Genomic DNA, 57,671 nt, shown 5'->3' on the forward strand with positions numbered 1-57,671 from the left:
TACTTAAATGTTTTACAGGATTATTCCGGAATTCGGCAAAAGTGGGGAATTCTAACGGGAATTAGACCGACTAAACTTCTACATAAAAGCAGAAGAGAAGGCATTAATAAAGAAGTTACTCGTAATAAACTAAAAGAAGACTATCAGATTACTGATGAAAAGATTGACCTTATGGAAAGAATCGTAGATCGCCAGCTCTCTGTCATCCCAGATCTTTATGACCTAAAACATGAAGTAAGTATCTATATTGGAATCCCTTTCTGCCCAACCAAATGTGCCTATTGTACATTTCCTGCCTATGCGATTCTAGGTAAACAGGGAAGAGTTGATTCTTTCCTTGCTGGGCTTCATTATGAAATACAGGAAGTGGGAAGATGGCTTAAAGAAAAAGGCATTGGCATAACGACCATTTATTATGGCGGAGGTACTCCTACATCGATTACAGCAGAAGAAATGAATGCACTATATGAAGAAATGTATCGTTCCTTTCCAAATGTGAAGAGTGTGAGAGAGATAACAGTGGAAGCCGGTCGGCCAGATACAATTTCCCCTGAAAAACTAGAGGTATTAAATAAGTGGAATATTGATAGGATTTCCATTAATCCTCAATCCTATATTCAAGAAACCTTACAAGCCATTGGTCGACATCATACAGTTGAAGAAACGATTGATAAATATCATTTAGCTCGAGAAATGGGTATGAGTAATATTAATATGGATTTGATTATTGGTTTACCAGGTGAAACGGTAAACGAGTTTCAATATACATTAGATGAAACGAAAAAGCTTTTGCCTGAATCTCTTACAGTTCATACTTTATCTTTCAAGCGCGCATCCGAAATGACCAAGAATAAAGAAAAATACAAGGTGGCAGATCGAGAAGAAATAGAGAGAATGATGAGGCTTGCGGAAATGTGGACAACTGAACAAGGCTATGAACCATATTATCTCTACCGACAAAAAAATATTCTCGGTAATCTAGAGAATGTAGGCTATGCATTTCCCAATCAGGAGAGTTTGTATAACATCATCATCATGGAAGAGGTTCAAACAATTATTGGGATAGGATGCGGGGCAGCAAGTAAATTCATCGATCCTAAAACAGGAAAGATCACTCAGTTTGCTAATCCAAAGGAACCCAATGCCTATAATTTAGGGTTTAAAGACTATACGGAAAAGAAAATTAACATCTTAAATGAATTATTTTCTTAGATAGAACGGGACAGTCCTAAAATTAAGGGGACCAAGAACCTCCATATGAAGGAAGCTCTTACAAACTTTTATATGGAGAAGTATTATTGGTATCCATTTGGGAAAGTCCCGATTTTCTCATTAAGAGTATATTTTATGATGCTCTGATTTATAAATCCGAAAATAGCTCCAGACAATACGAAGCATGACGACAAGTCCGATTACAGCAATAAAGGTAACCTTATCTGAGGATGAGTGGGAAGTGAGCAGCGTGCCTTGTGTAATGCCAATAAAGCTAATCAATCCAAATAAAAGTGCCCATAACACATCAATTCGCATCTCAAGATTCGGGGTAAGCTTTCCCACTACACTTGGCGAGTATATTCCCGTTACAAAAAAAATGATGACACCAATGATGACAACCACGTTGTTTAGTGAAAGAAATGGCAGAACATCTCTAAAAATAACAATAAATAATAATCCATAGGACAGTAACCTGAGAAGGTTATATTTGGCGAAATATGACATAACACCCATCCTTTAGATATCGAATTTTGTCTTATTCTAACTTAAATTATCAGAAATTTCAAACGAACTTTAGAAGGATTTTTTGTGAATAATCCCGAAAGTTTATAGTAGTAATGACGTAGTAAATAAAATTTAGGAAGGGATGAAAAGACCTATTTAACAGTTATTCTTTAAACAAAGCCAAAATGATGATTTTTAGGGGGAAATGAATATGATGAATACTCCTTTGTTATTAACACAAATGATTGAAAGGGTGGAAAAGTACTATCCGAACAAGCAAATTATTTCTCGGACAGAAAGCGGAATTCATCGTTTTACTTATAAGGAAATGGTTGAAAGAACGAGGAGACTCGCAAGTGGCTTAGAGAAATTAGGTATTAAAGAAGGAGATCGAGTAGGTACATTGGCTTGGAATCACCACCGGCATTTAGAAGCCTATTTTGCTATCCCTTGTAGCGGTGCTGTCTTACACACGATTAATATTCGGTTATCTCCTCAACATGTGAACTATATCATCAACCATGCAGAAGATAAAGTTCTTATTATTGATTCAGACATTGTTCCTCTTGTAGAAGCGATTCAACATCAACTAAAAACGGTTAAGGCGTTTATTATCATGACCGATAAAGAAGAGCTTCCACCAACCTCACTACAACCCGTTTATCACTATGAAGATATTATTAATGAAGGTAACCCTAGCTACCGCTTTCGAAACGATTTAGATGAAAATGCTCCTGCTGGTATGTGCTATACAAGTGCTACCACCGGAAATCCAAAAGGGGTTGTTTATTCCCATAGAGGCATTGTCTTACATAGTATGGCTCTAGGATTAGCAGATACAACAGGTGTATGTGAACGGGATATAGCTTTGCCAGTTGTACCTATGTTCCATGTGAATGCATGGGGGCTTCCATTTGCGGCAGTTTGGTTTGGAACGACACAGGTTTTACCGGGTCCATATTTTACACCGAAAATATTGGCTGAACTAATGCAAAATGAAAAAGTAACGATTACTGCAGGAGTTCCAACGATTTGGCTAGGACTTTTAAAAGAACTCGATGAACATCAATACGACCTTTCGAATATGCGATCGATCCTATGCGGAGGAGCCGCTGCACCAAAAGGAATGATAAAAGCCTTTGAACAAAAACATGGTATTCCTTTCATACATGCATATGGAATGACAGAAACAAGTCCACTAGCCACAGTTGCCTCTATTAAAAGCGAGAATGATCGTTGTAACAAGGAAGACCGTCTAGAAATAAAGTCTAAACAAGGGATGCTTGTACCAGGACTTGAGATGAGAGTAGTAGGGAAGGATGGGGAAGTTGAGTGGAATGGCAGTGAAATGGGTGAATTAACGATTAGGGGCCCATGGATTGCATCAGAATATTATAGGGATGAAAGAACTAAAGACGCCTTTCGTGATGGATGGCTCTATACGGGCGATGTCGTAACAATTGATGAGATGGGATATATCAAAATAGTCGATAGAACAAAAGATTTGATTAAATCAGGTGGAGAATGGATCTCTTCTGTCGACTTAGAAAATAGTTTAATGGCACATGAAAGTGTATTTGAAGCTGCAGTAGTGGCTGTTCCACATGAAGAGTGGCAGGAAAGACCGATAGCATGCGTTGTCCTAAAAGAGGATGAAGCAGTAACGAAAAAAGAGCTATTGGAGTTTCTAGAGCCACAATTTGCGAAGTGGTGGCTTCCAGACGATATTTTATTTATGAAAGAAATTCCAAAGACTTCTGTTGGAAAGTTTTTAAAGCGGACTCTTCGCGAACAGGTTAAGGGTGAGTTGAAAAAAGTATAATAGACAGAGAAAGGAGGTGATATAGAGATGTTGTCTCCTTCTTTTTATATATTAATTAAATACCGAAATTAAAAACTTTAAAAAATTCAATATAGTATCATTTCCCCCTAGTAAAATTTAGGATATTCTTATATTAGGGAGGGATTTTTTATGGAAACCATCACATCTACATACGAAACGCTTAATTTAATGAAAGAAAATAAGGTTGCCTATTTAACATTAAATCGACCTCATGCTTTAAATGCAATGAATGTTTTAATGATTAGGGAGCTACTACAGTGCTTAAAAGAGCTTGAAAAGGACAATGAAATAGGGATCCTAGTCATTAAAGGAGAAGGAAAGGGTTTTTCTTCCGGAGGAGACATTAAAGAAATGTTAGCCCTCGGAGGAGAAGAACAATTTTTCTCAATCATGGACACGATCAATGAATTAGTATTGACTCTTTATTCTATGAAAAAAATGACAGTGGCTGGAATCCACGGTACAGCAGCTGGACTTGGCTTAAGCTTGGCACTAGCGTGTGATTACTTGATTTGTGAAGATGATAGTAAGCTAGCAATGAACTTTATCGGAATCGGACTTATTCCAGATGGAGGTGGCCATTTTCATTTAAGTGAGCGATTGGGTGTTGCTCAAGCAAAAAAACTCATATGGAATGGGAGTATCGTTAATGGGCAGAAAGCATTAAAGCTAAGTCTTGTAGATGAAGCAGCTGTTACAGGTAAACTTAAACAATCCATTGATCACTATGTCCAGCAATGTTTACAAAAGCCAATAGTAGCAATGGTTAAAACGAAAGAAATTTATCTAAAGATGACCCGACCAAAGCTAGAAGTGATTCTAGAAGAAGAAAAACATGCGCAGTGGCTAATGAGACAAACAGAGGATCACAAAGAAGGCATCCAAGCATTTGTTGAGAAGAGAAAGCCGGTGTTTACAGGGAAATAAAGAATATAGGAGGAAAAATGATGAATCAAACGATACAGTTCTTTGACTATCATTTGTGGGCAAATACCCTAGTTTTTAACCATTTAAAGGAGCTTCCTTCTGAAGTTACATACAAAGATGTCCAAAGTGTTTTTCCGTCTTTATACGATACGCTTTCTCACATGTACCGGACAGATTTTGTTTGGTTAAAAACAATGAAAGGTGAGAGCTTCGATAAAACCCTTGAAGCTGTTCAACAATTAAATAACGAAAATCTCGGTAGAAGTACGGAAGTTTTAGAAAAAGATTATCTGCAAGTAAGTGAGGAATACAAAACATTTATTCAGCAATTAGATGACGTGAATGATCGAATTACCATAAACCATCCTAGTTACGGATCGTGGTCAGTAAGCTATGCAGAACTCCTTCAGCATGTAGCGAACCATGGAACCTATCATAGGGGAAACATTACAGCTATTTTGAGACAGCTAGGATATAAGGGAACACCTACAGATTATGTGTATTATCTATTTGAATTAAAAAGCAGACAATCCTAATTTTAAAGAATTAAAGGAATGATAACCAAAAGCGACCCTCGTCAAAAGGTCGCTTTTTAAAATTGTTAATTAAAAATGAAATGAAGGTTTGCAAGAATATCCTCTACACATGAAACAAAACCAATTTCCCTAACGGAGAGGTTACTCTATGAGTATGATCTAGATAACCTTTCTCTTCTAGTATTTTTTCTCCAAGTTCTTTAGCTTCTTTTTCAGATCCAGCTTCAAATGAATCTTCTAATAATTTCTCTCCATTAGCTTCAAACACTGTTATTTTGTAAGTCATCACCTTTATTACCCCTTTATGAAAAAATTCTGATAGTTACTATTATTTTTGCATAAATTATAGAGTTTGAATAGTCTTATTATGATTGTGAATTTTTCACTGGATATTTGAACCTTTTATGAGTTTCATTCGTATAAAAAAGTGGGAGGGAAAAAGAATGACATTAAGCATACAAAAGGTAACAAAAAGATTCGGAAAGTTTACTGCTGTAGATGACCTTAGTATTACCATACCTGAAAAAGAGATGTTTGGTTTCCTTGGGGCAAATGGAGCAGGAAAAACAACCACATTTAGAATGATTCTTGGATTGCTCGATCCATCATATGGTGCGATAACGTGGAACGGGAAAGAAATCAATTATTCTACGAGTCCATACATAGGGTATCTTCCAGAAGAAAGAGGGTTATATCCTAAGCTAAAAGTCAAAGATCAGATTGTTTATTTAGCCAGACTAAGAGGAATGAGTAAGCAAAATGCAGAGAAAGAGTTAGATTACTGGTTACAAAGGTTTAATGTACCTGAAAATGCATCCAAAAAAATAGAAGAACTTTCAAAAGGAAATCAGCAAAAAATTCAATTCATTGCGTCTGTGATTCATAAACCGAAGCTGCTGATATTAGATGAACCATTTAGTGGTTTAGACCCTGTTAACGTAGAACAGTTAAAAGCAGCTGTGCAAGATATTAAAGACAGTGGAACGACAATCGTATTTTCGAGTCACCGAATGGAGCATGTAGAAGAGCTTTGTGAGAATTTGTGTATTATGCATCAAGGCAAACCAGTTGTTCATGGGAGTCTTAAGGATATTAAGAGATCGTTTGGAAAGAAAAACGTCACAATACATGCTGACTTTGATTTTACTTATTTAGAGAAATTCACTGGTGTTGTGAGATTGAAGAAAACGACAGAAGGTGTACAGCTTCAAGTGGAGTCCGAGCAAATAGCAGAAGAGCTATTTAAGGAAGTCGTGCAAAAAGGTTTTCTTCGAAAGTTTGAGCTTGAAGAGCCTTCACTTAACGATATTTTCATTGAAAAGGTGGGAACTTCCTATGAATAATTTTTGGCTCATGCTATCACACTCCTATTTTTCAAAGTTAAAAACAAAATCATTTATTTTAACAACGGTTATTGTCGTAGCAGCTATTTTCTTATTAGTAAATTTTGAGAACGTGGTTACAAGTGTAACGGGAGAGGATGAACCCCCAAAGGTTGCTGTTCTTGATGAGGGTAATCTATATGAGCCATTTTCAACACAGCTAGCCCAATTAAATAAGGAAATCGAAATAGAAAAAGTATCGAAAGATGAAAAAATTCTTGAGAATGAAGTGAAAGAAGGAGAATACGAGGGATATTTAATCCTATCTCAGGATCAGAATGATTTACCACAAGCAGTTTATAAATCGACTTCTATATCAAATTCTGAAGTGTGGACAGACTTATTCAATAGTCTCCAAGCTGTGAAAAATGAGCAAGCAGCTAAACAATTAAATTTATCCAATGAAGAACTACAATCTTTAAACACCCCGCCTTCTTTTGAGAGAGAGGCTCTAGTTGAAGGGGCTAAATCAGAAGAAGAGCTAAGTGAGGCACGAGGAATTGTCTATGTGCTATTATTCTTTATCTACTTTTCTGTTATTGTCTATGCGAATATGACAGCAATGGAGGTGGCAACAGAAAAGTCTTCCCGAGTCATGGAGATTTTAATCTCAAGCGTTTCACCAGTTAAACAAATGTTTGCAAAAATTCTCGGGATAGGGCTTGTAGGATTAACACAGCTAGCAGTCCTGTTAGCAGCAGGTTATTTTGCCATTAGTCGAAATAAAGAAGAAATGGTGGGAGGTTTCTTTGAAGGGTTAGGGTTTGCAGACACTTCGATTTCATTAATTGTCTATGCAGGGATCTTTTTCCTATTAGGTTTCTTCCTTTATGCAACCCTTGCCGCTTTACTCGGATCTCTTGTAAGTAGAATTGAAGACGTTCAACAAATGATTATGCCAATGACCTTCCTTGTCATGATTGGCTTTTTTATCGCCATGTTTGGTCTTGGAAATCCTGAATCAACATTTATTACGATTTCATCTTATATTCCATTCTTCACTCCAATGGTTATGTTCTTACGTGTAGGGATGCTAAATATCGCTGCTTGGGAACCAATCCTTGGAATGGGTATATTGCTCCTTTCAATTCTTGTGTTAGGATGGTTTGGTGCACGTGTATATCGTGGAGGAGTATTGATGTATGGTAAGTCAAATTCGTTTAAAGATATCAAAAAAGCGATTGAGCTAACAAAAAATAAATAATGTGAAGCGACTGCCCAAAGATGTCCGGAACCTTTACTTCATTATAGAAGAATCTATAAGAAATCTTCTATATATGGAAACAATGTGGATTTCGAACGCTTACGGGACAGTCGTCTTTTATTTAGAGGTAATAATAATTTGCTTTTCCCCCCTAATTTTTTATCGATTTTAGGCTATAATGGAAAGGAGAGAACATGTATTCGTATGGGAGGCTAAATTATTATGGAAAAAATAAAATTTATACATAGTGCGGATTTACATTTAGATAGTCCATTTAAAGGTTTGAGACAACTCCCGCAAAAATTATATAAAAGAATTATGGAAAGTACTTTTCAATCATTTAAAAGAATCATAGATAAAGCAATCTCGAGTAAGGTTGATTTCGTGCTCATTTCGGGTGATTTATTTGATGAAGAAGATCGAAGCATCAAAGCACAGGCTAGGTTAAGAGAACAGTTTCAAAGATTAAATGAGATCGGTATCCCAGCCTTCGTAATACATGGAAATCATGATTTCCTAGGTAGTCGGCTGCTGGAAATGGAAATGCCTGAAAACGTTCATATTTTTGGGGACCGAGTGGAGAAAATGACTTATTCTACAAAAAATGGTCAAATGGTTCATCTATATGGTTTCAGTTATGGAAAACGGCATATTGTCGAGAATCAGCTTCAACATTATCCGATTGCTGCATCTAATGACGACTACCATATTGGGCTCCTGCATGGCAGCGAAGGAAATTCGAAAACCTCCCATGAAAAATATGCCCCTTTTACTATAGCAGAAATGAAAACGAAGCAATATGACTATTGGGCTCTCGGTCATATTCATACTAGAAGTGAGTTATCTTCCATCCCCCCTATAGTTTATCCAGGGAATATTCAAGGTAGACATTCAAAGGAGACTGGGCCTAAAGGGTGTTATGAGGTTCACTTAACAAAAAACGAAAGTGAACTTAATTTTATAACGACGAATGAGATCCGATTTGAAGAGGTTTCCATTTCTCTGAAAAATGTCCATCATCTTAGTGAGGTATATGACCTCATAAAAGAAACAATTGAATCCTATAGGAAATTCGGCGGGATTTTTTTAGAAATGAAATTACAAGATGCGGATCATCTTCCACAAGCCATCCATGACAGAATAAATAATGGTGAAATGGTACAAGCGTTACAAGACGGTGAAGAGCTACATCAAGATTTTGTATGGATTCATCAATTAAAGATAGAGAATAAAGAGATTAAGATAAATTCAGATGATCAGCAATCGTTTATTCATACCTATTTACAAATCTTCGATGAGTGGATAGATGAAGATTGGGAAAGGTTTTTAAGTGACCTATATCAACATCCACAAGCATTTCGATACTTAGAAACTTTAAGTGATGAAGAAAAAGAAGGACTACTTAACGATGTAAAGTCTATGACAAATTCTATACTCCTTGGGGAGAGTCGATAGAAAGGAGTGAAGCTGTATGAAGATCAAGGAGATTTATATATATGGATACGGAAAATTAGAAAATTTCAAGCTGGATTTGATTGATGATATTCAGGTCATCTATGGGGAAAATGAGGCTGGAAAATCAACCATCATGTCTTTTATCCATAGTATTCTGTTTGGCTTTCCAACAAAGCAGCAGAATGAACCAAGGTATGAACCGAAAACCCACTCCAAATATGGGGGGCAATTGACGGTTGAATTGGAGCAACTTGGACTGGTGACTATTGAGAGGACCATGGGGAAAGCAGCAGGAGATGTAACAGTCATTCATGAAGATGGAAGAACAGAAGGAGAGGAAGGATTAAAGAAAATTCTAAATGGAATGGATAAAACCACCTATCAAAGCATTTTCTCTTTTAATATCCATGGACTGCAAAATCTACACCGTTTGAAAGAGGAAGACATTAACCGTTATTTATTCAGTGCTGGACTAACGGGGACGGATCTGTTATTACAATTAGAAAATCAATGGCAAAAGGAGATGGATGGGCTTTTTAAAAAAGCTGGACGTAAACCGATTATTAATGAGAAGCTTACTAGGATACGGGAATTGGAGTATAAACTTCAAAAAGCTAAAGAGAAAAATAAGGATTATAGCCTTCATATCGGGCAGCTGGAAAGAGTATCTGCCGATGTAAAAGAAATAAATCTTGAAATCAATGATTTAGATCAGAAGAAACAAAGAGTAAAACAATGGTTAGATTCATGGAGTTTAGTTGAAGAGTATCACCATTTAATAAAGCATACTTCAATAAACAAGGCACCTGATTTTCCTGTAGATGGAGTGAAAAGATACGAAAAATGGCAGGAGAGACTCCGGGAACTAGATGCATCTCAAGAAGTCAATAAAGAAAGACAAAAGCAGTTAAATATCGAACTTGAAAAAAATGAGCCGGACCCATTCATAATGAAAAGGAAAACAAGGCTGATAGCTATAATAGACAAACAACCTTTATTCTTAAAATGGAGAGATCTCCTTGCTGAAAACAAGCGAAAACTACATCGCTACGAAGAGATGATGGACGAACATAAACGCGAGCTTGGGTTAAGCCATTACCTGCCTCTAAATGAGATTGATACTAGTATGATGACAACAGAAAAGGTACAAGATCTTATTAAGAGGATTAGTCGGATAGAAACAGTTGAAGAACAACTAACTAAATCGATTGAAAGAGAACGTAGAGAACTTCGATATATTGAGAGTCGCTGTGAAGATCTTGAAAAAGATCTCCTTCCTGAGAAGGAGTTTCAAGAGATTTCATATTCATTAAAACAATTTGAAGAGATTGAATCGGTAAAGTCACAGTATCAATTCATACGGGAGCAAATTGATTTTGAAGAACAAAAGGGAAGGAAATCACAGCCGAAAATAGGAGAATCGATTATTACTATCCTACTTCTAGTACTCGGTGCATGGGGAGGCTTTACCGATCAATGGTTGATCGCGATGGTATCAATGTTTGCATTTATTTCGAGTGTATATCTCTTTTTCTTTAAAAATAAAGATGATTTAAACGAACAAGAACTTTCTCGTTTAAAGAAAAAAGCACAAGAGTTTGAAAACCGGCTCAGTAATGCAGAAAGTGTCGACAATAGCAATCTTGCTAAGAGTCAAGCTAAAGTAAAGGAACAAATAAGTATAAGAGAATCTTGGAAACAATGGATTCTGAAATTAGAAGGTCAAGAACATCAATTGAATCAACTATTGGAAGAGGAAGCATCTATATTGAAAGAAAAAGCAGCAGTTAACGAAAAAATTGATGAATTAAAGCACTCCTTAAAACTACCTTCAACACTCCCATGGAGTCTATTATCTGATGCCTATTCAAAAATAAAAGAACTTATTGGGAAATACCATGAATTTTCAATGATGAAGGAAGAAGTAGGAGCATTAGAAGCAAAAATAGACGGATTTTTAAATGAACTTAAAGAGGAATTGGGTGATGCGGATATATCCCTACAAGAAGTGGAAGAAAGCCTAATAAAGGTAAAGAATAACCTCTTTAATGAAGATAAAAAAAGAGTTTACTATCAGCAATATTTACAGGAACAGGAAAGAATAAAGAATGAAATTGACAAGGTTTCAATTGAAATCGACAAAATCAAGGTAGAAATGAATAAGCTCTTAGAGAGTGTTGATGCTAGTAATGAGGAAGAATTCCGAAGAGCGGAAGCACAATGGAGTGAGGCGAAACGCCGCGAGGAAAGATTACAACTTCTAGAACATCAGATTGGAAGGGATTTATTGAAGGAAACGAAAAAAATAACGAGTAAAGAGAGTTTAGAAGTAGACTATCAGCACATTGTTCAAAGCTTAGAGGTCCTTACTTCTCAAAAAGAAAAAGGGCTCGAGCAATTAGCTAAAATCGAATACGAACTTTCCTTATTAGAAGAAGGGTCTTCCTACTCAATGCTCCTTCAACAATATCAAGAAATAAAAGCGGACTTAAACCAAGATGCAAAAACATGGGCAATGTATTCAGTCGCTAAAGGTGCATTATTAAAAACAATCGAAAGATATAAAAGAGATCGTCTTCCAAAGCTTATGACAACTGCTAAAGAGTTCCTTCATATCTTAACTTGTGGAGAGTACACAAATATTCATTTCAACGATGAAAGTGTATTTGAAATAATACGTAGAGACGGAATCATTTTTACTCCAAGTGAATTGAGTCAAGGGACAAAAGAGCAGGTCTATGTTGCTTTAAGGTTTGCACTTGTTAAAATTCTAATTGAATACTATCCGTTCCCAATGATCATTGATGATGGTTTTGTCCATTTCGATAAAAAAAGGACAAATGCTGTAATCCAGTTAATCCAGGAATTAAAGAAAGAACACCAGGTGTTCTTTTTTACCTGCCATTCTCATTTACAACATCTTTTTCAGAAAAAGGATGTTTATCAGTTGCATACTGAAAATCTTGCAAATTCTAGCTTTCAGCAATTGAATAGATAATGGAGCAAGACCTTTACGGATAAAATATACTTTGTATAAAATGGGATATATTTCAGAAAGAAGGATAAGAAGTTTATGAAAAAAAAGATGGGCAAAAATAGTGGACCGCTTGCCTTGTTAAGCTTTAATTTATTGATTGTTATGGTAGGGATTGGATTGGTCATCCCGATTCTACCTTTTTATGTAGAGAAATTTAATGCAAATGCTAAAGTGTTAGGAGCACTAGTAGCGGTCTTTGCTTTTATGCAGTTCCTATTTGCTCCTGTTTGGGGAAGACTTTCCGATAAAATCGGAAGAAAACCGCTCATTACGATTGGACTTTTAGGTTTTGCCATCGCTGAATTTATATTTGCTTTTGCTCTTGGCCTATGGATGTTGTTTGTGTCAAGAATTATGGCAGGAATGTTTGGGTCTGCCCTTATGCCAACTGCAATGGCTTATGTTTCAGATGTGACTGAACCGGAAAAACGTGGACAAGGAATGGGTTTCCTCGGAGCTGCAATGGGATTAGGTATCGTAATTGGACCCGGTATTGGGGGATGGCTGGCAGAGTTTGATTTATCATACCCATTTATCTTCGCAGGAATAGCCGCTACAATTGCTGCCATTGTTTCCATACTCATTCTGCCCGAATCCTATCCGAAAGAAAAGAGAGAGAAGGAGCCTGAGGTTAAAAAGGAAAATCAATTTGTATTAATGAAAACCGCACTTAAGAGTCCAGTCGGTTTTTTACTTATTTTAGTCTTTATTATGAGTTTCGGACTTGCTAATTTCCAGTCTATCTTTAGTTATTATGCATTAGAAAGATATGATTATGGACCACAAGAGGTCGGGTTCATTATTTTAATCATAGGAATCATTGGAACGATCGTACAGGGTGTTGGAGTAGGGAAAATGACGGCGATTTTCGGTGAAGAACGAGTAGTAACCATTTCACTTCTTATCAGTGCTTTTGGCTTTGTAATCATGACCCTTGCCACCAATATGACATGGATCCTTATTACGACCGCAGTGTTTTTTGTTGGAAACTCAATGCTCAGACCATCCTTAAACTCATTGATTTCCAAACTAGCAGGGAATCGCCAAGGAATGATAATGGGTCTGAACAATTCATTTCTTAGTCTAGGAAATGTAGCAGGACCACTTTTAGCAGGGACCCTATTCGAATGGAATATTCATATCCCTTATTTGTTTGGTGCATTTGTTATGATTGTTGGACTTATCTTAACGAAAATATGGATATCACAGAAAGCGAGAAAAGTGAAAGAAGTATCATAATTTATGATTAGGAAATAAAGGTGGAAAGGTTTAGTGGGGGTTGTCTTAAAAGAAGGAACCGCAACTTCAATATATAGGACGCCCTCATCATTCTCTTATTTGCCAAACATATGATTCTAGATCTTTTTGGTCTTAATCGATACCCATTTTTTTAAAATTGAAATAATTATTAACTATCAATCTAGCTTGGAGAATAAGATATTACCCGTATAAGAAATTACGAGGGTGATATGGTATACTGACAAAAAAGAGAAAATACGGAGGAATAACTATGAAAGGAATTACTCATTTCGCGGTTGGAGACACAATTGAATTGTATTTGCTTATAAAGAATGCTACTAAAGGAATAACAAATACTGGTAAACCTTTTCTCACATTAATCCTTCAGGATAAAAGTGGGGAAATGGAAGCAAAGTTATGGGATTCGTCAGAAATTGATGAAAAACAATACATTCCACAAGCGATTGTAAAAGTATCTGGTGATGTTCAAAGCTACCGAGGTAAATCACAGCTGAAAATTAGACAAATTCGTCCAACGAACAGCTCTGATAGTGTAAAAGTTTCAGATTTTCTAGAAACCGCTCCGATAAGTACCGATGAGATTACTAGTAAGATTACTCAATATATTTTTGAGATGAAAAACCCGAATATCCAACGAATTACAAGACATTTAATTAAAAAATATCAACAAGCATTCTTTGAATATCCTGCAGCGACCAAGAATCATCATGAATTTGTTTCAGGACTTGCTTATCATGTGGTATCCATGCTGGATCTCTCTAAAGCGATTGCAGGTTTATATTCATCATTAGATAAGGACTTACTATATTCAGGTATAATTCTTCACGATCTAGGAAAGGTCATTGAATTATCAGGCCCTGTTTCTACAACGTATACAGTTGAAGGGAATCTATTAGGTCATATAACTATAATGGTAAATGAAATCGGTAAAGCGGCGGAAGAGCTAGATATTAAAGGAGAAGAAGTTATGATTCTCCAACATCTCGTGCTTAGCCATCATGGAAAAGCAGAATGGGGTAGTCCAAAGCCTCCAATGATTAAAGAAGCAGAAATCCTTCATTACATCGATAATTTAGATGCTAAAATGAATATGTTAGACCGTGCATTAGATCGTACAAATCCTGGTGAGTTTACAGAAAGAGTTTTTGCATTGGACAATCGTTCATTTTATAAACCGAGTTTTCATAAATAGAAAGAACAAAGGTGTAAGCGCCCTGTTTAGCCCCAACAAGCATAAGTCGAGTCATGAAGGAAGAGTGCATTTCCCATCCTTCATGACCTGGCTTATGTCTCGAGGGGCTGGGCGCTGGAGCTAGATTAGGACAAATTAATTTCAAAGTTATCAACATATTAATAATTTCTTATACAATTAAGAAAATGACTTTCATTTGAAAAGTCATTTTTTTTTCGGATAAATCATATATTGTGGTAAAAGGACAGGCTTAGGAGGGAAATGAATTAATGACATTGCCTATTTGGATGTATTTCATTGTAGCAGGGATTTTTGTTAGTGCTTTTATGACACTTAGAGCCGCGAAGGAAGAACGAGAAACAGAAAATGAATGGATTGAAAAAGAGGGAGAAGTCTATATAAAACGAATTGAAGACGAGAGAGAACGACGTAGAGGGATTTCTTGATAAAGGATTAAAAATTCATTGAATAAATACCAAAAGGAGAGGCGCCTAAATGAGCCTCTCCTTTTGGTATTTTATTCTTCAGTTTTTTCTTTAGAATTATCGTCTTTTGTATCATCCTTAGGCTGTTCTTCATCTGTAGGAGCTGGTGTTTCTCCTCCTTCAGGAACAGCTGGTGTTTCAGGTGGATTCAAGACTTGATCAAATGCTTTTTCTAAATCTTTATCTTTAATATCTAAATCAGCTTTTTCAATTTGTTCTTTCATCGTCTTTTGAATTTTTTCAGGGGTAACTTCAGCAAGCTTCATTTCTTTTTCAAGTTCTTTTTTCATTTTATCAAAGGATTTCTTTTCTTTTGTATCTGTAACTTCGATAATGTGATAACCGTAATCTGTTTTTATCGGTTCACTCACTTCTCCTTTTTTAAGTGTCTCTAGAGCTTTTGAGAACTCTGGTACGAAATTTTGACGTCCTTGATTGTCAACCCATCCAAGGCTACCGCCATTTTCAGCAGATCCAGGATCCTTTGAGTATTCCGTTGCAAGTTCCTCGAATTTTGCCCCTTCACTAAGCTTTTGTTTTACTTCTTTAGCCGTTTTTTCATCATCCACTAGGATATGACGAACTTCAATTTCTGGCTTCCAGTTCTCATAATACTTCTTCAATTCATCTTCAGAAATCTTTACATCAGCTGTAGCTGCTTTTTCTTGTAAAAGCTGAAGTTTTAAGTATTCTTTAAAGGACTTTTCATCTAAGTTATATTGCTGCAAAAACATCTCAAACTGTGGTCCTAGCTGATCTTTTGCCTCTTTAAATTTTTCATCCACTTCTTCTTTTGACACTTTAAAGTCTTCAGATAGAACTTTTGTGTACACCAATTCTTGAAGTGCTTGCTCCATCTGAGGAGTGAATTTTTCCTTCATTGCACTATACAGTTCATCTTTTGTTATATCGCCAGCTTCTGTTTTAGCAACGACATCTCCATTATCACCGCCATCACCATTACAACCAGCTAGTCCAATTACGCTTGTTGCTAGCGTAACGGATATAATCCATTTTTTCATGCTGAACAACTCCTACTATTTATATTGTTAGAAGGCTTGTCTAAATCTACAAACCATACTATAACACATTTTTAAATGGAAAAAAATAAAAATCCTATATAGTTTACCAAAAATGGGCATTTGCTACACCCAATTCTCAGGGCCCTTACATATGATAAACCGAAGGAAAAAAAGGAGGTTATATAAATGAGCTGTGGATACAATTCTGGATTTGCCTTAATTGTGGTGCTGTTCATCTTGTTAATTATCGTTGGTGCAGCATATCTGTGCTAAGAAAAATTAACTGAAGTATGACAAATGCCTAAACGAAAGTACTTGAATTTGAATAGGATACATTAGCGCTTCTTTAAAGGAGGTGGAAAGTTATGGGTAATGCTTACGGCGGAGGATTTGCGTTAATCGTAGTGTTGTTCATCTTATTAATCATTGTAGGTGCAGCTTGGCTCTAATCCAGCCTCAAACAAGAGCATAGGGTACTGAGAGTTACCTTGTGCTCTCCTAATAGAAAGGAGGAAGCGTACATGTCTGGAGCATACGGCGGAGGATTTGCGTTAATCGTAGTTCTTTTTATTTTGTTAATTATCATTGGGGCATCTTGGGTATATTAATGCCTAAGAACGTAAAAAAGGGGATGACATCATAATATGTCATTCCCTTTTTTTGCGTCTTTCTGAAATCCGCAGAGAATCAGGGGAAATCACTCTTCCTTAAATAAAGGGAAAAGGCACCCTTTATATGTGACTCGCCTTATGCTTGTCGGACCTGTTCAAGGCGCCTCCGCGCTTCTTCTTATGTATAAAGAACCTCCACATAAGATGAGATTAACAGTATGGTGATGAGGATGTTAATCGTTCTAAATACCTTTGGCTGTTTTTCTTCTGGTATCTCTTTTTGTAGACATAATGTATTGGTCATTCTATTAATAAAATAAAGAATAAATAATGCAAATATGACGAATGTGGAGATCATATTTTCCCCTCCCTATATCTCTCCTATAAGCTATACAATATCAAATTTTCCTGAAAAATGGTAGAGTGAAGTATTATGAAATTGGTTGGTCATACAATTTTACTATAAAGTAGTTGTGTGAATTCCTAATAAAAAATAAAAAGGGGAGACCTAGAAAATGGTTCCCCTTATTGATAAATTAATATTTCATACCCATCCTCGTTTTCTTCAATCATTGCATGACGAGGAGAATACATTAGACTTTTCGCATAAATAAAGTCAATTGCGCAAACTCCAGTATGATAAGCAATTAATATCGTAAAATAATGGGCAAAGTGTGGGAAATACAAACAGCCTAATAAAAACAAGACCGTAAGTGTCATAAAAGGAAATAATAAAGCAATAATATATCTATATTTAGAGATAGGTGTGTCTACTCTAAATGAAAAGACAGGAAAAATTCCAAAGTACATTTTAATTTTATACTTAATTTTATTCATGTAACGTAAAATTGGGATCAAATGTAACAGCTTGTGTAATGGATAGACCATAATGGTTCCAATAAGAAAATAATAAAAATGACTATCGTATAAATCTTGAGAAATAATTAGATTGATAGGTACATAGATAACAGAAAAAACCATCATCATCACAAACAAAGACAAGAAAAAGATTCTGTAGAAACCAAATTGTTTATCAAGATTAATTGTTTTCCAACAATGCATTAAAAATCGCCTCCGTTTTAGACGACAATGTCAATATATATGCTTACGCTTTACATACTTTACGATGAAGTGTAAAAAAAATCAATAGGAAAACAAAGATTCTTTGTAAAAAAAATGTGAAGGTTGATAAGGAAAAAGAAATACAAATAATTTTCAATATTTAAAAGAAAAAATTATCCAAAGCAGTCATCCTTTGATGGTCTGCCTTGACGCATGAAGGTAATATGTAATAAATGAAGTTGTACAAGGCGCTTGCGCTTTTCTTGTTGACCTCTGTACAATAGGAGAAGAGGTTTTAATAGCAGGAAATGTGGGGTTTGGAATGCAGGAACTTTTAAAAAGGATCGAAAAAATAGAATATCATCATTCACTACTTATGGAAATCGTAAGTAAAGAAGAATTTAGCTTTTATCGACTTGTAATGGAGAGAGACTTATCTCAGAAAGAAGTTGAGGATTTTTATTCGTTATGTGAAAAATTGAACAAGAAATCGAAAGAGCAAAAAGCGGAAGGGTTTGTTTTTTTTGCTCCGCTTTTTCAAGAATTCACCTTAAATTTACATCCCAAGCTTCAACCAAAAGAGGTAATTGAAAGCTGTATAAAGCAAAACGTATACTTAGAATTGATGATTCATCTCAGAAGAAATCTTTAAACTATGCAAGCTCTTCATCGTCTTCATTAATCTTTTGAAGCTTACCTTCCTCTTCTGTAAATTCATTTTTAATATTGTGGAAGGATCTTTCGAATATTTCCATAAAGTCATTTCCGTAAATATTCTTCACTACTGCCATCATTTCAATCATTTCAGGGAAACGGCCATATAATTCCCTTAGTGGACCAACACCCTGAAATATTGAATGTTTTTCTGGATCATAGTTTTTCATCAGCTCTAATAATACGTTTTCACCTTTATCCGTTAATTGAATGTAAGTGTTCCGCTTATCATTCTCTCTTTTTGAGAATTGAAGCAATTCTCTTTCTTCTAACTTCTTAGAAAAATTAAATGCAGTTGATACATGCATGACCCCAAATTTTGCTACGTCAGAAATAGAAGCCCCTTTAAGATGGTAAGCAATCCACAAGATATGATGCTCATTGATGTTTAAATCAAATGGTTTAATCCATTGCTGCCAATCTTTCTCAATGGCTTTCCAAAGAGCTTTACTCAATTGTGCCATCCTCTGACTAAATAGCATGGCTTCTTTCATTGAAAATTCTCTTTCGTCCATCCCATTCACCTACTTTGTTATCCGTATTTCTATCAAAAAAAAATATTCTGTTAGAGTACATAATGAAAAATATTAGCACCTAGAAGAAAAAATGACTCACTATTATTATGCCAATAAAGTAAAAATTAATAAAGGTCTAAATTGACAAAATTTTTAGAAAGGTAGTATTTATGTAAAAAAAGAGGGGGACCAATTTAATAAAGTGTTAAGAATTACAAATTGAAAATATAGAATATCCTGAGGCTGCCTCTATATTTCAATGGAATAAGTAGTTCGAACACTTTGTTGATCCACCTATTTCAGGTTGTTCAAGTGCGTCCTCCGTCTTTATTTAAATTTTGTTCAAGTTCTTCAATCGTTTTTTGAATTTCTTTAATTTCATTCTGAATATGATATTTGTTGGAATTGATCGAAGATTGCCACTGTTGAACCGTGCTTTTAATGTCAGTTATAAGCTGTGTAACAGTTTCCTTCCCATCCATTGTTAAATCTTTTATTGAAGCTTTTAAATCATTTAAATTGACTTTAATGTCGTTAAATGCAATTTTCCATTCATCTTTTGTTTCCTTCATGTTTTCCCTTAGCTCTTTACCTGATGAAGGGGTAGAGAATAGAGTTGAAGCTGCTCCAATTGCCGCTCCAATTAAAAGCCCATATCCAAAGGATTTTAAATTCATCGTTTTCACCTCTTATTAGTCTCTTAATAATATATCTTCTACATTCCACCGTAAATTCCCTTTACCCTATTTACTATATGAGTAATCTGACCTTTCATATCCCTATTTTCCTTTGCATAGTATAGTAATAAACCATTTGAAATTCTCGTGGGTTGAAAATGATAGGGAGAAGGGGTGGAGAAGTGGATGGCATTATTTTTGGTTTATTTGCCTTAAGTATTATTTTATTTTTCGGAATGGCACATTATTTACTATCTTTGAAAAAAACAGGAGTATATCCACCTAAAAATATATTAAAAAAGCGTGCAGGTGTTCTTGGAATTAGTGGGGGAATATCGCTTTTTTTGGCAATATTGCTTTTAGTTATAACACATTAAAAAAGGATAAATAAAGTAAGTCAATTATAGATTTAAAGACCTTATCTTAAAATGCTTGATCGTAAGTTTTTTTCTATACAAAAAGCGTACCAAAAAAGGAACCCTGGTATTTTGGGTTCCTTTTTCATTATTTAAGCGCTTTGAGATATATTCTTTTGAAAGCTCGTTCTCTTTAAAATCGATTGAACGATTGGATAAACAATAAACATTGCACCTGTATTAACGACAGTTGCAGGTAACACGACTGCCACAAATAATCCAACAAATGCTCCTGGCAGGCCAACAATAAAATAGGCTGAAGCTAAAAATATAACTCCAGAAATGATCGTTCCTGCAGCAGTTAATACAGCAGTTCCAAGGACTGATTTATTCATTTTCTTGGTTAAAAGGAATATTCCATAAAAGGCAAACGCAGTAAGCGGCTTGTCAATTAAATTTGGAATGAATCCTCCCGGAAATTGTGTTGTAATTCCAGATATGATTCCAGTTACGAATCCAAGTAATAATACATTTTTCTTATCTGGGAATAAAACAATGCCTAGAAACATCATGGTTAACATCATGTCAGGTTTCATTCCTAAAAATATTCCTGGAATGACAGCATGAAGTGCTGCACCTATACCCACTAATAAGGAAAGGGCTACTAACGTCTTTGTATTCATTTTCTCATCTCTCCTCAGCTAATCTTATCTGATCTATTTCCCAGCGTGTCCTATGACCGCTAGCGAAATTTATAAGTAGTATAACATAGTGGTCAAGCGATTATAAAGTGATACTTTCTTCCATTAAATATGCTGAGAGATGCTTTGCGAAATATCTTGAAGATCCTCAGGAGTATATTGGTCATTATTCGTTTTCCAAACTGATCCAAATCCATCACCATGTCCATAGCGAGGGATGATATGTAAGTGAAAATGGAAAACAGATTGTCCAGCTAATTCACCATTATTATTTAACAAATTTAAACCAATTGGATTAAATTCAGTTTTCATTGCATTTGTTATTTTCGGAATCACCGAGAAGAGGTGAGAGGCAATTTCTGGTGTCAATTCATAAACATTTTCCTTATGAACTTTCGGTATCACTAGTGTATGCCCTTTTGTCACTTGACTAATATCTAGAAACGCAAGAACATGTTCATCTTCATAGACCTTAGATGCAGGAATTTCTCCATCAATAATTTTACAGAAAATACAGTCACTCATCTTGATCACACTCCAACAATATTTTTTCGTATTTTATCATAATGAGGGGAAAAATGGAAAGAAGAAGGGCTATAGTGAATACTACTAACAGCTAAAAGAAAGAGAGACAGGATATCGTAGGAATCCTGTCTCTCCATGAAGGGGTTAAAAGGGTTTAATTAATCGACTGCATTCTCTTTAATAAACACCTCATTATCTATAATTTAGAAATGTTAGTGTATACAAGATAATAAAACAGCATGACCTTTGTTCAAAGTGACCATCCCCTTTTTCTTATTGGATTAAACCATTAAGAAGTTGTCGACGATCTGTCTTGGACAAACACCTCATTTATTTTTATAGTAAAAGAAGTGTTAGGATGTCATAACTGATGCAATGATCATCCCCTATTTTTTAACGCAAATGGATAAATCGGTCCCGGTCTTTAACAACCACCCCGTTTTTAATATTTGCTGTCCCCTTCCTTAACTATCATGCCACCTTATCAGGTATTTATGATTTGTAAAATAAGGAAAAGAAATCAGTTAAAAAATGTGATTCGCTTTCATTTCTGATAAAATATTTATAGAGGAGAATCGGTTTAAGAAGGAGAAAAAGGTAAGCAAGAAACTTATGAAATAGAAAGGACGTTGCATGTGTCATTATTACAGATTGAAAACCTCACTGGCGGCTATACACGTAAGCCGGTTTTAAAAGATATTTCTTTTAGTATTCATTCGAATCAAATTGTTGGACTTATTGGTTTAAATGGTGCTGGGAAAAGTACAACAATTAAACATATCATAGGGTTAATGGAACCAAAGGGTGGAAAGATCAAAATTAACGGAAAAGAACTACATAACAGCCCTGATGACTATCGAAAACAGTTCTCTTACATACCTGAAACTCCTATCCTTTATGATGAATTGACATTAGAGGAGCACCTAAAATTAACGGCTATGGCTTATGGTGTGGATGAAGCAACATATAAAGAGCGAATTCCTTTTCTTCTCAAGGAATTTAGAATGGAGAAGAAGTTGAAATGGTTTCCTGCTCATTTCTCCAAAGGAATGAAACAAAAAGTGATGATTATGTGCGCGTTTTTAGTGAAGCCTAGTCTCTACATCATTGATGAACCTTTTGTCGGTCTCGATCCATTAGGAATTCAATCACTATTAAATTGGATGCAGGAAATGAAAAATAAAGGTGCAGGAATCTTAATGTCCACGCATATTTTAGCGACAGCCGAAAGATACTGTGATGCATTTATTATTTTACATGAAGGAAAAATTCGTGCGACAGGAACATTGACAGAGCTGAGAGATGAATTTAATATGCCGAATGCAACGCTTGATGACATCTATATTCAGCTAACAAAGGAAGAAGATCAATCATGAACAATGTTGATATGATTTGGAAGAAAAGGCTCGTTGAATACAATCAGGAGCTAAGAAAATATTTAAGGTATATGTTTAATGATCATTTATTATTTGTTTTAATTTTTGCTCTTGGCGGAGGAGCCTATACATATAATCAATGGGTTCAAACGTTAGACAAGGATTTTCCTGCTGCCCTTATTATGGCGATTTGCCTCGCCATCTTAGTGAGCTTGAGTCCGATCTATACCTTTTTAAGGGAAGCAGATGCAGTTTATTTACTTCCACTAGAACAAAAGATGAATCAATATTTTCAAAAAAGTGTTTGGATCAGTTTGCTTTTTCAATCCTATACATTATTAATCGTTTTGGCTGCCTTTATGCCTATGTATGTGAAGGTAACAGGGGAGGGATTTTCGACCTTTTTTAAATGGCTGCTCCTTTTAATTATTCTTAAAGGCTGGAATTTATTTGTAAAATGGTCGATTTTGAAAAACCAAGAGAAAGAAGTCCATACAGTTGACTTCATTATTAGACTGCTTTTGAATGGAGTTCTCTTATACTTTTTGTTTAACGATGCTGATATTTGGATAAGCGGCATAACAATGGTTATTATGCTTGGTTATTTTATTTATTTTTATCGAGTTGGTATGAAAAAAAGCATTAAATGGGACCTTCTAATCTCTCTAGAAGAACAAAGAATGCTTCTCTTCTATCGCTTAGCCAATATGTTTACAGATGTTCCAAAGCTAAAAGGAAGAATCCACAGAAGAAAACTGTTAGACCCTGTTGTCAATCTTGTTTCATATGGTCAACCACAAACCTATAATTTTTTGTTCGTCCGCTCAATTATTCGTACAAGTGAATACTTTGGATTAATTTTCCGGTTAACATCCGTATCCATTATATTAATGCTCGTCGTTGATTCACTATTATTTAGTTTATTTATTGCATTACTGTTTATTTATCTAACAGGCTTTCAGCTCCTCCCATTGTATAAAAGGTATGATATGAAAATCTGGACATCCATTTACCCCGTTTCTGAAAATATAAAAGAGAAATCGTTTCAGAACGTAGTTAAAGTGGTGTTATTAAGTCAATCCATCCTCATATCCCTTGGGTTTTGGATAAAAGGTGAATGGGCAGGAGGAGTCATATGCCTGTTCGTATCTGCTCTATTTTCATTGTTGTTCTCTCATATGTATCTTCCTTCGAGAACAAAAAAATGGAAAACGAGTGAAAATTGAAACTATCGGTCGTTTTATCCGTATGATTAGTGTAAGACATTAATATAAAGGGCAGGATGCGTATGGATTCTTTTGAGAAAGTAGCGAAGGGTGAACTTGAGGTATGGAAAAGAAAGTTACTGAAAAGATCGGGAATTTTGAATCGTGTGACCAAGAAAGCTCAAATCAAAATGAACAAAATCATTCCAGAAAAAGTTCATAATGTGATAACTGATAGTATCAAAAATATGGTGAAGGTGACTTTAACAGGATCCAAAATAACGTTAAAGCAAAATCTCAATGTGCCATCGACATTACAAGAAAAAGAAGAACTAATGAAAGAAAGACTTGATGTCTACCGGAAGACTGCGACAATTGAGGGGGCAGGAACAGGTGCTGGCGGGATAATGCTTGGGTTAGCAGATTTTCCGTTGCTATTATCTATTAAAATGAAATACTTGTTTGAAGCCTCCACAATCCAAGGTTATGATGTTAAACAATATGAAGAGAGGCTCTTTATTCTTCATATATTCCAATTGGCGTTTTCAAGCGATGAACACCGACAAGAAATCTTAGCGATCATGGAGAATTGGAACAATGAAGTAGAGCGGTTAAAAGATATGGATTGGAGAAAGTTTCAGCAGGAGTATAGAGACTATATCGATTTTGTCAAAATGCTGCAATTGGTTCCTGGTATCGGGGCGGTAGTGGGGGCTTATGCAAATTATCAATTATTAGATCAATTAGGAGAGACCGCGAAATTTGCCTATCGAATTAGATATTTTGGGAAGAGGGGATGACCGTACTGGTTATCCTTTTTTGTAGAATAGGTTTATTTGAGTCATGGAATAATTATTCCGTTAAAAGCAGCTAAAATCCACAAAAGTAAAAATAAGGACCTCAAAAGGGTCGAATGGAGCCGTGAAAATCCGTAAAAGTAAAAATGAGGACCTCAAAAAGGTCAAATCAAACTAAAATCTGCAAAAACCTAAAAATGACGTCCGACAATGCTCTTAGCATTACTTCTTCAAAGTACGTCGTATTTTTGGTTGACAATTTTACGTACAAAATATGAACTTGATTAAAATATCCGCACAGATCACGCGTAATGGAGTGATTCAATGCGGATTATTTTGATCTTTTATTAGTTTCACGAACTAAGGATACTCCACCGATTTCATTCCAGAGATTTTTCCAGGAGTTATTTCTGTAGAGCTCTCTCTTCACTATATTTTTGCTGATATCGAAGTGAAGCCGTTCCTAATGTTTTCGCCGCTATTAGCATTGCTTTCTCATTTATATCAAACTTTGGGTGATGATGTGGGTAAGGATTTGTTACTCCGTCTGGTGCTGCGCCAGTAAAGAAGAATGTTCCTTTTACTTTTTGAAGGTAATAGGAGAAATCTTCTCCACCCATTTGAAGTTCACTTTCTTCTATTTCTGTTACTTCACTTATTTCCTCGGCACAATGAATGAGAAATTGTGTTTCCTCTTCATGATTAATGACAGCAGGATACCCTTTATCATAGGTGAAATCGTATTCACAATCTGCACTGATACATGTTCCATTGACTACTTTTCTCATTTCTTCCATTATGAAATCTCTCACGTCTTCGCTAAATGTTCGTACCGTACCAATTAATTTTGCAGAGTCTGCGATCACATTAAAGGCATTGTCGGCTACGAATGAACCCACAGTGACAACGGCAGGGGTGACCGGATTAATCCGTCTGCTTGCAATTTGTTGGAGGTTTGTTACGAGCTGGGAAGCAATGACAATCGAATCTTTTGTTAAATGTGGTTGGGCTCCATGTCCTCCTTTTCCTTTTATAACGATTTCAAAACGATCTGCAGCCGCCATAAGTGGTCCTGTTCGATATTGGATTTTTCCGAGCGGCTCTTGTGCCCATAGATGGGTTCCAAAAATGACATCCACTCCATCTAAACAACCAGCTTCAATCATTGGTTTCGCACCACCGGGCGCATATTCTTCGGCATGTTGGTGAATGAATACATAAGTCCCCTCTAATTCATGCTCCATTTCCTTTAGAGCTTTAGCTAATACAAGAAGTGTTGCAGTATGCCCATCATGTCCACATGCATGCATGACCCCAGGCACCTTTGATTTATATGGAACATCTTTTTCATCTTGAATTGGTAAGGCGTCAAAATCGGCTCTTAAAGCGACCGTATATCCTGGCTTAGATCCTTTAACTGTCGCTACAAGTCCGTTCCCTCCGATGCCGTGATTTACTTCTATACCTATTTCCTTATAATAATTCGCGATATATTGGGCCGTTTCATATTCCTTAAAGGATAGTTCAGGGTGCTGATGGAGATATCGTCTAATTTCAACCATCTCGTTCCAATTAGCTTCTAATTTATTCAAAAGATTTTCGATCACATAAAGTCCTCCTTAATACATTTACTATTAAGAATATTATAACACCAATAGTAGATTCTTTTGAGATATTTTCTAAATTAAAAACATTGCAACGATCGTTGTCACCACAAGTCCAATAATGACGGGCATTAAATTTCGACGAGCCAATTCAAATGGATCCACTCCGCATATTGCAGCTGCTGGAATAAGGGCCCATGGAACTAATGTCCCTCCTCCAACCCAGATACCCGCTACTTGACCAAGTGCTGTTAAAGTTGCTGCACCAGAACCAATTGCTTCTGCAAAGAGGCTAGCAACAGAGCCTGCGAGTGAAATTCCTGAGAAACCAGAGCCGTCTAAGCCTGTAATCGCACCAACAGTTGTTAATGTGATAGCACCAACACTTTGAGATATCGGAACGACCGATGCTAAAGCCCCACCTAGATCATTTACAATTCCCTGGGAAGTTGAAGGAAGGGAATCCCCAATAATGGTTTGAAAGCCAGAATCACCTAAGTAAAAGAAAGCCGCAATCGGAATCACCGGACCAAAAACTTTAAAGCCGAATTGAAAACCTTCGATCAGGAAACTCGTGGTTTTCTCGAGACCTTTTCCTTTATAGCCAACAAGGGAGATTAAGATAAGGATAAGAACAGAGGTCCCTCCAATTAAAGCTGTTGCGTCACCTCCCTGTAAATTAAAGGTGATCATTGCAACAATGTCTAGGGCAAATAGGATTGGGATTAACAAGGCAAAGAATTTTTTTGATGAGTTGGACAGTGCTTGGCTAGAGTCAGCATCCGAAGAATTCATGACAATCGTAGAAGTGTGAACTTTTAATTTGCCGTTTTTCATATCTCTTTTTAGAAACAAGAATGCGGAGAAGGTAGTCACTATTCCCATAACAGCTACAAGTGGAATACTTGCTGCAAGTACTTCAGAAATCGGTAATCCTGCAGCATCTGCTGTTAGTTTAGGAGCTGCTTGAATGACATAATCTCCGGATAATGCAATTCCATGACCAAATAGATTCATCGCCATGGCAGCCCCCAATGCTGGCAATCCCACTCTAAGAGCAACGGGTAATAGAACTGCTCCTAATAAAGCAACCGCAGGGGATGGCCAGAAGAACCATGAAATCACCATCATTAAGATCCCAATAGTCCAATAAGCAAGTGTCGGAGTTTTAATGAGTTTCGTAAATGGTGAAATCATCGCATCATTGATCCCTGTCGTTGTTAAACTTTTACTCATTGCTACAATAATAGAGATAACAAGAATAGTAGAGAGCAGTTGGGTTATCGCAAAGATGAAGCTATTAAAAATACTGCTAATAGACTCGGTCAAAGAGCCTGTTGCGGTTAAGGCAAGGAGAAAAATTCCGATAATACATATTAAAGAAGTATCTCGCCTTAACACCATAAACAGAATAATCAGCCCAATGAACAGCAAATAAATCCAGTGAAGCATCGTTAATTCGATTTCCAAAAGGAACACCCCTTAAGTAGCAAAGTATAGGCATTTGCCACGGTTAATGTACTACAGAATATGTCACCTTTTCCGTACTTGTGAGAGACAGGGAGAATAAAATCCGTCTTAAGACGGATAACAAATCATGCCTTTGCAACTCTTATCTTGTTCATTAACTTATTTATAATAAGGACTAAGAAAAGGAGTTTTCGACATGTAAATAGAATTCACATATTGAGGAGAATAAGGCGGTGAAGCATCTTGAAAACGAACGGAAGAAGGCAATGGTTTTTTTCTGCCTTTCTATTATTAATAGGGATCATGCTCCTACTCATTAATATTGGTGTCATTTCCTTGGAAATAAAAGAGATTATTGTCAGAATACTCCCGGTTTTGTTTGTCAGTACAGGGATAAAGTGGATTGTTGATAGCTTTCGATATAGAAGCAGCGGAAAAATAATGGCTGGATTATTCGTGGGAATATTAGGGGGCCTGAAGATACTCGATCAATTGCAATTAGTAACCTTTAGTTATAGTGATTGGTGGAGATTATGGCCTGTTTTTATTATAGCAATTGCTTTTCAAGGTCTCTTTTGGAAAAAGAAGATTAGGGTCAATATAGCACCCCATGATAATGATGAAAAAACAGTCATAAAAAACAAGATTAAAAGCCAGACAAAAAAGAAACATAAAAGAAATCATCACAATGTATTTATAGGTGAATTGAAATTTAAAGATCCCAATTGGCCATTAGAGCCAATGAGTATTCACAATGGAATTGGAAATTATTATTTTGACCTTAGTAAAGCGTATATCCCTGAAGGGGAGACACCTATTCTTATCAAGGGATGGATGGGTGAATTGAAAATGCTTGTCCCCGAAGATGTAGCTGTTGAAATTGATGTTTGTGTAAGCGTTGGGGAAATTAGACTTTTCGATCGAAAATCTTCAGAAGTAAGTCCTCAATATTATTACCGTTCACCTGATTATGAAGAAGCAAATAAGAGAATCAGAATGAGCATTGCTATAAAAATTGGGTCTGTACGGATCATGCGTGTATAAATGGGGTGAGCCTTTATGAAATCTTCCAATACAATTAGAGCGTGGTTTATTAAAAGCTACTTAATGACAGGAGTAATGGGAACTCTTCTTATATTTTTAGTGCTACAAGGTTATTTGATCATTTCCGATACCCCACAGCTAAATCTTTTGGGGACAATCTATTTAACTCTAGTTATTTTTATTATTTTTATCATGGTAAGTGTTTATTCGGCACTTCGTTCAAGTAGCACACTAACGAGCAGATTAGATGATGTATCGGCATTTGTTTCGACATTAAGAAGAGGTAAATTTTCAGAGAGAGTCCATCAGTCTGAACAGGATGAAATTGGAATTCTTTCTGAGGAACTCAATCAGCTTGCGGGTTATATTCAGGATCAAGTTAGATCCTTACAACGATTGGCTGATGAGAAGTCTGAACTCGCTCAACAAGCTCACCATGCTGCTGTTATGGAGGAAAGACATCGACTTGCGCGCGACTTACATGATTCTGTAAGTCAGCAGCTATTTGCTCTCAATATGTTATCATCTGCAGCATTGAGAAGCTTACAACAGCCTAAAAAAGATGAGGCAGAATCGATTATGAGTCAAGTAGCAGAAATTGCAGCAAAAGCTCAAGGAGAAATGAGAGCGTTATTATTACATTTACGTCCAGTTGATTTAAAAGGGGAAACGTTGGCTCAAGCTTTGAATACATTAGTTCTAGAATTGAAAGACAAGACATCTATTTGTATTGACGCTCACTTTGATGATTTAAATAGCTTATCTAAAGGAGCAGAAGCACATCTGTTTAGAATCATACAAGAAGCTCTCTCCAATGTTCTTAGACATGCAGAAGCGACAAAAATTAAAGTAGAGACGAAACAACTAAAGGGTTCTCTCACAATTTATATAAGCGATAACGGAAATGGTTTTAATGTTGATCAATATAAACTGACATCCTATGGGTTACAAACCATGAGGGAGCGTTGTGAGGAAATCGGAGGAATCTTTGAAATTCGCTCTAAAAAGAATAAAGGAACCTATATTCATATGACAATCCCTACTGAATAAAAGGAGGCAACAAGGTTGAGAAAAATAAAAGTCATGATTGTGGATGATCATGAAATGGTTCGTTTGGGAATGAGGACATATTTATTAACAGAAGATTCGATCGAGTTTATGGGGGAAGCTAAAAGTGGAAAGGAAGCTGTAAAGTTAGCGAAGCTTTATCAGCCTCAAGTGATATTAATGGATTTACTTATGGAGGACGGGAATGGGATAGCGGCAACAAAAGAAATCCTTACATTTCTTCCAAAATGTAAAATTATTATCCTTACAAGCTATTATGATGATGAAAAGGTTTTTCCAGCAATTGAAGCAGGTGCACATAGCTATCTATTAAAAACGGCTAGTGCTGAAGATGTGACAACAGCTATTTATAAAGCGGCAAAAGGGGAGTCAGTAATTGCTTCTCAAGTTGCAGATAAAATGATGAATCGCTTTCGTCCAAAGCAAAGGAAGCTTCATGAAGATCTTACAGTGAGAGAGCTTGATGTATTAAAGTGCTTAGGAGAAGGTATGACAAATCAGGAAATTGCTGATAGGTTATTTATTGGAATCAAAACAGTGAAAACGCATGTTAGCAATATTTTAAGTAAACTAGATGTAGCAGACCGAACACAAGCAGCTATTTATGCAAATCGAAATGGAATTACGATAAGTGGACAATAACCTTTTTTGAGGTTGACCCAAAGGATCAACCTCATTTTACCTGCTAACGAGTAGTTGTCAACATTTTTATCACATCATCATAGCTTTTGATACAAGCGAATTCTAGGTGTAAATTGGTCAGTGACAAGTGGTGAATCGATTCAGCAGAATAAAGTGAGCCATCAAAGGACTCCATTTCAAAGCAAGCAGTAGCATCGTGTACAACGGTGACATCATATTGTAAATTTGCAGCCATTCTGACAGTAGTAGAAACACAATGGTTAGTCGTAAGCCCAACGACAATAAGGCTTTGAATGTTTTCCTTTTTTAAATATAAATCCAATTCTGTGCCAATAAAAGCACTGTTTACTTCTTTCACAATATGCTTTTCATGAGGTAAAGGCTCAAAACCTTCCATGAAATGAAATCCATTTGCCCCAGGATGTAGAGGAGAATCACTATTTGTTGAAGAGTGTTGAACATGTATAATGGGAAAATGCTTATCCCTCCATAGTGATAACAAGCTTAAGGCTTTTTCTTCAGCCCCTACATTATTTCTTCTTCCCCAAATTGGTGACTGAAATCCCATTTGAAAGTCAATAAGAAGTAAACACGGATTTCTCAACTTTCCCCACCTACTCTTTTATAAATTGAAATCACATGCAAGTATCCTTATTTTCCATTAAGCTTTTGGACAAGTGAGCTGAATCCCTCCCTTTATCTATTTTTAAAAGAAAAATATCGATAAAGTATACGGAAGAATTTAACTTTTTATGAATGTAAACTGCAGGATTGACATTAGACAACCTATAAAAATAACCATGCACCAAAAAGATATAGTACTGTGGCAATTCCTGCACCAATAGCCGAGATTTTCAATTTATATCGAGCATAGTCGACAAGTGGCATTTCTAAAATGGAGGCAGTCGTGATGGTCGTGTCGCCCAAGGGGGAAGTCATTGCTCCAAAAGATCCGCTTGCAAAGACAGCACCCACGGTCATGGGAATCGATGCATCAGTGGCTGTCGCGAGAGTCATTCCAAGGGGCATAAATAATCCCCACGTTCCCCATGAGGATCCTATAAAGTATCCAACAACAGATCCAATCAAAAATATAATAGCTGGAATCGTAAAAACAGGCAAAAAGTTTCCTAAAGATGAACTGATGAATTCTGAGAATCCAAGATCCTCAGCTGTTAAGGACAGAGCCCATACTAATATAAGGAGGATGATCGCTTGCATGAGTTGATTTCCTCCATCAATAAAGTGGTACAACATTTCATCTAGGGGCAGTTTGCGGATAACGTAAAATAAAAATGTCAAAATGAGTGTGATGAAAACGGCTAGAAGCATGACAAAGGTTGCGTCAGCTTCAGAAAACGCATCAAATAATGTATCCGCGCCTTTTGAGATCCCGTCTTGCCATAATAGAAATAAGGAAAGCCCTAAAAGGAGAAATAATGGGACGATTAAATTCCATGGTTGTGCTTTTACCATACTTAATTCTTTTTTTATACCAATTCTATGGTATTGGTGTTGACTTTTTTTTTCGTCCTCTTTGTGATTGGTTTCTTCCTTTTGCTTTTTTGATTTCCAGAATGTACGGATTAGGCCGATAATCAACATTACAATCGCAAAGAAGTTGAATGGAATACTAAGAAGAAACACGGAATAGGGTGTGAGCTCTAGTCCATTTTCTTGAATACCAGCCTCAACGAGCGATACCATAAAACCGACAAAAGCTGTTGCAACCGGTAATAGAACAATGACAGATGCTGTTGAGACATCCATTGTAAACCCTACTTTTTCCTTTGAAATTTTCACTTTCTCCATTAAGGATTTAACAACTGGACCAATCATCATTATCCGAAACATAGGCATCATAAACGTAAAGGGGAGGGTGAGCCAAATTAATGCTAATAAACCACGCTGCGTATTCATTTTTTTGCCGATCCATTCAGAGAATCCTTTAATTCCCCCAGATATTTTCATCATTCCAACTAGCCCGCCAAATAAATATAAAAACCCGACAATTTTAATATTTGTTTCGTCAGAAAGTGTTGTGACAATGAATTGGATCGCTTGTTCAGAACCACTTAACAAATTTACCTTAATAAGAAAAGAGCCAACTAAAATTCCTAATACTAGTCCAGGTAATATTTTTTTTAACCAAATCGACATACTGATTACAATCAAAAAGGGAATAAGCGAAAGCCATGCATGCAAGGTCATTCCTCCTCTCATTTCTCCTATTTTCTCCAATATTTTTTACTTCATTCTGTATTGGTAAGAGCATATTACTCATAGAGAAAGAAAGGGATTCTTTCATTTCATTTGGAATGCCTATTCTTGGTTTAATGGGTATAAGCAAAAAATTAGAGGGGGGGGGAACAAAACACGGATCCAATTAAGAAGGGGGTGACTAAATTTTAGTCTAACAAGTCACCCTTTCTCTCTATCTGGATCAAATTTAGTTTTCTTCGTTAGGAATTGTGTACTGTTTAACATAAGAGGCTCGCGGGAAATTGTCTTTTTTAGTCTCTCCATCATTACTTTTTTTCTTATTTTCATGGGCATTTGAGTATTGTTTCGAATTCTTCCATCCTAAAAAGGCTTTTTCGTTTTCCCATAACGTCATGATGACATATGTGTCAGTATCTAGCGGTCTTAGGACTCTAATGGCTATAAAGCCTGGAGCGTTTTCTATTAGACCTGCTCGATTTTTAAAGCGGTATTCAAACAATGGGCGACCCTCATCTGTTACCGGGATATTATTGCAAACTACAAATCCACTATTTTGAAGGCTCCCTGAGCGATCAATAACTTCATATCGGCGTGGTTCCTGAAAGAATGAGTCACCCTCTGTTTCGTGAATGAGCAAAGAAGTTTCGGCATTCTGCATGATTATCATTGATTCATTTGAATGTTTTTGTTCAATCTTCTTTAAAAATTCATATGTACCTATCGCCATGTATAATTTCATCATTCTCACCTCATCTAGATTCGTTTCTACTTACTCTTCCCTAAATTTATCATCTTGTAACCTTTTTCCTGAAAATTTATTAACTCTATTGTATTTGGAATTTTTTTAAAGTGCAGTCAGCTCTGTTATTTCGGCAATTTTATGACATTTCCTTTGAAATACTATACTTTTCTCCTTAAACAGTCTATAGTTGTATCCGTGTAAAAGTACGGTATTTTAAAAGATAATTTTTTATTCATTTTAAAGTATATTACAATGTGAAAAGATAGTTAGAAAGGTGGACGAAAAAAGTATGAAGACTTTTAATGATACATTACTTAAAGCTGCTAGGGGTGAAAAGACTGACCAAGTACCAGTATGGTATATGCGTCAAGCTGGGCGTTCCCAACCTGAATACCGTGAAATTAAAGAGAAATATTCTTTGTTTGAAATTACACATCAACCAGAGCTTGGTGCATATGTGACAAGACTTCCTGTTGAAAATTATGGTGTTGATGCGGCCATTCTTTATAAAGATATTATGTCACCACTTCCTGCCATTGGTGTAAAGGTGGATATTAAATCAGGAATTGGGCCCGTTATCGATAATCCAATTACTTCCTATAAGGATATAGAAAGCCTAGGTGAGATTGATCCAGAAAACGATGTACCATATGTTCTAGATACGATCAAAATCCTAACACAAGAGCAGCTTTCAGTACCGCTTATTGGATTTGCTGGTGCACCGTTTACCCTCGCAAGCTATATGATTGAGGGAGGACCTTCAAAGAATTACAACAAAACAAAAGCATTTATGTATGCAGAGCCTAAAGCATGGTTCGCATTAATGGATAAACTAGCAGAAATGACGATTACATATGGTCGATCTCAAATCAAAGCGGGAGCCTCTGCTTTTCAAATCTTTGATTCTTGGGTAGGAGCTTTAAATGTTGCGGATTACCGCTATTACATTAAACCTACAATGGAGAAAATCTTTTCTGAGTTAAAAAAAGAAAGAGTGCCTCTGATTATGTTTGGTGTCGGGGCTAGCCACCTGGCAATGGAATGGCATGACCTGCCTCTTGATGTTGTTGGGTTGGATTGGAGATTGCCAATTAGGGAAGCTCGTCAAATGGGAATAAAAAAACCTGTACAAGGGAATTTAGACCCAGCTATTCTTTTAGCTCCTTGGGAAGTGATTGAAGAGAAAGCGAAAGCAATTTTAGATCAAGGAATGGAAAGCCCAGGTTATATCTTTAATTTGGGCCACGGTGTTTTTCCAGAGGTAAAGCCAGAAACATTGAAACGATTAACGTCATTTATCCATGAGTATTCAGTGAGCAAAAATAGAGGATAGAGCAAACTATTTTGGTATCATTTAATATATATGGCACAATAGCTACTGAGTCTTTAAATGAGGTGGAATAACATGAAGAAGAAGATGGGTTTACTTGTAATGGCTTATGGAACTCCATATAAAGAAGAAGATATAGAGAGATATTACACTCATATACGTCACGGACGTCCACCAGCACCAGAGATGTTAGAGGATTTACGTCAACGGTATGAAGCAATTGGAGGAACTTCCCCGCTTGCTGAAATTACCCAGGAACAAGCCGATAAGCTTGAAGTCCATTTAAATACGATCCAAGATGAAATTGAATTTAAATCTTATTTGGGATTGAAACATATAGAACCATTTGTCGAAGATGCAGTGGAACAAATGCACAAGGATGGTATTGAAGAAGCGGTCTCAATTGTATTGGCTCCACATTTCTCAACATTTAGCGTTAAATCTTATAATGGCCGTGCAAAAGAAACAGCTGAAAAACTAGGAGGACCCCATATCACTTCTGTTGAAAGCTGGTATGATGAGCCCAAGTTTATTCAGTATTGGGTAGATCAAATAAGTGAAACGTATGAAAATATGCCGGAAGATGAAAGAGATCATTCAGTCCTAATTGTATCTGCACACAGTCTTCCTGAACGCATTTTAAAAGATGGTGATCCGTATCCAGACCAATTGGATCAAACAGCCAAATTGATTGTGAAGGGTGCTGCTGTAAATGAATATGCCATTGGCTGGCAAAGTGAAGGGAACACCCCTGATCCATGGCTTGGACCAGATGTACAAGATCTAACAAGAGAGTTATATAAAGAAAAAGGCTATAAAGCATTTGTTTATATCCCGGTTGGGTTTGTCGCGGATCATCTCGAAGTCTTATATGATAATGACTATGAATGTAAAGTAGTAACAGATGAACTGGGAGTGAGCTACTACCGTCCGGAAATGCCAAACGCTAAACCTGAATTCATAGATGCATTAGCCACTATCATTTTGAAACAATTAAAATCATGAAAGAAATCTAGAAAAAGAAGGCGATGAAACCGTGTTGCAAGAGAAACAGAAGGTTGTAGTAATTGGTGGGGGAATAACCGGTTTAACAGCTGCCTATTATTTACAAAAAGAAGCAGATCAATCTGGACGACCAATTGAAGTCACGCTAATTGAAGCGGGGCATAAGTTGGGAGGGAAAATTCAGACCGTTATCAAAGACGGTTTTGTCATTGAACGTGGTCCTGATTCATTTTTGGCAAGAAAAAAGAGTGCATCCCGTCTAGCTGTAGATGTCGGTATGGAAGATAAACTAATAAGTAATTCTACCGGTACTTCTTATGTTCTTGTGAATGAAAAGCTACACCCTATGCCAGGTGGTTCTGTGATGGGAATCCCCACACAAATGGCGCCTTTTGCTACTACGGGTCTGTTTTCCATGCAGGGAAAAGTTAGAGCTGCAGCCGATCTTGTTCTTCCTAAGTCATCTGAACGAGGAGACCAATCCCTAGGTCAATTTTTCCGAAGAAGGTTAGGAGACGAGGTCGTTGAAAATCTTGTAGAACCACTTCTTTCAGGTATTTATGCCGGGGATATAGATAAAATGAGTTTAATGGCGACTTTTCCTCAATTCTATCAAGTTGAGCAAGAGCATAGAAGTCTAATATTGGGTATGAAGAAGACAACGGCTGCTCCACCAGTAAAAAAAGGTGAAAAGAAAAAAGGAGTCTTTCTAACCATAACTTCTGGATTGCAATCTTTTGTAGACGCAATTGAGGCAAAATTGAAACCAGAAAGCGTCATCAAGGGTGTAAAAGTAAACTCGGTTGAAAAGACAGAGGGAACGCATTATTCAGTCATCTTGAATACGGGAGAAGAATTGTGTGCAGACAGTATCATTGTTGCAACTCCGCATAATGTTATTCAGTCGATTTTTTCAAGGTATTCCATGTTTGATCATTTAAAAGAAATGCCTGCTACATCTGTTGCAACTGTAGCTATGGCGTTTCCGAAAGAAGCGATCAAGAAGGATATCGACGGAACGGGCTTTGTTGTTTCACGTAATAGTGATTATACGATTACAGCCTGTACATGGACACATAAGAAATGGCCTCATACGACTCCTGATGGTAAAGTGTTACTTCGCTGCTATGTGGGACGAGCTGGAGATGAAGCAGTTGTTGACCTTTCAGATGACCAGATTAAAAAAATTGTTTTAGATGATTTAAGCAAAATCATGGATATTGATATGGCCCCTGACTTTACAATTGTTTCTAGATGGAAGGATGCTATGCCGCAATATACAGTAGGACACAAAGATCGGGTTTTTAAACTTAAAGATTCAATTGAACATAAACTGCCAGGAGTATTTATTGCTGGTAGCTCCTTTGAAGGAATTGGTCTCCCCGATTGCATCGATCAAGGAGAAGCAGCAGTAATGCATGTGTTAAATTATTTATCATAAAAAATAGGGCAAATGATCATGTGTCAAGAAGCGATATCAAAGTTATTGATATTTTCTTGTACATTGTTATTGCCCTATTTTTTTTTTGCTCATTTCTAAAAGATTGTTGTTTATAAATATATTTTGTGCGATGAAGAAGTTGATTGGAGCGGAAATCAACTACTACTCTATATTTGAAAAATAACAACCAAGTATACGAAAACAGCCTTTTATTTTAAAGAGGTTGATTTTTTAATCCTATTCGTGATAATCTAATTTACGAGCAGAAATGACTATAATTACATTTTGGTCATTTGGTCAGAGGGGGGCGTTAAAGTGTCTATGGATCGTAAAAAATTAATTTTAGAAGCGGCAACAAAGTCATTTTCAATGTTTGGATATAAAGCAACGACAATGGATCAAGTATCAAAACTAGCCAATGTTGGAAAGGGAACCATTTATACGTTTTTTAAAAATAAAGAAGAGCTCTTTAATGAAATAGCAACAACACTAATTCGAGAAATGAAAGAAGCGGCAGAAGACACCATTAATGATAAGTTATCATTTTATGAAAATCTGCATCGAGCTCTATATCGAATTCTAGAATTTAGGAAAGAACATCAGCTAACAATAAAAATGTTCCAAGAAGAAAGGGAAATGGGAACCCCTGCTGTACATGAAGCTATGGAAGAAATTGAGAAGTCAATCGTAAATTACATTAAAGTGAAAGTTCAAGAAGCGATTGATCGTGGTGAAATTAGGCAGTGTAATCCTGAAATGACAGCATTTATCATGTTAAAACTCTATATATCGTTAATTTTCGATTGGGAACAATATCATCAGCCATTAGATAAAGATGAAATATTAGAACTATTCCAGCTTTATTTATTTCAAGGATTGTCAAAATGATAGTCCTTCTCTTTTTTAACAAAAATGACTAAATGAATAAAATAGTCAATAATCCATAAGGGGGATGTAAAATGAAAAAGTCACAGCTTTTCGCTGAGTTTAAAGCGATTTTTAAAAATAAGAAACTACTGATTCCAATCATTGCCGTTTTGTTTATTCCGATTATGTATAGCGGCGTGTTCTTATGGGCTTTCTGGGACCCGTACGAACAGCTTGAAGAGCTCCCAGTGGCAATTGTAAATAGTGATAAACCTGCAGAATACAACGGAGAAACGATTCATCTTGGTGATGATTTAGTAGACAATTTAAAGGAAAGTGACCAATTTGATTTTCATTTCGTTTCGAAAAAGGATGGGTATGAAAATTTAGAGCATCAAGAGTACTATATGTTAGTTGAAATCCCGAGTACATTTTCTAAAAATGCTACAACATTATTAGAAGATGAACCCCAAAAACTCACATTAAAATATGTTCCAAATGAAAGCTACAATTTTCTTTCTGCCCAAATTGGAGATAGAGCAATGGAGGAAATTAAGTCTAGTTTATCTAAATCGGTAACCGAAACCTATGCAGAAACAATGTTTGATAAAGTGGGAGAATTAGGGGAAGGATTCGAAACGGCAAGGAAAGGAGCTTCTGAGCTTAATAATGGTGCTTCAAAAGTCTCAAAAGGTGCAGAGGAATTAAAAAACAATCTCCAAACACTTGCGCAAAAAAATATTGAATTCAATGGGAAGTTTTCAGAGGCTAAGTCAGGAGCGGCTTCTCTTGCTAGTGGTTCATCAGAGCTTCGGACGGGGCTGTCTCAGCTGTCAAATGGATATAGTGAGCTTTTAAATGGTATTGAGGAGGCTAACCCTGATATTAATCGTCTAGTTCAAGGAATCCAAGCTTCAAATCAAGGGTTAGAACAAGCAAAAGCTGGTACAGGTGAAATGGTTACAAAAACTGGAGAGATCCAGCAAGGTGCAGAAAGTCTTGCAAATGGAATGAATAAATTACATTCAGGAGCACAATCGATAAACAATGGTGCCATTGAGGTAAACAATGGGGTTCAACAGCTTGAACAAGAATTGTCACCATTATTATCCATGTTACCTCCTGATAAACAAAAAGAGCTAGTAGAGGCATTTACACAATTGAAAGCTGGTACAACTAATCTTACGGTAGGTACGGAACAGCTTGCTGGTAGCGCTGCGCAACTACAGCCAGGAGCAAATGAGCTTTCACAGGGATTAAAGCTTTTAAACGAAAAACAAATGGAATTACAGACAGGTTTAGGAGAACTTACAAATGGTTCTGCTCAATTAAGCTCAGGGGCAGAAAAGCTGCAAAGTGGTCAAAGTGAAATCATTCAAAACCTATCACTACTAAATGGAAAGTTTGCTGAAGCAGTAAAAGGTTCAACTAAATTAGCAGAAGGAGCTTCATCCCTTAATAATGGCATAAATCAATTATATAATGGATCATCCAGAATAACGGATGGGACCCAAAAACTCACAGATGGTTCAACAAAGCTGGTCAATGGCACTACAGAATTAAGTAAAGGTACAAATGAGCTAAGTAATAAGCTTCATGATGCATCTGAACAGGCCCATTCAGTCGAAGCTGATGAGGAGAATTATGATATGATGGCTGGCCCTGTAGATCTTAATAAAAGTGCCATCCATGAAGTACCTAACTATGGAACTGGAATGGCGCCATATTTATTATCACTTGGATTGTTTGTTGGTTCGTTGTTAATTTCAATTGTCTATCCATTAAAAGAACCTACTATCCGTCCAGCAAATGGACTCTCTTGGTTTTTAAGTAAATTTACTGTATTAGTTACTGTTGGAATCCTGCAATCTCTAATTGCTGGCGGAATTCTTCTATTTGGTCTCGGAATCGAAGTGGAAAGCATCCCATTATTTTTCCTATCCACGATTGTTACTAGCCTTACATTTATAGGTTTAATTCAGGTACTTGTTACAATGTTCGGGGATCCCGGTCGTTTTATTGCGATCATTATTTTAATTCTTCAATTAACAGCCAGTGCTGGTACTTTCCCAATAGAGCTCATCCCTCAAGCACTGCAGAAAATTAGTACAGTATTGCCTATGACATACTCCATTTCAGCTTTTAAAGCTGTCATTTCAAGCGGAGATTTTGCCTTCATGTGGCAAAACCTAATAACACTTGTTCTGTTCTTTGGAGGGTTTGTCATTGTATCAATAGGATATTTTATGGCATTGTTTAAAAAACGATATAAAAATGTGGTAATGGAGCAGTAAATGGAGCCGGCTATTCATGTTGAATGAATGGCCGGCTTTTTTAGAAGTATCAGGGGGGCAAAGGGTCAATTTTACGAAAATTAGAATTATTGCACGAAAATAAAATTTATTGAATATATTCGGATCTATACTCCATTTCAAATTATGAAGTTCTCTTCACAAAATTTCCTTTTAATAGCTACAATTTCGATGTTTAAAAACCCATTTAGCCTGCTAGAATAGAGGTGTAGTAATGAATTGGAGGAAAAATCTATGAAACGATTTAAATTATTTGGAGTGGTTACCATACTCTCTTTAATGATTGCAGCATGTGGTACAAATGAAGAAAAGAATAACGGATCTTCAAATGAGGGGAATTTAGTACCGGTCAAAGCTGAATTATCCGTTCCTGAAAAAGTGGATAAAGGAGATACTGTAGTCTTTGAAACGGTGGTAACTCAAGGGGATGAAAAGGTAGAAGATGCTTCAGAGGTGAAATATGAAGTATGGATGGAAGGAAAGAAAAAAGATAGCAAAATGATTAAATCAGAACAAAAAGTAGATGGACTTTATACAGCAGAATACAAATTTACTAACGATGGCCAATACCAGGTTCAAGTGCATGTAACCGCTAGAGAGATGCATACGATGCCGAAAGCGACAGTAGCTGTTGGAAATGTAGAAAATGGTGGTCATGCACATGATGAAGGTGATGATCATCCACATGAGGAAAAAGGTAACGAACATTCCCACGAAGAATCTAGTGTTCTTATTCATTTTATGAAGCCTGATGATGTCAAAGTTGCCAAAGAAACAAAATTAATAACGCATGTAACAAAAAATGATACATCACTTTCAAAAGCACAGGTTCGCTTTGAGATATGGCAGGATGGATCAGAAAAACATGAGTGGGTCACAACAGAAGAAATGAAGCCTGGTGAGTACACAGGTACATACTCATTCTCTGAAAAAGGGGAATACCATGTTCAAGTCCATGTTGAAAATGATGAAGGTGTTCACGAACATACAATGGAAATGATTACAGTAGAATAGAAAAAAGAGAGTTCGGTTAAATGCATTAGATTAAGCATTCAACCGAACTCTTTTGTTCTTTGATAAGAATGTATAAAAATTAGGAGTATTATTGAAAAAAAGTTGTCTGGCCTGTTCAAGGCGCTTCCACTTTTCTAATTACAATTCTTGTTGACCAATACAATGGTCGCAATGGTTGCCATAGCACTCATGCTGCTCTTCAATATTCTCTCCGCATTTCGTACATTGCTTAGGTGGTAGGTTTTTGAAAAAATCGACAATGCTCGTTAACAAGTAAATCCCCTCCGTTTAAATGATTACCCCTTTGTACAAGTGTTATATAACTGTTATTTATTTATATTTTATTGTATTATAACAGATTCATCCTCGTCAATGATTTTTTGAATGCAATTCGCTATTAATGAAAAAATAGGCATAATGAAGTATAGTAAAGGCGTAGGTGAAAACGATTATCATTGGATTTAAAAGGAGATGTCGCCATAATGAGGCTAACGGTCATCGGTCAATGGGGAGGCTATCCAAAAGCAGGGGAAGCAAGCTCTGGGTATCTTCTTGAATACGATGGATTTCAATTACTTGTTGACTGTGGGAGTGGAGTCCTATCATTTCTTCAAACACATATAGACGTGAAGGAATTAGATGCTCTTATCCTTTCGCATTACCATCCCGACCATGTTGCAGACATTGGTGTTCTACAACATGCATTGTTGATTCAATATCATTTAGGCGAGTACAATCGTACTTTGCCTGTTTATGCACATGCTGAAGACAAAACATCATTTGCAAAGCTTACATATAAGAACTTAATGAAAGGTCACCAATATAATCCAAATGGAACAGTAGAAATTGGCCCTTTTTCGATTTCGTTTTTAAAAACAAAGCACCCGGTTCCATGCTATGCAATGAGAATAGAAGCTGGTGGGAAAGTATTCGTGTATACAGCCGATTCAGCTTTTAAAGAAGAATTTATTCCATTTACAAAAGATGCTGATGTATTTTTATGTGAGTCTAATTTTTATGGAGAAATGAATGGTGCGAATGCTGGTCATATGACGAGCTTTGAAGCAGCTAGAATTGCTAAAGGAGCATGTGTGAAACAATTAATTCTTACTCACTTGCCGCATTTCGGTGATCTCAATCAATTAGTAGAAGAATCCAGCTCAATTTTTAAAGGAAAAGTACTATTAGCAAAGAAAGATCTAACAGTGGAATTTTAGGAGGAATTTAAATGCTTTTTATTGATAACCAAGGAATCACGGATCCCAGAATTAATTTAGCGATTGAAGAATATGCACTAAAAAATTTAGATATAAATGAGACGTATTTGTTATTTTATATAAATGAACCTTCTATTATAATCGGGAAAAACCAGAACACAATTGAAGAGATCAATACAGATTATGTCGATCGCCAAGGTCTGCATGTCGTTCGTCGTCTTTCAGGTGGTGGAGCTGTCTATCATGATAAGGGGAATTTGAACTTTAGTTTCATCACCAAGGATGATGGGGAGAGTTTCCATAACTTTCAAAAGTTTACTGAGCCTGTTATAAAAGCACTGAAAAAATTAGGCGTTGACGCAGAGCTCAGTGGCAGGAATGATATTGTGGCTGAAGGTCGTAAAATTTCTGGTAATGCTCAATTTTCAACAAAGGGGAGAATGTTTAGTCACGGAACATTACTGTTTGATTCAGAAATTGAAAACGTTGTTTCTGCATTAAAAGTGCGTAAAGATAAAATTGAGTCGAAAGGGATCAAATCGATTCGTAGCCGCGTAGCAAATATTTCAGAATTCCTTGAAGAGAAGATCACCATTGAGGAGTTTCGCTCCATGCTTTTGCGCTACATTTTTGATGAAGTCGATGATATTCAAGAGTACAAATTAACGGACACAGATTGGGGAAAAATCCATCAGCTCTCTAAAGAGCGTTATCAAAATTGGGACTGGAATTATGGGAAATCGCCGAAATTTGATTTACAGCATTCGCACCGCTTCCCTGTTGGAGGTGTAGATGTTCGTTTGAATGTGAATAAAGGGATCATGGAGGATTGTAAAATCTATGGTGATTTCTTTGGGGTTGGTGACGTCGCTGATATTGAAATGCGTTTAAAAGGTAAGCGTTATGATAGAGAGCAAATTGAAAAAGCATTAGAGGGAATTGATGTGAAGCACTATTTCGGGAATATAACGAAAGAAGAGCTCATTGATTTAATCTATTAATTTGAAAGGAGGGTGACTTTGTTCGGTCATCCTCCTTTGATATTTGTACTGTAACAGCCTTTATTTTTTATTCCAGTAACCTATAGCAATTCCGAGATTGAATGATAAAGCAAAGCCTAATAAGGAAGTTAACGTATGACTTGAATCCCCATTCCGAACTGAAATAATGATTTTTTACTAGTTTCATAGGCACCCCAAACTAGTAAAAGAATTTTTAGTAATTTTAACACTGTTTCTCATAAACTAGATGAAAAATTGTGAATATTTGAATAGGTCGCTTGAATAATACTATTCCATTCTATAAAATGAAATTGAAAACAATTAATTTATGAATGACTATTCATTCATATTTTGAAAGGGGAGGGAAAATTGAATTTATCATCACGGTTAGAAGAAACGTCGAAAATCCATAATACAAAACCTGCCTATTATTTTATGGGAGAGTCTAGTACATATGGAGAGTTGAATGGTGCGGTAAACAAATTTGCAAGTGGATTACAAGACATGGGTATTCAAAAGGGAGATCACATTGCACTTGTTCTGGGGAATTCCCCTCACTTCATCATTGCTTTATATGGTGCAATGAGGCTAGGGGCTACAATTATCCCAGTAAATCCCATTTATACACCTGATGAGATTGGCTATATTGTTCGAAACGGTGATGTAAAAGCGATTATTACTCTAGATATACTTGTCCCATTAATGGAGAAAATGCACACAGCATTACCTGAAGTTGAGCATTACATTATTTGTGAAACAGGAGATGAAAGAGTGAAAGGAGTCAATCCTAGGACACTTTCAATCTATTCCAAATTGAAATCGTTTACACAGTTGGTGGCAAACGGAGATGTTCTCTTTAATGGTCCGGAATTAGAAGAAGATGATATTGCTGTTATTCTTTATACATCAGGTACTACAGGAAAACCTAAAGGGGCTATGTTGACACATAAAAACCTTTATTCAAATGCTAGAGACGTTGGGGATTATTTGAAAATGAATGAGGAAGATCGTGTTGTTACCACATTACCAATGTTTCATGTATTCTGTCTAACGGTTGTATTGAACGCACCATTAATTTCTGGGGCAACCTTACTTATCGTTCCGAAATTTAGTCCAAAAGAGATTTTCGATTTAGCCAATAAATATCAGCCAACAGTCTTTGCAGGTGTTCCAACCATGTATAATTTTCTCTATCAATTTCCAGATGGAAATCCTAATGATTTAGCCTCATTAAGACTATGCATATCGGGAGGGGCTTCACTTCCTGTCGCACTGTTGAAAAACTTTGAGAAAAAATTTAATGTCATCGTATCAGAAGGCTATGGTCTTTCAGAGGCATCCCCTGTTACATGTTTCAATCCACTAGATCGCCCAAGAAAACCGGGTTCCATTGGCACAAATATTATGAATGTCAAAAATAAAATTGTCGATGAACTTGGAGAAGAGGTTCCTATTGGTGGAGTAGGAGAATTAGTTGTTCGTGGACCGAATGTCATGAAAGGATATTATAAGATGCCTGAGGATTCAAAGGCTTCTCTTAAAGACGGATGGCTATATACAGGTGATCTTGCCAGAAAAGATGAAGATGGCTATTTTTATATTGTCGATCGTAAAAAGGATATGATTCTAGTAGGTGGATACAATGTTTATCCACGAGAAGTGGAAGAAGTTCTCTATAATCATCCTAGCGTCATTGAAGTCGCCGTAATTGGCGTCCCTGACCCTGAACTAGGCGAAGTCGTAAAGTGCTTTGTTGTCAGCAACGAGAAAAATCTAACAGAAGAAGGTCTGATGAACTATTGCAAAGAACGTCTTGCTAAATATAAATGGCCAAAAGTCATTGAATTTCTTGAAGAACTTCCAAAGAACACAACAGGTAAGATTTTGAGAAGAGCCCTAAAGGATCAAGTATTACAATCATAGATAAGTAAGAGCTGACCTCGAGGTTGGCTCTTTTCATTTAATTTAGTTTTAGACATCACCCCAAAGGACTAAGGTAGTGAAGGAGATACTTCTCTAAAAAATGAAAGGGTTTTCGTAAATTTTGTCGAAATATAAAAATAGTGGAGATATCATTTAAGGGGATGAATCAAAATGGAATCAATCTTATTAGAGCAGCAAAAGCATTTGGCTATTGTGACAATTAACCGAGAAGAGGCTATGAACGCCTTTAATTATGACACTCTTGTTGAATTAGAACAGGTTGTCGAATCAATTAGGATTAACCCTGATATTCGTGTGGTTATTTTTACAGGTGCTGGAGAGAAAGCCTTTAGTGTAGGGGCGGATTTAAAAGAAAGAAAAACACTTACAGATCAACAAGTAAAAAGAAACGTATATAAAATCGGAGAAGTCTTTAATTCTATTAGTAATCTACCACAGCCGACCATAGCGGCTATGAATGGGTATGCATTTGGTGGGGGAATGGAGCTGGCTCTAGCATGTGATTTTAGGATTGCTGTTGAAGGAACAACGATGGGATTAACAGAAGCGAGTCTAGCGATTATCCCAGGTGCAGGCGGAACCCAACGCTTACCACGACTTATAGGTGAATCAAAAGCGCTTGAGCTCATCTTAACAGCGAGAAGATTAAGCTCGACTGAAGCATTTTCATATGGTTTATTAACAAAAGTCGCTTCAAAAGAGGCTTTTATGGAGGAGGTATTAGGATTTGCCGAACTCATGCTTTCAAATGGACCTATTGCCCTACAGCAGGCAAAATTCGCGATCACCAATGGGATGAATGTGGATCTGCAAACGGGTCTTCAGATTGAAAGAAAAGCCTATGAAATAACGATTCCCACAGAAGATCGTGTGGAAGCATTAATTGCTTTCAGTGAAAAAAGAAAACCTGAATTTAAAGGGAAATAATAGTGAAAAAGGTGGTGCATGTTTTGGAAAAGATGAAACATGTATCACCTTTTTAGTGATAAGAAAGGATAGAAAAGTTTATGAGTGGCAAGCGGAAGCCCCTAGACCTTCGAGTCATAAGTTAAATCACCAATGAAGGGAAAAGCAACTTTCCTTGGTGGCTCGTCTTATGCTTGTCGGAGCTGTTCAAGGCGCATCCGCTTTTCTATGTCCAGCTCCAGCGCCTAGGCCTTCGAGACATAAGCCAAGCCACCTAGAAAGGGAAAAGGCGCCCTTTCTAGGTGGCTCGTCTTATGCTTGTCAGGCCTGTACAAGGCGCTTCCGCTTTTCTTTTAGTCCCGATAATAAATCACCATCTGGCAGACCGCTTTTTCTCCATGTGTGTTTTTATAAATATGGGGTTTATGTCCATAGAAGTGGAGGGAGCTGCCTTCTGAAAGTGTAAATTTCTGTCCATCTAATTCAAGCTCCATTGTACCAGTTAATATTGTTAAGTACTCTTCTACGCCTTCTTGATGCCCTTCATTTTCATAGGAACATCCCGGTTCTAATTCAACCCGGTAGCTTTCCAACTTCTTTGTAGGTTCAAAAGGAAATATCGGATAAACGATATACCTCCCATTATCCTCAAGGACAGGCTGAACGTCTTTGTAGTGAACAAATGTTACGGGATGATCTTCATTTTTGAGAAGCGATGTAAAGGAAATTTTTAACCCATTCGCTATTTTCCAAAGGACTGCTACTGTAGGATTGGATTCTCCTCGTTCAATTTGTCCAATCATTGCCTTGCTTACTCCAGTCGTTTCAGCCACTTTCTCTAGGCTCCATCCTCTATCCTTTCGGAGCTTTCGTATATTAGATCCAATTTGCTCGGGGAATTTATCCAAATTTAGATCAACCCTCTCTTGTATGTTATAACGGTCGTATGTATAATATAATGAAAATATTCTTTTGTCTATTTTAACATATTTACAAGGGAGATGGGAGAGGTTGGAGGCATTATTAAATACACAGAATACTAGCTATTTCCGGCAAGGGATAGGCGCTGGTGCCAGCATTGCCGTCGGGTATTTTCCGATAGCGCTGACCTTCGGCTTATTAGCGAAAACGACTGGACTTACATTTATAGAGACGGTTATGATGAGTGTTTTTGTCTTTGCCGGTGCAGCTCAATATATCTCATTAAGTTTATTAGCTATTGGCACTGGTGCATTTGAAGTTGTACTAACCACCTTTATTGTTAACATTAGGCACTTTCTGATGTCTGCGTCTTTAAGTGAAAAACTTGAGGAGGATTCTCTTTGGAAGAAAGCAATCTATTCATTCGGGATTACCGATGAAACATTTACGGTTATTTCTGTTAAGGATGGAGTAATCAAAACGGCCTATGCGTTTGGTGTCATCGTCGTTTCTTACTTAAGTTGGGTCATTAACTCTGGACTCGGTTACTTAATTGGTGAAATTCTCCCTACCTTTCTTCAAGCGAGCATGTCTGTGGCACTGTATGCAATGTTCGTTGGACTATTAGTTCCTTCCATGAAAAAGAGTGTCAAAGTAGTATTTTTAGCAGGAACAGCGGCTATCTTTAACACTGTCTTTTTATTTTCGACTTCGATTTCAGAAGGATGGTCGATTGTACTTGCGACATCAATATCAGCGTTGTTAATTGAATTCGTTCAGCTGAAGACAAAGAAGGGAGAGAGGGGATAAGTGAATACATCTATAGTGTTAATGATCGTTGGAATGGCTGTTGTAACCTATATCCCGAGAATGCTCCCTTTTGTTGTCTTTAGAGGCAAAGAGCTTCCTCCCTTTTTACAAGGTGTATTAAAAAATGTCCCATATGCCGTGCTAGGTGCTTTGATTTTTCCAAAAATCTTATTTATTCAAGTAGGAAATCTTTCATTTGGAGCTATAGGAGCAATAGCGGCCTTTGTTTTAGCTTTTTTAGGAGCGAATGTCATCGTGGTGGTATTAGGGTCCATTGGAGTTCTTTCCCTCTATTCCGTTTTGTTTATGTGAAGGGAGATTTTACTTCGTAAAGGACTGTCCCATATGAGGGCTGGAACCACTAGGGATGGACCGGCCCCAATAATTAAAAAGAGTTTAAATCTGGATTGTGGAAACATAGTGTTCATATGACGGAAATCGACATTAATTTGTCCGGTAAGGTAATTAATTCCTTCAGGTTTGACGATAATTTGTCTGATACATAGCATATATTGACCGTTCAACACTTATTTTCCCGCAGGGTTGATCGATTTTTAAAGCTATTTTTCCATTCTGATTATTTTGTTCTAAAAAATAGGACATGTTATTACATATAGTAAGGAGGGAGAGAAGGGAGGAGAAGACAATTTTATGGTAAGAAAATGGGCATTTCGAGGGGTTTTCGCTTATTTGTTATTTGGATTAGTTATGTATGTTTATTTATATTTTCTAGCAGATTCATCATTACCCAACTCGCTTAAAGGTACGAGTGCAGATCCAGAAACCTTTATGAACTCTAGAGAGTTGATGCTGTCAGAAGAGTATTCTACTATTCGTAATCTGTTGTTTTTTCTTTCCACACCATATGAATGGGTGTTTTATTTTCTCATTCTAATCCTTGGTGTTTCGAGAAAATTTGAAAACTGGGCAGTGGAAACAACTAAATTTCGCTTTTTGCAAACGGGAATTTATTTATTTTGGCTCACGTTAACGTCTTTTATTGCGATCTTTCCGTTCCAGTACATTTCACATACGCTTTCAAAAAGATACAATATTTCAACACAGTCCTTTAGTGGGTGGATGAAGGATGAATTTACCGACTTTTGGGTGAATTACTTAATGATGTTCGTCATCGTTACTGTACTTTATTGGTTAATAAGAAGGTTTCCAAAAAGATGGTGGCTTGCTGCTTGGGCATTATCTGTTCCATTTTCTATCTTCTTAATGTTTATACAGCCTGTGTTAATTGACCCGCTATACAATGATTTTTATCCGTTAAAAGATAAACAGCTAGAGGAACAAATCCTTTCATTAGCAAGTAAAGCAAACATCCCGACTGATCATGTTTATGAAGTGAATATGTCGGAGGAAACGAATGCATTGAACGCCTATGTGACGGGGGTGGGTTCAAACTCTCGGATCGTGCTCTGGGATACAACGCTAAATAAACTTAATCAAGATGAAATTCTCTTTATAATGGCGCATGAGATGGCACATTATGTTGAAAAGCATATTTATATTGGAATCGGCATCTACCTGCTATTCTCATTTGTAGGGTTATGGATTGCGGCTAAATGGATGAACCGACTTGTTGAGAAGCATAGCGAAAGTTTAAAAGTAAAGAAAGTATCACATCTCAGCTCCCTTCCACTATTTTTATTGATTACATCTGTCTTATTATTTGCATCAAGTCCATTGTCGAATTGGATTTCGAGGTACCAGGAAGTAAGAGCGGACCGATATGCGATTGAATTGACTGGGAATAAAGAAGCTGCAATCTCTTCTTTCCAACAGCTTTCCAAAGTTGGACTCAGTCAAGTGAATCCACCGTTTATCGTCAAAATCTTCCGTTATGGTCATCCAACAATGCTTGAACGCCTGAAGATGTTGGAGGAATATGAAGGAAAAGAAAAGCAATAATCGGAACAAAACCACTCCTCATTCGTAGAAATATTACGAGAATGGGGAGTGGTTTTGAAATAATTAAATGAGAAATTAGACGAGGCTAAGAAATACAAACAACTATTAGAATATACGAACCAACGAAATATGCTATCCGTAGAAACTAGAAAGACGAAAATAAAGGAAAAAAGGAAACAGTGGCTAAAAAAGTAAATTACCCTCTGATGATTGATCAGAGGGATAAATACATTACATCTCAAGCTGTTGATGCAAATCTTTTAACTGATGGGATAACACAAGAAAACGTTCTTCATTTTTCTCATCAAGGGCGTCATTGATCTTCTTTTCTAATTTTTCTTTTTTGCTCTTTAACAAGATTTCACTCAAAATCATATCGATGTAGACATCCATCATCGACTGGTCCGTGGCTGATTTCCGGGTCATCGCACAAGCTTTCATCATCTCTGTATAGGATTTTTTCTTATCCATACACGATCACCTCTGAAGTCTTTTTATTATTATATGGAAAAGGACATAAAAATTCAACTAAATTATTAAATTTTCTGAAAAATTGAGTTTGGCTCATGGTATACGAATTTTTTACATTTTATTCACAATTTGGATAATGTTAATAGTGGAAAATGATGGTACAATACAAGGTATAAAGAAGGAGGTATTAAGATGGTTGATAAATCTCGAATGATAGAAGAATATGAAATTAATCCCTTTACGATGGTGTTGCTTCCTGATTCCTATGGTTTAAAGACGTTTACAAAAATAATGGAATTACATGACACCTATACATCTCCCTATAGGCCGATTGAAATTCTAAAAAAGAGCTGTGAATATTTTGGTTCATCCTTTGAAGGGAGAAAAAATGGAACCCGCCGTTTAACAGGCGTTACCCATAAAGCACCTATCATTGTAGACCCGCACACGTCTATTTATTTTTTCCCCACAACCTCGCCCACAAAACCAGAGTGTATCTGGATTGCCCACGAGCATGTTGCTTCTTATGAACGGGTATCCTCGAAGGAAACCTTGATCACATTTCGTAACCAACAATCTCTTGAAGTACCTATTTCCTACAGCTCGTTTGAAGCTCAATTTATGAGAACCTCAATGTTAAGAATTAAGTTTAGTCAAAGGATTGATGAGATGGAAAAGAAAGCTATATATCAAAAGGGAGGACGTATTTCAAGTCAAGCATCAGAGTGGATATCGCCTTATTTTTTGAAAAAATCAAATGTGGAAAAATGAAAATTGGTTATGTTTTAAACTGATATGTACAGATAAACAAATAGCTCTGACATTCTATTTGAGTTATAGAATGTTAGAGTTATTTTTTTTATAAAGCCCTGTCTCATCAAATTATAGGGGAATATTAAATCAATAGTCATTTGTGCTATATTTATAATTGAATTATGACCATACTTTTAAACATTTCACAGTTTAAACAATGACCGTGGGGGGGTCTGTTCTATTTCTTTTTAATTTGTCTAATTCTTCTTTCTATGTTGTCACTAGGATGGTTTATCAATGCTTATACAAAAAAATCTTGGGGATTTTCTATTATATCTCTACTATTGTACCTACCACTATCAATAGTATTAAATTCGCACACCACTTGAGAGACCTCTTTATCTTTTGTATGTTTTGAATTTTATTATTATCGTATATTGTCTTTTTCTCTCTTATCGAATGAAATCTGAAAAGAAATTACTTGTTTCATTATTATTTCTCGTTCTTTTTGGGGTACCATTTGCCCAAATAGGGTATGGAATAATAAAAGAAGAAATGGTGATCCATAAAACTGAAAATACTGAGACGCCTATTCCTTTAGTCAGCATTGACGGTACAACATTTTAACCATTCAAGAGACCTATGATATGTGGTGGAAGGTTACAGATAGTTGTATAGAAGAGGATGATGAACCTTTTCTTTTACCCATTGAGACGACGGTACTAAAAGAATTTCGAGTAAATGATAAGGAAAAATATTTCTATTGATTTGAAGGATAAGGAACGAGCTGTTAAAAGCTTAAATGTGTACTACATAGATGATAAAAAAATAAGATTAGCCACACATAAGGGCAGCAAACATTTCACTTTACCTTCAAATATTCCTGAGCAAGCTGTTAAGGTAACGGTAGAGATGATGGATTCACAAAAATTCTCGTTTTCCTTTGGAATTAGAAATGGAAATAGATATAACTAACTGCAGATATAACTGATATAGGGGGGGGAAATGTCTCCTCTATTAAGTAAATTGATGGTTACTTATATGAGGCAATCAGTGAGAGAAAAATTGATCTTCTCTCGCTTTTTTTATGTGTTAAAAGAGGGGGACTATCTTAAAAAACGACTAAATGATCATTCTTAAGCTATTTAGAAATGTTTTTACATAAAATAAATAGAATATTAATAAATACTTAACTTTCATATCGTACACTTGAGGACAAATAATAGGTTGGGAGGGGTTTTGTGATAGCTAAAGTAAAAAGTTCATGGCATCGTTTTTGGTATTATAATTATAACTTTCTTCTGGAAAAACCCCTGAATGACAAACATATAAAGTTTCTGTTGAAGCAATCCATTTATCACAGAAATAAAATCATCGAGCGTTTGTAGTATCCGGAGCCAAAAGAGGCTCTTTTTTGTTAGGGAAAATGATTTTCCTACGCCTTCATACTTTTACCGTAATCCTTCCTTAGAAAACGCTGATACAGGTAATATCTCAATAGGTCTTCAACTCGGTTTCGCAGGCGAGGGTTGAAGTAATTGTGATGTTCTTCGTAACCTTTGTAGAGAAACATATACATTGTAAACGCATCGTCCGTCTGAACTCGCTCCACTTTCATTCTCCGAACCCTCATTTCTCTTTTGATACCAGAAAGTTCTTGCTGAATGACTTTCATTGTTTCTTCAATTAACTCCATATAAGGTCTTTTTAGCTTAAATGGACTTTGATTAATCAGATTTAAGTCCTTGTTTAAGACGGTGAGAACCATTGGCAGGTAGATAGCCTTCTCTAGAATATCGCGATCTTCCTCAGGTATTCTCGTCATAGCGGTAGCCCCTTTATAAAAAAAGTATAGGAACAAATGTTCGTGTTTTTATTGTATGCAATGAAAGAAGAATTATCAATAACTAAAAAACGTAAATTTTTGTCGAAGATAGCCTTAGTATGAATGGAAGATCATTTTTTCATTCTAAATTAGAAGGAATAAAAGGGAATGAATGTTAAGCTGTCGAACAAGTTTAAGTAAATGTTCTGAGGAGGGTTAAAGTTGAGTTCAAGAAAAGAAATCACAGCTGAAGATCTATTAAAATTAAAATCAGTTGCCGATCCCCGCCTAGCTCCTAACGGGAAAGAGGCTGTGTATGTACAAACGAATATCGATGAAGAAAAGAATGATTATTTTTCCCATCTATATCACCTTAATATTGAAACAGGCTCTATTAGTCAATGGACATTTGGAGAGTATCGTAATAAGTCTCCAAGGTGGTCACCGAATGGAAAGCAGGTAGCATTTGTTTCCAACCGATTAGATAAAAATCAAATTTTTATTTTATCAAAAGACGGTGGGGAAGCAAGGCAAATTACAGATTGTGAAAATGGAGCAACAAATCCTGTATGGTCACCATGTGGGACGAAGATAGCCTTTTCTTCTTCAATCGACTTGAACGAGAAAGAAAAACCGGATGAAACGAAAGAGGTTCTTAAGCCTTTAGAGGTTGTAAGAATGAAATATAAGTCAGATGATCACGGTTTTTTGGATGGAAAAAAGAATCATATTTTTGTTGTTGATATAGAAACAGGTGAACATTCAAGACTGACAGATGAGCAGCGCAACTATCAGCTCCAAGGATGGTCGCCAGATGGAAAGTTTATTACTTATACTGGCGATGAACAAGAAGATAACGACTTTTCATTTAAATCCGATGTGTTTTTATTACATAGTATAACAGGAGAAAAGAAGCGGATTACGAACGGAGGCGGCTGGTTTGGGCAAGTAACTTGGTCTCCGAATAGTCAATACATAACCTATATTGGACACGAACGAGAATTTGAAAATGCTACACTTTCAAAGCTATGGCTTTATAATGTCGAAGAAGAAACGATAATGTGCATGACCAATGAGCTTGATATGCCTGTAGGAGATTATATGGTGATTGACTTTCAACAAGGTGTTGGAAATCCAGGTGTAATATGGTCACAGGATAATCAGAGCTTTTACTTTCTAGCAACCGACCATGGTAATACGGTTTTATATTACGGAAACCTTGATGGAGAAATGTATCCTGCCCTCTTAGATGATCAGTATGTGTACGGCTATGACCTTGATTCTAACAGTCAAAAAATCTTGTTGGCGATTAGCCGGCCAACAGAGCCGGGGGATCTCTACTATTTAGATGTCCCTACTGGTGATTTGCAGAGGCTAACAGATGTAAATAATGAAATTCTACAAGAAAAACAATTGTCCCAGCCTGAAGCTTTTGAGTTTGAGGGAGCAGAAGGTTTGCTGGTACATGGATGGTTGATGAGGCCAACTGCCTTTGAAGAGGGTAGAAAGTATGGATTAATTGTAGACATTCATGGTGGTCCACATGCTATGTATGGAAATACTTATTTTCATGAGTTTCAGATGTTAGCAAGCTCGGGCTATGCTGTTCTTTACATTAATCCAAGAGGAAGTCATGGTTATGGGCAGCAATTTGTCAATGCCGTTCGTGGTGATTACGGTGGAAATGACTACAGGGATATAATGGATGCTGTTGATTATGTCCTTAAGAAATATGATTTCATCGATGAAGAAAAGCTTGGTGTCACGGGCGGAAGCTATGGTGGTTTTATGACAAACTGGATTGTTGGACATACCGATCGATTTAAAGCAGCAGTAACACAAAGATCAATTTGTAACTGGGTAAGCTTTTACGGTGTGAGCGATATTGGTTACTACTTTTCAGAATGGCAAATACAAAGTGACTTAGGAGACGTTGAGAAGCTGTGGAAGCATTCGCCACTTGCGTACGTGGGTAAGATCGATACGCCGCTGCTAATAATACACAGCGAAAAAGATTATCGCTGCCCGATCGAGCAAGCAGAACAGCTCTACATTGCATTGAAGCGAAAAAAGAAAGAGACAAAATTTATTCGTTTCCCAGAATCTAATCATAATTTATCGAGGAACGGCAAACCTAATCTGAGAGTAGAGAGACTGAATTATATTAAAAATTGGTTCAATGAATATTTGTAACGTATAAATTTCACAAACGATGTTATTTTAGTGAATAGTCTATCTAGGTAACAAGCTTAAGAAAAGAGCCTTTATAAAAGAACTTCTTCGGAGGTTCTTTTTTGTTCGATAAGAATGTATAAAAAATTGGAGTGTTTATGGTTAAAAAGATTTTTCATTGTCCAGCTCCAGCGCCTGTGCCTTCGAGTCATAAGCCAAGTAATAACCCTTTCTAGGTGACTCGGCTTGTGCTTGCCAGGCCAGTTCAAGGCGCTTCCGCTCTTCTTATATTGAGAGCTGATGGGAAATCAGAATTCAAACATTAATTTAAGTTTTATTGTAACTGATATTAGGTAAATGTACTTATAAACTCTGCTAATGGAGGAAAATTTATGGAAAGTGGACATGATATGGTATACTTCAATTATTATAAGGTACTGCTTTAGTTTAGAGATTCTAAATTCAGCTTTCTAACAAATTGTTCATTGCTCACTAAGGAGTAACATACTATATGGATATCGAGACAATCAAAGCATTTTTTACTATAGAAAATATAATGGACTGGATAAAGGAATACCGATCATTTGGTCCGATTCCTGGTATTCTGTTGCCGATGGTAGAAGCGTTTTTACCATTTCTCCCATTAGTTGTGTTTGTTACAGCAAATGCCACTGCTTTTGGTCTATGGTTTGGTTTTTTATTCTCGTGGATTGGTGCATCATTAGGGGCATTACTTGTATTTCTTATTGTGAGAAGGTTTGGGAACCGGAAGCTTTTTCAGTTTTTGAAACGAAATAAGCAGGTCTCGAAATTAACGAAGTGGGTGGATCGTCACGGTTTTGCTCCTTTATTCCTGCTATTATGCTTTCCATTTACCCCATCGGCAGTCGTGAATATTGTCGCAGGACTATCGTCGATTAGTATTGCTCAATATATGCTAGCTGTGCTAACGGGAAAAATGGTGATGATCTTTACCATTAGTTTCATCGGATATGATATTATATCTTTAATTAAACAACCATATAAAGCAGTCATAGTTTTAGGAGTTATTTTTATTCTGTGGCTTGTAGGTAAAAGAATTGAGATTTATATAAATCAAAAAGCAGAGCGAGACCATAACTCCACTGAAAAGAGAAGGCAGGAGGAATCAAATTGAGAGATAGTGTAAAAAAAGAGGGGCTAGAGTGGATTAAAGCAATAGCCATAGGCTTAATTATTTTTATAGTGATTAGAACCTTTCTCTTTTCAAATTATGTTGTTGAAGGTGAATCAATGATGCCGACTCTAAAAGATGGGAATAAGCTGGTTGTGAACAAAATAGGCTATCAAATGGGTGATCTCCATCGCTTTGATGTCATCGTTTTCCATGCGAATGAAAGTGAGGACTATGTTAAAAGGGTAATTGGTTTACCTGGAGATAAAGTAGAGTATAAAGATGATGAATTGTATATAAATGGAAAAAAACAAAGTGAGTCCTATCTAGAAAGATACAAAAAAGAATTTCCTGGTGATAAATTAACAGGTGATTTTACACTAGAAGAATTAACAGGTGAGAAAACAGTCCCTGAAGGAAAGGTTTTCGTTCTGGGAGATAATCGTAGAAGCAGTATGGACAGTCGCTATTTTGGATTCATCGATGAAGAGCAGGTAGTAGGAAAAGTAAACCTACGCTACTGGCCGCTAAGCGAATTTGATATTGAGTTTAAATAGTAAAGGAATTTGTTTAAATAAGAACTGCAACTACCTAACGTTGTGGTTTCTTTTTTTTAGATGGATCATTACAGCGGATTTTGTCGGATTAAGGCGAGAAATCGATAGACTAGTAAAAGTTGAGAATTGAATGGCACAAGTTGAAAAGAAAACTGCTGAAGTTGAAAATTGAATGGCACAAGTTGAAAAGAAAACTCGCAATGTTAAAAAATAATATCCAGAAGCCCCATAATAATCACTGATTCTTCTTAATCTTCGTCAAAATTATTGGCAGCACTATAAAACACAGCATAAGAAAAATAAGGGAGAATAAGTTCAATTTTTGAAAATTGCTCTCTAGTGGCTATTTTTCGAAAAATCCCTCTTATCTCAAAGGAAAAATAAAGGAGAACTATTACCTCATCGCGAATATATGTTCTAGAGGTGAGCACAATGGATTACTCCATATTGAAAGGAAAAAGAATTGAGTTAAGCGGTTTTTTAGAAGAAGATCTCCCCATTATTTCAAGTTGGTCAAAAAATGAGCATTTACAAAGAAATCTAGACGCTCTTCCGTTTAAGCCAAAAACAAATGATGAAATTCAGAAATGGATGAATCATTCTTCTGAAAAGGATTTTCGGTTTGCGATTCGTTTAATGGACACAAATGAACTCATTG

Annotated in this window: 60 protein-coding genes (2 of these 60 cut by a window edge); 42 read left to right on the forward strand and 18 right to left on the reverse strand. The window is 36.4% G+C overall.

The annotated features are described in order from the left end of the window. Window positions 1-1,212: the 3' portion of a coproporphyrinogen III oxidase gene (locus JOC86_RS14465; protein WP_239587624.1), read on the forward strand. The gene continues 291 nt to the left of window position 1, outside the view; the window shows 1,212 of its 1,503 coding nt (coding positions 292-1,503); its start codon lies off the left edge, out of view; its stop codon occupies window positions 1,210-1,212. A gap of 120 nt (window positions 1,213-1,332) precedes the next feature. Here the strand turns inward: JOC86_RS14465 and JOC86_RS14470 are convergent, their stop codons facing one another. Further along, window positions 1,333-1,719 carry a hypothetical protein gene (locus tag JOC86_RS14470; protein ID WP_205173636.1) on the reverse strand — a complete coding sequence of 129 codons (387 nt, stop codon included), beginning with the start codon at window positions 1,717-1,719 and terminating at the stop codon, window positions 1,333-1,335. Between the two features lie 211 nt (window positions 1,720-1,930). Here JOC86_RS14470 and JOC86_RS14475 point away from each other — a divergent pair, with 211 nt between their 5' ends. From JOC86_RS14475 to JOC86_RS14485, 3 genes are all read left to right on the forward strand, one after another. After that, complete coding sequence (locus JOC86_RS14475; RefSeq protein WP_205173637.1) at window positions 1,931-3,541, forward strand: long-chain fatty acid--CoA ligase; 1,611 nt, start codon at window positions 1,931-1,933, stop codon at window positions 3,539-3,541. 150 nt (window positions 3,542-3,691) lie between these two features. Next, the gene (locus JOC86_RS14480; RefSeq protein ID WP_239587625.1) at window positions 3,692-4,489 is read left to right on the forward strand and encodes an enoyl-CoA hydratase; all 798 of its coding nucleotides are present in this window, start codon (window positions 3,692-3,694) and stop codon (window positions 4,487-4,489) included. A 20-nt stretch (window positions 4,490-4,509) separates the two neighbouring features. After that, window positions 4,510-5,025, forward strand: a complete 516-nt coding sequence (locus JOC86_RS14485; RefSeq protein ID WP_205173638.1) for a DinB family protein — start codon at window positions 4,510-4,512, stop codon at window positions 5,023-5,025. Between the two features lie 103 nt (window positions 5,026-5,128). Here the strand turns inward: JOC86_RS14485 and JOC86_RS14490 are convergent, their stop codons facing one another. After that, complete coding sequence (locus tag JOC86_RS14490; RefSeq protein WP_239587626.1) at window positions 5,129-5,311, reverse strand: YhzD family protein; 183 nt, start codon at window positions 5,309-5,311, stop codon at window positions 5,129-5,131. Between the two features lie 157 nt (window positions 5,312-5,468). On the opposite strand from JOC86_RS14490, the gene JOC86_RS14495 reads away from it, so the two are divergent. From JOC86_RS14495 to JOC86_RS14525, 7 genes are all read left to right on the forward strand, one after another. Then, on the forward strand, window positions 5,469-6,368 hold the full coding sequence (locus JOC86_RS14495) for an ABC transporter ATP-binding protein (protein WP_205173640.1): 900 nt from the start codon (window positions 5,469-5,471) through the stop codon (window positions 6,366-6,368). Then, window positions 6,361-7,611: an ABC transporter permease gene (locus tag JOC86_RS14500; RefSeq protein ID WP_205173641.1), complete on the forward strand. Its 1,251-nt coding sequence runs from the start codon at window positions 6,361-6,363 to the stop codon at window positions 7,609-7,611. Before JOC86_RS14495 ends, JOC86_RS14500 begins: the two co-directional genes overlap by 8 nt. Before the next feature lie 222 nt (window positions 7,612-7,833). Continuing rightward, entirely contained in the window at window positions 7,834-9,066 is a 1,233-nt protein-coding gene (locus JOC86_RS14505) for a metallophosphoesterase family protein (protein WP_205173642.1), read from the forward strand. Between the two features lie 16 nt (window positions 9,067-9,082). Next, window positions 9,083-12,064: an ATP-binding protein gene (locus tag JOC86_RS14510; RefSeq protein WP_205173643.1), complete on the forward strand. Its 2,982-nt coding sequence runs from the start codon at window positions 9,083-9,085 to the stop codon at window positions 12,062-12,064. Window positions 12,065-12,139: 75 nt separating this feature from the next. Continuing rightward, a complete protein-coding gene (locus tag JOC86_RS14515) occupies window positions 12,140-13,342 on the forward strand; it encodes an MFS transporter (protein WP_205173644.1) in 1,203 nt (400 codons plus the stop codon). A gap of 271 nt (window positions 13,343-13,613) precedes the next feature. Beyond that, window positions 13,614-14,555, forward strand: coding sequence for a 3'-5' exoribonuclease YhaM (yhaM, locus tag JOC86_RS14520; protein WP_205173645.1), 942 nt, complete (start codon window positions 13,614-13,616; stop codon window positions 14,553-14,555). A gap of 269 nt (window positions 14,556-14,824) precedes the next feature. Next, window positions 14,825-15,001 (forward strand): sporulation YhaL family protein, encoded by a 177-nt coding sequence (locus JOC86_RS14525; protein WP_205173646.1) that lies wholly within the window; start codon window positions 14,825-14,827, stop codon window positions 14,999-15,001. Window positions 15,002-15,072: 71 nt separating this feature from the next. On the opposite strand, the gene JOC86_RS14530 is transcribed toward JOC86_RS14525, so the two are convergent. Next, window positions 15,073-16,062 (reverse strand): peptidylprolyl isomerase, encoded by a 990-nt coding sequence (locus JOC86_RS14530; RefSeq protein ID WP_205173647.1) that lies wholly within the window; start codon window positions 16,060-16,062, stop codon window positions 15,073-15,075. Window positions 16,063-16,248: 186 nt separating this feature from the next. On the opposite strand from JOC86_RS14530, the gene JOC86_RS14535 reads away from it, so the two are divergent. From JOC86_RS14535 to JOC86_RS14545, 3 genes are all read left to right on the forward strand, one after another. Continuing rightward, a complete protein-coding gene (locus tag JOC86_RS14535) occupies window positions 16,249-16,335 on the forward strand; it encodes a YjcZ family sporulation protein (protein ID WP_205174230.1) in 87 nt (28 codons plus the stop codon). Window positions 16,336-16,427: 92 nt separating this feature from the next. Then, complete coding sequence (locus JOC86_RS14540) at window positions 16,428-16,511, forward strand: YjcZ family sporulation protein (protein ID WP_032089274.1); 84 nt, start codon at window positions 16,428-16,430, stop codon at window positions 16,509-16,511. Window positions 16,512-16,583: 72 nt separating this feature from the next. Next, on the forward strand, window positions 16,584-16,670 hold the full coding sequence (locus tag JOC86_RS14545) for a YjcZ family sporulation protein (RefSeq protein WP_205174231.1): 87 nt from the start codon (window positions 16,584-16,586) through the stop codon (window positions 16,668-16,670). A gap of 181 nt (window positions 16,671-16,851) precedes the next feature. On the opposite strand, the gene JOC86_RS14550 is transcribed toward JOC86_RS14545, so the two are convergent. Both JOC86_RS14550 and JOC86_RS14555 read right to left on the reverse strand, forming a co-directional pair. Next, window positions 16,852-17,031: a hypothetical protein gene (locus JOC86_RS14550; RefSeq protein WP_205173648.1), complete on the reverse strand. Its 180-nt coding sequence runs from the start codon at window positions 17,029-17,031 to the stop codon at window positions 16,852-16,854. Window positions 17,032-17,198: 167 nt separating this feature from the next. Next, window positions 17,199-17,735: a DUF3267 domain-containing protein gene (locus JOC86_RS14555; protein ID WP_205173649.1), complete on the reverse strand. Its 537-nt coding sequence runs from the start codon at window positions 17,733-17,735 to the stop codon at window positions 17,199-17,201. A gap of 322 nt (window positions 17,736-18,057) precedes the next feature. On the opposite strand from JOC86_RS14555, the gene JOC86_RS14560 reads away from it, so the two are divergent. Then, window positions 18,058-18,387, forward strand: a complete 330-nt coding sequence (locus tag JOC86_RS14560) for a DUF1878 family protein (RefSeq protein WP_205173650.1) — start codon at window positions 18,058-18,060, stop codon at window positions 18,385-18,387. A gap of 1 nt (window position 18,388) precedes the next feature. Here JOC86_RS14560 and JOC86_RS14565 read toward each other — a convergent pair whose 3' ends face one another. Both JOC86_RS14565 and JOC86_RS14570 read right to left on the reverse strand, forming a co-directional pair. Next, entirely contained in the window at window positions 18,389-18,964 is a 576-nt protein-coding gene (locus JOC86_RS14565; protein WP_205173651.1) for an HTH-type transcriptional regulator Hpr, read from the reverse strand. Between the two features lie 308 nt (window positions 18,965-19,272). Beyond that, the gene (locus JOC86_RS14570) at window positions 19,273-19,641 is read right to left on the reverse strand and encodes a YtxH domain-containing protein (protein ID WP_205173652.1); all 369 of its coding nucleotides are present in this window, start codon (window positions 19,639-19,641) and stop codon (window positions 19,273-19,275) included. A 182-nt stretch (window positions 19,642-19,823) separates the two neighbouring features. On the opposite strand from JOC86_RS14570, the gene JOC86_RS14575 reads away from it, so the two are divergent. Beyond that, window positions 19,824-20,018: a membrane protein YhzF gene (locus JOC86_RS14575; protein WP_205173653.1), complete on the forward strand. Its 195-nt coding sequence runs from the start codon at window positions 19,824-19,826 to the stop codon at window positions 20,016-20,018. Window positions 20,019-20,149: 131 nt separating this feature from the next. Here the strand turns inward: JOC86_RS14575 and JOC86_RS14580 are convergent, their stop codons facing one another. Together JOC86_RS14580 and JOC86_RS14585 are read right to left on the reverse strand one after the other, a co-directional pair. Beyond that, window positions 20,150-20,680, reverse strand: a complete 531-nt coding sequence (locus JOC86_RS14580; protein WP_205173654.1) for a tryptophan transporter — start codon at window positions 20,678-20,680, stop codon at window positions 20,150-20,152. 123 nt (window positions 20,681-20,803) lie between these two features. Then, a complete protein-coding gene (locus tag JOC86_RS14585; protein WP_205173655.1) occupies window positions 20,804-21,223 on the reverse strand; it encodes an HIT family protein in 420 nt (139 codons plus the stop codon). Window positions 21,224-21,858: 635 nt separating this feature from the next. Between JOC86_RS14585 and JOC86_RS14590 the strand changes: the two genes are divergently transcribed. From JOC86_RS14590 to JOC86_RS14600, 3 genes are all read left to right on the forward strand, one after another. Continuing rightward, window positions 21,859-22,599, forward strand: coding sequence for an ATP-binding cassette domain-containing protein (locus tag JOC86_RS14590; protein WP_205173656.1), 741 nt, complete (start codon window positions 21,859-21,861; stop codon window positions 22,597-22,599). Continuing rightward, complete coding sequence (locus JOC86_RS14595; RefSeq protein WP_205173657.1) at window positions 22,596-23,825, forward strand: ABC transporter permease; 1,230 nt, start codon at window positions 22,596-22,598, stop codon at window positions 23,823-23,825. Before JOC86_RS14590 ends, JOC86_RS14595 begins: the two co-directional genes overlap by 4 nt. Before the next feature lie 62 nt (window positions 23,826-23,887). Beyond that, entirely contained in the window at window positions 23,888-24,604 is a 717-nt protein-coding gene (locus JOC86_RS14600) for an EcsC family protein (RefSeq protein WP_205173658.1), read from the forward strand. 401 nt (window positions 24,605-25,005) lie between these two features. On the opposite strand, the gene JOC86_RS14605 is transcribed toward JOC86_RS14600, so the two are convergent. Then, on the reverse strand, window positions 25,006-26,208 hold the full coding sequence (locus tag JOC86_RS14605; protein WP_419096071.1) for a M20 family metallopeptidase: 1,203 nt from the start codon (window positions 26,206-26,208) through the stop codon (window positions 25,006-25,008). A gap of 72 nt (window positions 26,209-26,280) precedes the next feature. Next, window positions 26,281-27,675: a hypothetical protein gene (locus JOC86_RS14610; RefSeq protein WP_205173659.1), complete on the reverse strand. Its 1,395-nt coding sequence runs from the start codon at window positions 27,673-27,675 to the stop codon at window positions 26,281-26,283. 243 nt (window positions 27,676-27,918) lie between these two features. Here JOC86_RS14610 and liaF point away from each other — a divergent pair, with 243 nt between their 5' ends. The 3 genes from liaF to JOC86_RS14625 are packed head-to-tail and all read left to right on the forward strand — an operon-like array spanning window position 27,919 to window position 30,429. Next, on the forward strand, window positions 27,919-28,719 hold the full coding sequence (liaF, locus tag JOC86_RS14615; RefSeq protein WP_205173660.1) for a cell wall-active antibiotics response protein LiaF: 801 nt from the start codon (window positions 27,919-27,921) through the stop codon (window positions 28,717-28,719). Window positions 28,720-28,734: 15 nt separating this feature from the next. Continuing rightward, on the forward strand, window positions 28,735-29,769 hold the full coding sequence (locus JOC86_RS14620) for a sensor histidine kinase (protein WP_205173661.1): 1,035 nt from the start codon (window positions 28,735-28,737) through the stop codon (window positions 29,767-29,769). 33 nt (window positions 29,770-29,802) lie between these two features. Next, complete coding sequence (locus tag JOC86_RS14625) at window positions 29,803-30,429, forward strand: response regulator transcription factor (protein ID WP_205174233.1); 627 nt, start codon at window positions 29,803-29,805, stop codon at window positions 30,427-30,429. A gap of 43 nt (window positions 30,430-30,472) precedes the next feature. On the opposite strand, the gene JOC86_RS14630 is transcribed toward JOC86_RS14625, so the two are convergent. From JOC86_RS14630 to JOC86_RS14640, 3 genes are all read right to left on the reverse strand, one after another. Then, window positions 30,473-31,033, reverse strand: a complete 561-nt coding sequence (locus JOC86_RS14630) for a cysteine hydrolase family protein (protein WP_239587627.1) — start codon at window positions 31,031-31,033, stop codon at window positions 30,473-30,475. 182 nt (window positions 31,034-31,215) lie between these two features. Continuing rightward, window positions 31,216-32,589 carry a Na+/H+ antiporter NhaC family protein gene (locus JOC86_RS14635; protein ID WP_239587660.1) on the reverse strand — a complete coding sequence of 458 codons (1,374 nt, stop codon included), beginning with the start codon at window positions 32,587-32,589 and terminating at the stop codon, window positions 31,216-31,218. Window positions 32,590-32,878: 289 nt separating this feature from the next. Beyond that, window positions 32,879-33,391 (reverse strand): antibiotic biosynthesis monooxygenase family protein, encoded by a 513-nt coding sequence (locus JOC86_RS14640; protein WP_205173662.1) that lies wholly within the window; start codon window positions 33,389-33,391, stop codon window positions 32,879-32,881. A gap of 292 nt (window positions 33,392-33,683) precedes the next feature. On the opposite strand from JOC86_RS14640, the gene hemE reads away from it, so the two are divergent. The 6 genes from hemE (at window position 33,684) to JOC86_RS14670 (ending at window position 41,363) form a co-directional block, all read left to right on the forward strand. Beyond that, a complete protein-coding gene (gene hemE / locus JOC86_RS14645; RefSeq protein WP_205173663.1) occupies window positions 33,684-34,727 on the forward strand; it encodes a uroporphyrinogen decarboxylase in 1,044 nt (347 codons plus the stop codon). 72 nt (window positions 34,728-34,799) lie between these two features. Then, a complete protein-coding gene (gene hemH / locus JOC86_RS14650) occupies window positions 34,800-35,729 on the forward strand; it encodes a ferrochelatase (RefSeq protein WP_205173664.1) in 930 nt (309 codons plus the stop codon). A 31-nt stretch (window positions 35,730-35,760) separates the two neighbouring features. After that, window positions 35,761-37,170 carry a protoporphyrinogen oxidase gene (gene hemY / locus JOC86_RS14655; RefSeq protein WP_205173665.1) on the forward strand — a complete coding sequence of 470 codons (1,410 nt, stop codon included), beginning with the start codon at window positions 35,761-35,763 and terminating at the stop codon, window positions 37,168-37,170. Window positions 37,171-37,491: 321 nt separating this feature from the next. Continuing rightward, window positions 37,492-38,058, forward strand: coding sequence for a TetR/AcrR family transcriptional regulator (locus JOC86_RS14660; RefSeq protein WP_205174236.1), 567 nt, complete (start codon window positions 37,492-37,494; stop codon window positions 38,056-38,058). A gap of 71 nt (window positions 38,059-38,129) precedes the next feature. After that, window positions 38,130-40,331 carry a YhgE/Pip domain-containing protein gene (locus JOC86_RS14665; protein ID WP_205173666.1) on the forward strand — a complete coding sequence of 734 codons (2,202 nt, stop codon included), beginning with the start codon at window positions 38,130-38,132 and terminating at the stop codon, window positions 40,329-40,331. A gap of 252 nt (window positions 40,332-40,583) precedes the next feature. After that, window positions 40,584-41,363 (forward strand): FixH family protein, encoded by a 780-nt coding sequence (locus JOC86_RS14670; RefSeq protein WP_205173667.1) that lies wholly within the window; start codon window positions 40,584-40,586, stop codon window positions 41,361-41,363. A 138-nt stretch (window positions 41,364-41,501) separates the two neighbouring features. On the opposite strand, the gene yhfH is transcribed toward JOC86_RS14670, so the two are convergent. Continuing rightward, window positions 41,502-41,636 carry a protein YhfH gene (yhfH, locus tag JOC86_RS14675; RefSeq protein ID WP_205173668.1) on the reverse strand — a complete coding sequence of 45 codons (135 nt, stop codon included), beginning with the start codon at window positions 41,634-41,636 and terminating at the stop codon, window positions 41,502-41,504. A 209-nt stretch (window positions 41,637-41,845) separates the two neighbouring features. Between yhfH and JOC86_RS14680 the strand changes: the two genes are divergently transcribed. From JOC86_RS14680 to JOC86_RS14695, 4 genes are all read left to right on the forward strand, one after another. Continuing rightward, on the forward strand, window positions 41,846-42,580 hold the full coding sequence (locus JOC86_RS14680) for an MBL fold metallo-hydrolase (RefSeq protein ID WP_205173669.1): 735 nt from the start codon (window positions 41,846-41,848) through the stop codon (window positions 42,578-42,580). Window positions 42,581-42,591: 11 nt separating this feature from the next. Further along, window positions 42,592-43,581, forward strand: coding sequence for a lipoate--protein ligase (locus JOC86_RS14685; RefSeq protein ID WP_205173670.1), 990 nt, complete (start codon window positions 42,592-42,594; stop codon window positions 43,579-43,581). A 369-nt stretch (window positions 43,582-43,950) separates the two neighbouring features. Continuing rightward, on the forward strand, window positions 43,951-45,504 hold the full coding sequence (locus JOC86_RS14690; protein ID WP_205173671.1) for a fatty acid--CoA ligase family protein: 1,554 nt from the start codon (window positions 43,951-43,953) through the stop codon (window positions 45,502-45,504). Between the two features lie 171 nt (window positions 45,505-45,675). Next, window positions 45,676-46,452 (forward strand): enoyl-CoA hydratase-related protein, encoded by a 777-nt coding sequence (locus tag JOC86_RS14695; RefSeq protein WP_205173672.1) that lies wholly within the window; start codon window positions 45,676-45,678, stop codon window positions 46,450-46,452. A 332-nt stretch (window positions 46,453-46,784) separates the two neighbouring features. On the opposite strand, the gene JOC86_RS14700 is transcribed toward JOC86_RS14695, so the two are convergent. Then, the gene (locus JOC86_RS14700; protein ID WP_205173673.1) at window positions 46,785-47,339 is read right to left on the reverse strand and encodes a helix-turn-helix domain-containing protein; all 555 of its coding nucleotides are present in this window, start codon (window positions 47,337-47,339) and stop codon (window positions 46,785-46,787) included. 103 nt (window positions 47,340-47,442) lie between these two features. Between JOC86_RS14700 and JOC86_RS14705 the strand changes: the two genes are divergently transcribed. From JOC86_RS14705 to JOC86_RS14715, 3 genes are all read left to right on the forward strand, one after another. Further along, on the forward strand, window positions 47,443-48,162 hold the full coding sequence (locus JOC86_RS14705; protein WP_205173674.1) for an AzlC family ABC transporter permease: 720 nt from the start codon (window positions 47,443-47,445) through the stop codon (window positions 48,160-48,162). Window positions 48,163-48,183: 21 nt separating this feature from the next. Continuing rightward, window positions 48,184-48,474 (forward strand): AzlD domain-containing protein, encoded by a 291-nt coding sequence (locus JOC86_RS14710; protein WP_239587662.1) that lies wholly within the window; start codon window positions 48,184-48,186, stop codon window positions 48,472-48,474. Between the two features lie 339 nt (window positions 48,475-48,813). Next, entirely contained in the window at window positions 48,814-50,082 is a 1,269-nt protein-coding gene (locus JOC86_RS14715; RefSeq protein WP_205173676.1) for a M48 family metallopeptidase, read from the forward strand. A 231-nt stretch (window positions 50,083-50,313) separates the two neighbouring features. On the opposite strand, the gene JOC86_RS14720 is transcribed toward JOC86_RS14715, so the two are convergent. After that, window positions 50,314-50,553 carry an IDEAL domain-containing protein gene (locus JOC86_RS14720; protein ID WP_205173677.1) on the reverse strand — a complete coding sequence of 80 codons (240 nt, stop codon included), beginning with the start codon at window positions 50,551-50,553 and terminating at the stop codon, window positions 50,314-50,316. 192 nt (window positions 50,554-50,745) lie between these two features. Here JOC86_RS14720 and JOC86_RS14725 point away from each other — a divergent pair, with 192 nt between their 5' ends. The 3 genes from JOC86_RS14725 (at window position 50,746) to JOC86_RS14735 (ending at window position 52,281) form a co-directional block, all read left to right on the forward strand. Continuing rightward, window positions 50,746-51,324, forward strand: coding sequence for a competence protein ComK (locus JOC86_RS14725; RefSeq protein WP_205173678.1), 579 nt, complete (start codon window positions 50,746-50,748; stop codon window positions 51,322-51,324). 441 nt (window positions 51,325-51,765) lie between these two features. Next, the gene (locus tag JOC86_RS14730; protein WP_205173679.1) at window positions 51,766-51,933 is read left to right on the forward strand and encodes a hypothetical protein; all 168 of its coding nucleotides are present in this window, start codon (window positions 51,766-51,768) and stop codon (window positions 51,931-51,933) included. Between the two features lie 114 nt (window positions 51,934-52,047). Further along, on the forward strand, window positions 52,048-52,281 hold the full coding sequence (locus JOC86_RS14735) for a hypothetical protein (protein WP_205173680.1): 234 nt from the start codon (window positions 52,048-52,050) through the stop codon (window positions 52,279-52,281). A 460-nt stretch (window positions 52,282-52,741) separates the two neighbouring features. Here the strand turns inward: JOC86_RS14735 and JOC86_RS14740 are convergent, their stop codons facing one another. Next, window positions 52,742-53,131 carry a YhjD family protein gene (locus JOC86_RS14740; RefSeq protein WP_205173681.1) on the reverse strand — a complete coding sequence of 130 codons (390 nt, stop codon included), beginning with the start codon at window positions 53,129-53,131 and terminating at the stop codon, window positions 52,742-52,744. Window positions 53,132-53,353: 222 nt separating this feature from the next. Between JOC86_RS14740 and JOC86_RS14745 the strand changes: the two genes are divergently transcribed. From JOC86_RS14745 to JOC86_RS14760, 4 genes are all read left to right on the forward strand, one after another. After that, window positions 53,354-55,324 carry a S9 family peptidase gene (locus tag JOC86_RS14745; RefSeq protein ID WP_205173682.1) on the forward strand — a complete coding sequence of 657 codons (1,971 nt, stop codon included), beginning with the start codon at window positions 53,354-53,356 and terminating at the stop codon, window positions 55,322-55,324. 490 nt (window positions 55,325-55,814) lie between these two features. After that, window positions 55,815-56,459, forward strand: coding sequence for a TVP38/TMEM64 family protein (locus JOC86_RS14750; protein WP_205173683.1), 645 nt, complete (start codon window positions 55,815-55,817; stop codon window positions 56,457-56,459). After that, window positions 56,456-57,013 carry a signal peptidase I gene (lepB, locus tag JOC86_RS14755; protein ID WP_205173684.1) on the forward strand — a complete coding sequence of 186 codons (558 nt, stop codon included), beginning with the start codon at window positions 56,456-56,458 and terminating at the stop codon, window positions 57,011-57,013. Before JOC86_RS14750 ends, lepB begins: the two co-directional genes overlap by 4 nt. A gap of 432 nt (window positions 57,014-57,445) precedes the next feature. Continuing rightward, on the forward strand, window positions 57,446-57,671 hold the start of the coding sequence (locus JOC86_RS14760) for a GNAT family N-acetyltransferase (RefSeq protein WP_205173685.1). It continues 323 nt past the right edge of the window; the window shows 226 of its 549 coding nt (coding positions 1-226); it begins with the start codon at window positions 57,446-57,448; its stop codon lies beyond the right edge, outside the window.

It is taken from the genome of Rossellomorea pakistanensis, assembly GCF_016908495.1.
In the GTDB taxonomy this organism is placed as follows: Bacteria; Bacillota; Bacilli; order Bacillales; family Bacillaceae_B; genus Rossellomorea; species Rossellomorea pakistanensis.

Bases quoted from the DNA above. Each gene is read 5' to 3' on its own strand.
- JOC86_RS14480 (WP_239587625.1), top strand. From the start codon at position 3,692: ATGGAAACCATCACATCTACATACGAAACGCTTAATTTAATGAAAGAA.
- JOC86_RS14735 (WP_205173680.1), top strand. From the start codon at position 52,048: ATGATAAGGAAAAATATTTCTATTGATTTGAAGGATAAGGAACGAGCT.
- yhaM (WP_205173645.1), top strand. From the start codon at position 13,614: ATGAAAGGAATTACTCATTTCGCGGTTGGAGACACAATTGAATTGTAT.
- JOC86_RS14580 (WP_205173654.1), bottom strand. From the start codon at position 20,680: ATGAATACAAAGACGTTAGTAGCCCTTTCCTTATTAGTGGGTATAGGT.
- JOC86_RS14730 (WP_205173679.1), top strand. From the start codon at position 51,766: ATGAAATCTGAAAAGAAATTACTTGTTTCATTATTATTTCTCGTTCTT.
- JOC86_RS14725 (WP_205173678.1), top strand. From the start codon at position 50,746: ATGGTTGATAAATCTCGAATGATAGAAGAATATGAAATTAATCCCTTT.
- JOC86_RS14505 (WP_205173642.1), top strand. From the start codon at position 7,834: ATGGAAAAAATAAAATTTATACATAGTGCGGATTTACATTTAGATAGT.
- JOC86_RS14680 (WP_205173669.1), top strand. From the start codon at position 41,846: ATGAGGCTAACGGTCATCGGTCAATGGGGAGGCTATCCAAAAGCAGGG.
- JOC86_RS14500 (WP_205173641.1), top strand. From the start codon at position 6,361: ATGAATAATTTTTGGCTCATGCTATCACACTCCTATTTTTCAAAGTTA.
- JOC86_RS14715 (WP_205173676.1), top strand. From the start codon at position 48,814: ATGGTAAGAAAATGGGCATTTCGAGGGGTTTTCGCTTATTTGTTATTT.
- JOC86_RS14490 (WP_239587626.1), bottom strand. From the start codon at position 5,311: ATGACTTACAAAATAACAGTGTTTGAAGCTAATGGAGAGAAATTATTA.
- JOC86_RS14485 (WP_205173638.1), top strand. From the start codon at position 4,510: ATGAATCAAACGATACAGTTCTTTGACTATCATTTGTGGGCAAATACC.
- JOC86_RS14595 (WP_205173657.1), top strand. From the start codon at position 22,596: ATGAACAATGTTGATATGATTTGGAAGAAAAGGCTCGTTGAATACAAT.
- JOC86_RS14625 (WP_205174233.1), top strand. From the start codon at position 29,803: ATGATTGTGGATGATCATGAAATGGTTCGTTTGGGAATGAGGACATAT.
- JOC86_RS14525 (WP_205173646.1), top strand. From the start codon at position 14,825: ATGACATTGCCTATTTGGATGTATTTCATTGTAGCAGGGATTTTTGTT.
- JOC86_RS14665 (WP_205173666.1), top strand. From the start codon at position 38,130: ATGAAAAAGTCACAGCTTTTCGCTGAGTTTAAAGCGATTTTTAAAAAT.
- JOC86_RS14670 (WP_205173667.1), top strand. From the start codon at position 40,584: ATGAAACGATTTAAATTATTTGGAGTGGTTACCATACTCTCTTTAATG.
- JOC86_RS14740 (WP_205173681.1), bottom strand. From the start codon at position 53,131: ATGACGAGAATACCTGAGGAAGATCGCGATATTCTAGAGAAGGCTATC.
- JOC86_RS14570 (WP_205173652.1), bottom strand. From the start codon at position 19,641: ATGAATTTAAAATCCTTTGGATATGGGCTTTTAATTGGAGCGGCAATT.
- JOC86_RS14470 (WP_205173636.1), bottom strand. From the start codon at position 1,719: ATGTCATATTTCGCCAAATATAACCTTCTCAGGTTACTGTCCTATGGA.
- JOC86_RS14620 (WP_205173661.1), top strand. From the start codon at position 28,735: ATGAAATCTTCCAATACAATTAGAGCGTGGTTTATTAAAAGCTACTTA.
- JOC86_RS14635 (WP_239587660.1), bottom strand. From the start codon at position 32,589: ATGTCGATTTGGTTAAAAAAAATATTACCTGGACTAGTATTAGGAATT.
- JOC86_RS14660 (WP_205174236.1), top strand. From the start codon at position 37,492: ATGGATCGTAAAAAATTAATTTTAGAAGCGGCAACAAAGTCATTTTCA.
- JOC86_RS14495 (WP_205173640.1), top strand. From the start codon at position 5,469: ATGACATTAAGCATACAAAAGGTAACAAAAAGATTCGGAAAGTTTACT.
- JOC86_RS14550 (WP_205173648.1), bottom strand. From the start codon at position 17,031: ATGATCTCCACATTCGTCATATTTGCATTATTTATTCTTTATTTTATT.
- JOC86_RS14535 (WP_205174230.1), top strand. From the start codon at position 16,249: ATGAGCTGTGGATACAATTCTGGATTTGCCTTAATTGTGGTGCTGTTC.
- JOC86_RS14710 (WP_239587662.1), top strand. From the start codon at position 48,184: ATGATCGTTGGAATGGCTGTTGTAACCTATATCCCGAGAATGCTCCCT.
- JOC86_RS14545 (WP_205174231.1), top strand. From the start codon at position 16,584: ATGTCTGGAGCATACGGCGGAGGATTTGCGTTAATCGTAGTTCTTTTT.
- JOC86_RS14565 (WP_205173651.1), bottom strand. From the start codon at position 18,964: ATGGACGAAAGAGAATTTTCAATGAAAGAAGCCATGCTATTTAGTCAG.
- JOC86_RS14510 (WP_205173643.1), top strand. From the start codon at position 9,083: ATGAAGATCAAGGAGATTTATATATATGGATACGGAAAATTAGAAAAT.
- JOC86_RS14750 (WP_205173683.1), top strand. From the start codon at position 55,815: ATGGATATCGAGACAATCAAAGCATTTTTTACTATAGAAAATATAATG.
- JOC86_RS14695 (WP_205173672.1), top strand. From the start codon at position 45,676: ATGGAATCAATCTTATTAGAGCAGCAAAAGCATTTGGCTATTGTGACA.
- JOC86_RS14515 (WP_205173644.1), top strand. From the start codon at position 12,140: ATGAAAAAAAAGATGGGCAAAAATAGTGGACCGCTTGCCTTGTTAAGC.
- JOC86_RS14640 (WP_205173662.1), bottom strand. From the start codon at position 33,391: ATGAAATTATACATGGCGATAGGTACATATGAATTTTTAAAGAAGATT.
- JOC86_RS14560 (WP_205173650.1), top strand. From the start codon at position 18,058: ATGCAGGAACTTTTAAAAAGGATCGAAAAAATAGAATATCATCATTCA.
- JOC86_RS14475 (WP_205173637.1), top strand. From the start codon at position 1,931: ATGATGAATACTCCTTTGTTATTAACACAAATGATTGAAAGGGTGGAA.
- JOC86_RS14530 (WP_205173647.1), bottom strand. From the start codon at position 16,062: ATGAAAAAATGGATTATATCCGTTACGCTAGCAACAAGCGTAATTGGA.
- JOC86_RS14600 (WP_205173658.1), top strand. From the start codon at position 23,888: ATGGATTCTTTTGAGAAAGTAGCGAAGGGTGAACTTGAGGTATGGAAA.
- JOC86_RS14555 (WP_205173649.1), bottom strand. From the start codon at position 17,735: ATGCATTGTTGGAAAACAATTAATCTTGATAAACAATTTGGTTTCTAC.
- JOC86_RS14585 (WP_205173655.1), bottom strand. From the start codon at position 21,223: ATGAGTGACTGTATTTTCTGTAAAATTATTGATGGAGAAATTCCTGCA.
- JOC86_RS14685 (WP_205173670.1), top strand. From the start codon at position 42,592: ATGCTTTTTATTGATAACCAAGGAATCACGGATCCCAGAATTAATTTA.
- hemH (WP_205173664.1), top strand. From the start codon at position 34,800: ATGAAGAAGAAGATGGGTTTACTTGTAATGGCTTATGGAACTCCATAT.
- hemE (WP_205173663.1), top strand. From the start codon at position 33,684: ATGAAGACTTTTAATGATACATTACTTAAAGCTGCTAGGGGTGAAAAG.
- JOC86_RS14720 (WP_205173677.1), bottom strand. From the start codon at position 50,553: ATGGATAAGAAAAAATCCTATACAGAGATGATGAAAGCTTGTGCGATG.
- JOC86_RS14540 (WP_032089274.1), top strand. From the start codon at position 16,428: ATGGGTAATGCTTACGGCGGAGGATTTGCGTTAATCGTAGTGTTGTTC.